We start from the raw sequence: 57,671 nt of genomic DNA on the forward strand, positions 1-57,671 counted from the left end.
TGAATTTATAATGACGCCATTGTATTCATTTTCAATATTGTAGAAGTCATGTTTTTTAGAGATAAGCTTCGGCTCTATTTTAGCTTCTATTTTGTTATTAGCTAATAATGCCTCGCCTATCAATTTTATTTTGAGTTGGTGTTTTTTTGCATATTCAATAATATTATTGTCTAATGAAGTTATGCCCTGCATAGGAATATTTTCAGGATGGATATATTGGCCAAAGGCATGATAAATCATTATGGATAATTTAAAGCGAGTGTCTTCACCGCTTACATCAGAGTATGGGTCTGACTCTGCAAAACCAAGTTCTTGTGCTTTATTTAAGGCATTATCATATGATTGGCCATCGTCAACCATTTTGGATAAAATGAAATTACAAGTTCCATTTGCTATGGTTTCAATCGATTTTATCTTATCTGATTGGAAATGCTGATCAATAGTTCTAATTATCGGTATACTGCCACAAACAGCGGCTTCGTAAAAGAATTTTACATTATTTTTTTTACTTATATTGAATAGTTCTTCTAAATATAGGGCAACCATTTTCTTATTTGCACTTACCACTGATTTTCCATTTTGAAATGCTTGAGTAACAATTTCAAATGCTTCTTCAGGATCGTTAATAAGTTCTATAATAAGGTCAATTTCGCTGTCCTCAACTATTTCATTTACATTTTGAGTTAACAGCTCTTTTGAAAATTCTATGGTTCTATTCTTGTCGATATTTTTTACGGCTATTCTTGTAATTTCTACTCCATAATCTTCATATTTTTTAAGAGCTTGGAATACGCCAGTTCCTACAACTCCAAATCCTATTAATCCCGCTTTAAGCTTTTTCATAGTAATTCTTTTTAAAATTTTTTTCAATGAGTCGAGATATTTTGTTGCCTTCTATTAAAAAGGCATCATGCCCTTTTTTTGAGTTGATAATCTCTAATTTTGCATTGGGTATATGATGCGCCATAAGCCCCTGTTCTTTTAAAGGGAATAAGTTATCGCTATCAATTCCAATACAAAGCGTATTGGTTTTTACTAATGAAAGTATTTGTTCCAAACTTCCATTTCTAGCTGATGCTATATTATGATTATCCATCATTTTTGATAGAATAAAATAGCTGTCGGTACTAAATCTTCCCTTAAACTTCTCGCCCTGATAATTTAAATAGGAGACTATATTCCAATCATCCTGTTCATTTTTACCTTTTTGATTAAGTTCAAAATCATCATAAGATCGGTAACTTAGCATAGCAATTTTCCTTGCAATTGCTATTGCCTCATTTTTTGAAATCGAATTGTTGGCTCCCAATGAAATGGCTTGCCGTTGCAATTCATTAAATGCTATTCCCCAAGAAGAGTGTTTTGCATTTGATGCAATCAAAGCCTGATTTTGAATAATTTCAGGTTCTATCAGGCTCCATTCTAATGCTTGCTGCCCACCTAATGAACCACCAATTAAAATGTCAATATTTGTAATATTTAAGGATTTTCTTAAATCAATAAATGCTTTTATAACATCTCTATTGGAAATTTCTGGAAATTCATCTCCGTATTTTTTATTTGTATCTGGATTTATTGACTCTGGGCCAGTGCTTCCGTAGCATGAACCCAATATGTTGGCACAAATTACAGTGTGTCTTTTTGGATCAATAAAGCCGCCATTTTCAAAATATAAAGAAGGCCACCATGATTTAACAGTGGCACTTCCTGTGAAGGCATGACAAATCCATATTATTTCTTTTTGGTTAGAAATTTCACCTTCTATTTCATAATGTAGGCTTGCCTGGTGTAAAATTTCACCATTTTGCAGAACAAACTTTTCAGGTAATTTATGTTGTGGCATAACTTAATTCATGAATTTTTTGAAAAGCTTGAGTAAAATCAGCTATAATGTCATCTATATGCTCAATACCTACAGAAACTCTTAATAATGTAGGAGTAATGCCTGCTGATAATTGTTCTTCATCGGTTAATTGTTGATGAGTTGTTGCAGAGGGTTGAATGATTAATGTTTTTGCATCTCCAACATTAGCTAAATGACTTACTAGTTTAAGATTATCAACAAAGCCTTTTGTTTCTTCTTTATCACCTTTAATAGTGAAAGATAAAACACCTCCGTAACCATTGTGTAAATATTTTTTAGCTAATGGATATGATTTGCTACTTTCTAAACCTGGATAATTTACTTTTTCCACCAATGGGTGTTTCTCAAGCCAATAGGCTAGTTTTAAAGCATTATCTACAGTTCTCTGAACTCTGAGAGATAAAGTTTCAAGACCCTGAAGCAGTAGGAAACTATTGAATGGACTCAAAGCAGGGCCATAATCCCTTAATCCTTCCACTCTCGCCCGTATAGAAAAAGCAATATTGGGTAAGCCTAAAGGATTATTTTCACCAAAAGTTTCCCAAAAATTAAGTCCGTGATAACCTTCTGAAGGTTCTGAGAATTGTGGGAACTTACCGTTGCCCCAATTGTAATTTCCACCATCTACGATTACGCCACCAATAGAAGTACCATGGCCGCCAATCCATTTAGTAGCAGATTCAACAACTATGTTTGCTCCATGTTCTAATGGTTTAAATAGGTAACCACCAGCTCCAAATGTATTATCTACTATTAAGGGGAGATCATATTTTTTTGCTAGGGCTGAAATGGCTTCAAAATCAGGAATGTTAAAGGTAGGATTGCCTATTGTTTCAAGATAAATTGCTTTAGTATTTTCATCTATCAATTTCTCGTAAGATGATATTTCTTCATATTCAGCAAATCTTGCTTCTATCCCTAATCTTTTAAAAGCAACTTTAAATTGATTATAGGTACCACCATATAAATATTTAGTAGCTATGAAATTATCGCCAGATTCTAAGATGTTATTTAGAGCTATAAATTGTGCAGCCTGTCCAGAGGCTACAGCCACTGCAGCTACACCTCCCTCAAGAGCAGCAATTCTTTTTTCAAATACATCATTGGTTGGGTTCATTATTCTGGAGTAAATATTTCCGAATTCTTTTAAACCAAAAAGATTTGCTCCGTGATCGGAATCGTTAAAAACAAAGCTAGAAGTTTGGTAAATAGGAACTGCTCTTGCATTTGTACTTTGATCTGCTTCTTGTCCTGCGTGTAATTGTAGTGTTTCGAATTTTTGTGTAGTTGACATAATTATAAAAATTAAAAGATTGAATAAATGATTATATGATAGTTCTAAAATGATCCAATGCGATAAATATAGTTTGATTCGACTGGATTGAATTTGTAATAAGTTGAATTTGAGAGGATTAAAATCTATTAAGCGGGTACGCTCAAATTAGAAAGGTTATAATTATCCTTTTAAATTTTGATTTAATCCAAAATGAAAGAATTGCTTTTAGCAACAACAGCACATTCGCATTCGCATGCTGGCCTTTGAGATAATAGATATAAATCTATTAGATAGTAATTGTGAATTTTTGTGTGGAGCCGAATTGGCTTTTCTGAAGTGTTCGCTTAATGCGATTTGTTCTAAGTTGTTCATAATTTATATTTCCCTTTCGGGCAGGATTTGGCACCTTGAATCAGGTTGCCAGAGGGTCACCGAGCCTGTCTCTTACCTCTTCGTTATAAATTTATTTTCGAATTAATGCTTCAAATTTAGAGAAAGCTTTTTGAGATATACAAACTTTTTGAATTAAAAATATTAAATAATTGAAGATAAAGTTTTTATAATTATATAAAGTATAATAAAAATACAATTAATATTTGATTTACACTTCTGATTTATGTTTCAATAGCCCATTCACAATTAACCACTGTGCAACAATGTAAGTACTCATTACCGCAATACCAGCATAAGGAATAGTATGTGAAAAACGATTTATAGCTAAAATTGAATCTGAAATAGTAAATAATGCAGCACCCAAAACAACAAATTGAAAGCTTTCGTTAGTGGTTTGATTTTTTCTATACCACGCAGCAACCACCATACTTGCAATAATTAAAGCATAAAGGGCAATAGGTACTTGGATTACGCTGTCTACATAGGGTAAAATGAGGTATGCCATTAAGCCTAAATAAGCAATGATAATAAATGGAAATGCAGACCATCTGAAGCTAAATGAATCCTTAAAAGTTGCCTTTTTATAAGCAACAATATATACAATATGAGCTGCTAAAAATGCTGAAAGTCCAGCGAAAAAGAAGAGAAAATGCTTAACCGTAAAAAGTAGCATAATATCTCCAATCCAACTAAAAGCTAATGCCAGAGTTACATAACTAACCCATTTTTCATTCCTTCTACTATCCGATTGATCCCAAAAATAGGTTAATAGAGAGATCATAAGAAGAGGTTTTGCAATTTGATGTATAATATCTATCTCAAATTGTAATGAGATAATTTCAAGAATGGCAACAATCCAATAAAAAAGGGCCTTAAATTTCATATGAAAGAGTTTATCGAAAAGTACTTATTATTCATCGATAAAAAAAGTAAATTTATGCAAATGGGTGTATATGTAAGAAATGATTAATTGGATTTAGAAATATAATTATTTCTTTAAGAACTTTTTCAAGCTCTTTTTTGAATCTATGGTAATCATTACATAATAATGCCCGCTAGGAATATTTTTTAGGTTGATTTTGTAAAGGCCATCGTCAATTTTTTCAGCTGAGCTATTCATTTTAGTTCCTATGATACTCATGACTTGAATTTCAATTGACTTGTTGATTTTCTGCTCATCTAATTTAAGATATACAAAATCTTCAGCAGGATTTGGGTAAACTTCAGCGTCTTTAAGAATAGTTACAATATCCTTGTTATATTCAACAATATTTTTCGTTTCACCAGCGTTCATTGAGAAAACTGATAGTAAGAAAGTGAACAACAATATATATCTTAACTTATTCATTAAATTTAATTACGTTTCAAATATACTAAAGTTATAGTAAATATTAATTTTCTATCTTTTTAAAAGCATTTTGAAGCTTTTCAATCATTATGCTAGGGGTCATAAAATTTTCACCCTTTTCTTCTTTACTTATATCACCACTTAGGCCGTGCAAATATACTGCCAACTTTGCTGTTTCATAACTATTTTTTATTCTTGGATATATAGCTGCTAAAATTCCACATAACAAATCTCCACTACCTCCTTTAGCCATTCCTGCATTTCCAGTTGGATTAAAACTGATTTTGCCATCAGCATCACAAACAGCTGAAAATTTACCTTTCAATACAACTACAACCTTATGATGCATACAAAATGATTTTAGTTGCATAATGGCTTCAAAATTATTGGAATATTTTCCAACCAACCTTTTAAACTCACCATGGTGGGGTGTTAAAATGGTTCCTTCTGGTAATAGATTTAGTAACTCTCTATTTTCAGCAAGTAGTGTAATTGCATCTGCATCTAATATAAGTTGACCTTGGTAATCTTTTAACAGATTCTCTAAAAGCACTAATGTTTTATGAGCAAATCCTATTGCAGGACCGAAAACAATAACATCCTGTTTGCTGTAATCCAGATAACTTCCTAATACATATTCATTTTCATCTGTAAGGATCAAGGCTTCTGGAATTTGGTTTTGGACGATATCAATGCAATGTGGGCATGTTTGAACAGAAATCAGCCCAATTCCTGAGTGAAGGCAAGCTCTTGCTGCTAGTATTGCAGCTCCCATTCTTGCATAACCACCCGCAATTATGGTAGCTCTTCCTCTGTTACCTTTATGGGCTATCGATTTTAATTTTAACCTATTTTTAATTGCTGAATCTACCTCGTAAATTGAGTAATCGCTTAAGCAGTTATTAATATATTCTTTGTCAAGTTTAATGTCCAAAATTTCGAATTCTCCAATGTATTCCTGGTTTTCAGCCATCATGAATGCTAGTTTAGGAACTTGGAAACTCAATGTGTAATCTGCTTTAAAAATTATTTCGGAAGGACTCGCTTTATCAGCAAATAGACCAGAGGGCATATCAATGGCTATTTTATTCGCTTCAAAATTATTAACCTTTTTAATTAAATCAGCAAGCCTTCCTTCAATAGGTCGAGATAATCCGGAGCCAAAAATTGCATCTATTATTATCGATTTTTCACTAATCTGTTCGGGCAGTTCTTCTAAAAATGATATTGTATTAATTTTTTTAAGCCTTTTGAGGTTTTCTTCAAAATCATCTGAACCATTTTTACCTAATGGAAGTATAACCTGTACTTTATAGTCACTTTCAGAAAGTAATCTGGCTACTACTAATCCATCCCCTCCGTTATTTCCTGAGCCTGCCAATACATAAACAGAAAAATCATTGTTGAATCTTTCAGTAATCCATGTAAAAAGCTCGTAGCTTGCTCTTTCCATTAGATCAATACTTTTTATTGGTTCATTTTCAATAGTGTATTGATCAGCTTCTCTAATTTGTTGAATATTTAAAATCTTCATTCAAATAACTTTCAGTCTTTATTCTAAAATTTAATTCTTTTTTAAGAATTTTGCTTCTTTACTACACTTTTTACTACAATATTTTACGCTTTCCCAATTCTTTTCCCATTTCTTTCTCCATACAAAAGGTCGATTACAAACAGGACATGTTTTAGAAGGTAGGTCACGCTTCTTTGTCATTTTGGTCATCAATTGGTCTTTTTTTAATTCTAATTCATAAAATGAAATATTGTTTACTTTCCATTTATTAAAGTTCTTATCAAACAAGCATGAAATTACTTTGTGAATGAAGGCATTTCTTCTATTTTTGCAGAAACTTTAAACAGAGCATAATGAGCGTTTTAGTCAATAAAGATTCTAAAGTAATTGTACAAGGTTTCACGGGTTCAGAAGGTACTTTCCATGCTGAACAAATGATAGAATATGGCACTAATGTGGTAGGAGGGGTTACTCCAGGAAAAGGAGGACAAACACATTTGGGTAAACCAGTTTTTAATACAGTTGAAGATGCTGTAAAAGAAGCAGGAGCAAACGTATCCATCATATTTGTTCCACCTGCATTTGCTGCTGACGCAATTATGGAAGCTGCTGATGCTGGAATTAAAGTAATCATTACGATTACTGAAGGTATTCCAGTAAAAGACATGATGAAAGCAAAAACCTATATTCAAGATAAGGATTTAACTTTAATTGGCCCTAACTGTCCGGGTGTTATTACTCCGGGTGAGGCTAAAGTTGGTATTATGCCTGGTTTTGTTTTCAAAAAAGGAAGAGTAGGTATTGTATCTAAATCAGGTACTTTAACTTATGAAGCAGCGGATCAAATTGTGAAAGCTGGATTAGGAATTTCTACTGCTATCGGTATTGGTGGTGATCCAATCATTGGTACCCCAACTAAAGAGGCGGTAAAAATGTTGATGGAAGATGATGAAACGGATGCTATTGTGATGATAGGTGAGATTGGCGGAAACTATGAAGCAGAAGCAGCTAGATGGATCAAAGAAAATGGCAATAAAAAGCCTGTAGTTGGATTTATAGCTGGTAAAACTGCTCCAGCAGGAAGAAGAATGGGCCACGCAGGCGCTATCATTGGTGGTAAAGATGATACTGCTGAAGCAAAAATGAAGATTATGGACGAATGTGGAATCCACGTTGTTCAGTCACCAGCTGATATAGGTGAAACCATGAAAAAAGCTTTATCTTAATTAGGAGATAACTAATAATATTTAATTGCAGGCTGTTTTAGTTTTTTATACTGAAACAGCCTTTTTTATTTTTAGCTAGATATGACCAATAACGATATTTTAAAAAGACTTCGCTTCACTTTTGATTTCAGTGATCAGGAAATGATTTCAATATTTGATCAGGCAGATTATAAGGTGACACGATCACTGGTAACCGACTGGTTAAAAGCAGAGGATCATGAAGAATATAAGGATATTCATGATGATCAATTAGCAACTTTCTTAAATGGCTTAATCAATAAGAATAGAGGTAAAAAGGAAGGTGTTCAACCCACAGCAGAAAAAGTATTAGAGAATAATGAAATTTTAAAGAAGCTGAAAATAGCTCTTTCTTTAAAAACAGAAGATATAGTGGATATTTTTAATTTAGCTGAAAAACCAATCAGTCCACATGAGATAACTGCCTTTTTAAGAAATCCAAAGCAAAAACAATATCGACCTTTTCAAGAGCAATATTTAAGGAACTTTTTAAATGGGCTACAGATAAAATACCGAAAGAAGTAGCTTCAAGTAATTTTATTTTAATATAATTATATGGCTTAAATTGAAATAAGATTAAACCATTGATTTTAGAAGGGAAAGGCTTAAATGATAAGTACAGAAAATAAGCGGGATCTAGACCTTTATTTCACTAAGTCCGATTCTAAGCTTTCGATTACTTTCTTGATATTGCCTGATATAGTAACTAGCCACTTCATTTGATCTGATATTAAGCGCGTAGACTGCAATCTTTTTCTTAACTGGGGGTCAATTGGCTTTGTTTTCTCAAATGCTAACTCCTGATTTCGAATAGATACTAAGCTTTCAAATCTTTCTTCTAAATGCTGATGTGCAAGCTCTAATTCGTCTTCAGAAATAGAGCCTGTTTGGTCTTTTTTAAGTAAGCGCTGTATAGCCTGTTTAAGGTTGAGGTCTATAGTTTTAATTATAAATTCAAAGTCTTTTGAAACTTCATTCTCTTTATGATTAATTAAATAGGTTCCTAAGGAGGCCATTGCAGCAAGGAGTGTTTGATTTATACTAACAATCTCATTTATTTTGCCCACATGATGTTGCTGGGATTTGGGTTCTTGGCTTAATCGCTGAAATGCTGCATTTAAATTCCCCATTTCTAAAAAGGCTTCCTTTCTAGCTAGTTTATAATCTGTAAGGCCACTGTTTTCATGGTAATACCGATCAATTTGGGCGAGATATTTTCTATTAGCTCTTAATACTTTTAATATGGTGTTTTGTATACTTTCTGATTCCCATGTAGGCCATAGTAAAGTACCGGCTCCAAATGCAATAGCTGCTCCTATTATTGTATCTACCACTCTATATTGTATAACCTCAAATGCGTCTGGGTTTATGAGAGTGTAAATAAAAACGATACTGGTTGTAATAAAAACGGAGGCGGTTTTGTAGTTTTTTTGGATAAAGCTAAGCGCAAGAGTTAGTGAAACAATTGCCAAAAAGGCAAATAAATAAGTGTTTTGATTGATTAAAACTATGAGGCTTGCAATTGATGCTCCAATTAATGTGCCGTATAATCGATGTTTTGATCTTTTTTTGGTTAGGGTATAACCGGGCCTCATTATTACCACAATCGTTAATAATATCCAATAAGTATTTTGTAGTGAAAATAAAGTCCCGATTGTGTACGCTAAAAGCATAGCAATAGTGAGACGAGCGCTGTGCTTTAAAATAGGTGACTTGAAACTAAAATTCTCACTTAGTATATTTAGATCGTAATCTTGCTGAGTGATAAACTGCTTTCCCTCTTTACTTCTAATTCCAATATTTTTTTGGTTTTCGAGATCATAAAATACCCTTTCAATGGAATCAATTTTTTGAATTTGGTTTTCTTCATATTCAAGTAAATTTCTAAGCAAAAGAGCACCCTCTCTAGCTTCTGGTAATCCAATATCATTTTTATAAGTTTGAATAGTTTTTTCACATAATTGGATCAGGATGTTAAAGTCTATTTTATGCGAGAGTTTTTTGTTTTCTAACATCGCAATAGCCATTTGGTCCAATCTATCTGATAATTGAAATACTAAATCTATAAATGGGCGAACATATTGTGGTTTTTCTAGAAATAGACTATTTATTTTTTCATAATTAGCTGGGTTTGCCATTGAGAGTTCTAGAATGTCAATTAATTCAATGAAGATCAATAATTGTTTTCTCTTATAATTTGAAAAACCAGAGCTCTGCCTTTCGGTCAATAAAAGTTCTCGCAGAGTTTCGTGAGTGGCGTTTATAGTGGTTTGCAGCTCAAATAGTTCTTTTTTTAATTCTTCAGCCTTGCCTTCTCCTATAGCTAAATTTCCCCTGATTCGAATGTATTGAGCTGTAAACTGTAGGCATGAACTAAGTTCTTTATTGATTTGACGTTTTTGGAGTAATGGATGAAATATAGCCGATAAAAATAAATACCAAAAGCCTCCAATTGCAATGAATAATCCTTGAATTAAGATTTCTTGGCCAACTTGCGGATGTGCAAAGCTTAATACGATAGCTAATAAGCCTGAAAAAGAAATTAAGGAAGCTCTAAAACCATAAACCGAAATAAAGGATATACCGAAAATAAGAAGTGACATTGTTGGTACCAACAAATAAGGGTTTGGAGCTACATAGGTAATGGCTATGGTGGTTAATAATGCAATTAATGTAGCAATTAAAATTCCAATGCTTTTATGTTTTCGGCTACCGGGAACATCACTTCCTGAAGTAAGAAAAACACCTATGGAAATGCTAAGTAGATAGGAGATTTGATCAATTTGGATTCCAATTATTAAGGGTAATACGATACCAAAAGTGACTATTATAGATTTAAGGAAATCAGGGCTTTTAAGAAAATTTAGAATCTGTTGGTAGTAGTTTTTTATCATAGAAAATGAGGATCTGCTTCATTATACTCATTTGTTATAGCATGAGTTTGATTTGCCTTCTTTTTTTCCGTTTTCTAACGAAATAATAAGGTCATAATATGAGAATTTCAAAAATTCTGTTTGTTCCCATCAATTCAAAGTAATTTGGATCTGAAGATGACAATAGAGGAGACAGCATTCATTACATATTTCCAATGTTTTAATATTGTAATAATCAAATAATATTTATAATTTCATAAGGGTAATCACCAATTTTGTGAAAAAAACTATACTCTTATTTATCCTTAATGGGGTTCTGATCTACTTTTCTGTGGCTCAAACTGCTATAGATTCCCTTCGCCAAGTGCTCAAAACTCAGGGAAATGATTCAAATAAGGTAAATACTTACCTCCAATTCTTTTATACTGATTTATACTATACTGATCCTGCAGAAGTAATTCTTTTTACAAAAAATGCAATAGAATTGAGCAAGGAAATCAATTTTGTAAAAGGAGAAATAGAAGCCTACAATTCTTTAGGCTATATCTACCGCTTGAGGAGCACTAACGACTCTGCTTTTTATTACTTCAAGAAAGCTAAGATGCTTTCGGAGTCTGTCAATTATACGCTTGGTTTGCTGGATGCCTATATTGGCATTGGAAATACCTATAATCAACTGAGTAAATGGCAGGAAGCCATTATCGAATTCCAGAAGGCAGAAGAAATTGCTTTGGCTGCGAAAAATATTCGTACAGCCGCCAGTGCAAATAATAACATGGGCAATATAAGTCTGGCCCAGGGAGATTTACAGGCGGCATTGAAGTATTATCAAAAAGCGGCAGATATTGGACCTCCATCGATTAAAGAGGTTGCTTTGGTAAATATTGGTTTAGTACATATTGAGTTAAATGATGGAGCTAAAGCAAAATCTTATTTACTAGAGGCAAAAGAAATGACTAATGCTTCTAAAAACTGGTATGCACTAGCTTTCATTTATCAACATCTGGGTTCTTTAGAAAAAGCAGATGGCAACTTAGAGGAGGCATTAGACTACTATCAAAAGGCTATGAATTCTTATAAATCCATAGATGAGCGACAACATTATTCAGAAGTATTAACCAGTGTTGCCTCAGTATATTTTGATCAACAAGAATATATAAAAGCTTTGTCGACTTATCAGGAAAGCTTGGATATCCAAAAGGAAATAGAGCATTTTACGGGTTGGTGTAACAGTTTGCATGGCATAGCTAGAGTTTATTTGGCCATGGGCAAAGAAGTAGAAAGTGAAGCAGCCTTGCTCCAGGCAGTTGAAATTGCCGACAATCACGACTTACTAACCATTAAAGATGACATTGCGCTGACCTTAAGTACCCTTTATAAAAGTAAGGGGCAGTTTGAAAAAGCATTAAATTATCATGAGTTGTACAAACAGTTGAGTGACAGTTTGCTCAATCAACAGAAATCGGAGCAGATTGCGGAAATGGAAGCTCAATTTGAGAATCGGCAAAAGCAGCAGGAAATTGACCTTTTAAGTGCTGAAAATGAAATTGCAAATCTTAATGTTTTGCAGCAAACTAACTTTCGAAATTTTGTCATTATAATAGCCTTTATTTTAGCCATCTTGGTAGCTGTTACTTATAACAGAGTGCAGGTAAAAGTAAAGGCAAATAAAAAGCTGCAGGAACTTGATCAGTTAAAAACCAACTTTTTTACCAACATATCTCATGAGTTTAGAACACCACTTACCCTCATTCTAAACCCAATTGAAAAAGTCTTGAAAAGTCAACAAGATTTAGCGATCCGAAATGATTTGCTCCTAGTACAAAGAAATGGTAAAAGATTGTTGGAACTGACTAATCAGTTACTTGACCTTTCAAAATTGGAGGCCGGTAAACTGAAGTTGATGGTATCTGAATATGAGTCATCTGAATTTTTTAAGACTTGTATTGCTTCATTTGAATCATTTGCGGATTCAAAGAATATTAGATTTAAAACCAAATTGAAGGATGCACCGAAGTCTGCCTATTTCGATCAGGATAATCTTCAGAAAATTCTGAATAATTTATTGTCTAATGCATTCAAATTTACGCCCGAAGGAGGGATGGTGGAACTAGAGGTCAAGCAAGAAAATACATTTATGCAAATCTCAGTAAGAGATTCCGGCTTAGGTATTTCGGCAGAAGAACAAGAAAAAATATTTGATCGTTTTCATCAAGAGACTGAAAGTAGACATCAAGAAGGTTCGGGAATAGGCTTAACTCTTACTAAAGAGTTGGTCTTACTGCACCACGGAAGTATTACAATAGAAAGTGCGCCTGGGCAAGGCAGTACTTTTACAGTAAAAATCCCGATTTCCGCCAATGCTTATGCTTCTGAGCAGTTGATCAAAGAAGTCCCAATGAATGGAAAGCCTTCTTATTCTAGTGAAAGTAAGGCACATACTATGCAAGCGGATGTTCAATCGGATTTGCCAATTGCTCTTGTCGTAGAAGATAATCCTGATCTTAGAGCGCATATCGTAGCACTTTTAAGCGGGCTCTATCAATTGGAGCAAGCGCCTAACGGATCAAAAGGGCTGAAAATGGCAATGGAATTAATACCCGATATCATAATTTCTGATTGGATGATGCCGGAAATGGACGGGCGAGAATTTTGTGAAAAATTAAAGACAGAAGAAAAAACCAGCCATATTCCAATCATTATGCTTACCGCCAAAGCTGATTTGATAAGTAAAATTGATGGATTGAAAACAGGAGCTGATGATTATTTAACTAAACCATTTAACACGGAGGAATTGCTGGTTCGCATGGAAAATCTAATAAAGCAACGTGAAAAATTGCGAACTACTTACAGTAAAATTATTACAATTACTCCTTCACAGGTCGAGATTGAGGATCCTAACGAGGCTTTTTTGCATAAAATCCTGAGTATAGTAGAACAACATATTGGTGATGCTGAATTCACAGTTGAAAAACTGCAAAAAGAAGTGGGCATGAGCAGGATGCAATTACATAGAAAACTTAAAGCACTTACTAATTTCTCCGCTAGCGAATTTGTTCGCGATTTAAGGCTTCAACGGGCAGCGCAATTTCTTGCAACGAATGGAATTAGCGTGGCAGATGCTGCTTATAGTGCTGGTTTTAATAGCCTATCCTATTTCTCGCAATGCTTTAAGGAAAAGTATGGCGTAACACCTTCACAATTTGAGAAACAACCCTCTTAAAATTAGTTTAAGAGCATTTGTTACATTTCTTATAGTTTTTGGGACATATCTAATAGCCTTTTATTTAAGGACTGATGAACTTGTGTACATCAAAACAAAATAAAAACCTATGAAAACTTTATTGACCCTATTGCTGATTAGCTACTGCTTTACCGGCTTTGCTCAGAATACCGTTGAAGAATTAGCTAAAATTAAAGAAACACGCGATGCGTTCATGTTGGCTATTAAAGAACATCGCTATCAAGATCTTGCCAACTTATCAACAGCTGATATGGAGAATGTCGGACCTGGTGCTGAGGCTTGGTTAAAAATGTACCTACTAGGGCAGGAGAGAGGGGCCTTTCCATACGATCGCATTTTAATGAGCCCAAAAGAAACTGTTATTGTTAGTGATTCAGTGGCCTATGATTACGGAACAAGCAAAGTGTATTATACCGATGAAGAGGGTGAAGAAGAACTACTCACCAATACTTACCTGGTAATTTTAAAAAAGGATAAAGAGGGTATTTGGCGACTACATCGAGAGGTAGCTTCTGCTCAAGTAAAGTAAGCAATAAACTAAACTTTAAGACTCATGAAAAATTTAATGCTTTTATTCCTTATGATAGGAATGTCATTTCCACTTAAGTCTCAAACTGATACAGTTCGACTCATTAATCAAAAAGAATTAGAAGAACGAAATAAAAAACTTGCGACAGGATTTTATAACGACCTCTGGTTTACTAATAATACGGATAATTATAAAGATTATGTAGCAGATACTTATGTGGCACACGATATTGGTGAAAGGAAAGGAGTTAGCGAACCAGCTATTGAGCAGAAGATTATCGCAGATCGGTTTTGGGCGAATGGGAAGTGGGATGCAAAGATTAATTATCAAATTGCAGAAGGCGATTTAGTGGCTACACGATGGGAAGCCACTTATCAGCCTGAAACTCTTATAGGGCGAATCATGTACGGTTCAGGTACTATTCCCATTATCAATGTCTTCCGTTTCCAAGACGGTAAAATCGTTGAATTATGGAATCATCGACACGATATTGATACTAATATGACGATGAAGTTTACCATCAAAGGATTGCTAATCGGTCTTTTCATTGCCCTTATCCCTACTTTTTTTGCCATTCGGTTGAAACGCAAGCTTAGGAAAATAAACCTTAATAATTGATATAAAATTAAACTCAAAAACTATGCAGCCTACTCAACCCAACGAACGCTTTCTTTTTTTAGATGTACTACGTGGCTTCGCCTTATGTGGAGTTTTGATTGCCAATATGGCCTTTCATTCCGGCTATTGGTTTCTAAGTCCGGAAATGCAGGCAGGCTTGCAATTTGCCGATGCTGGTAATTCCCTAATGTGGGTGATTCATTTCTTTTCGGATGGTAAATTTTACTCCATCTTTTCAATGCTTTTTGGGATAGGGTTTGCATTGCAAATGCAGCGATCTATAGAAAGGGAAGAGCCATTTATGGGGAGATATAGCAGACGTTTACTGATATTATTTCTATTCGGACTCTTGCATGCATTTCTCTTTTTTGTAGGCGATATTCTGAGCATGTATGCCCTAACAGGCTTTCTTTTACTATTATTTCGAAAGAAATCTGCTAAATTCCTTTTCAGGTCTGCCCTGATTTTACTTTGTTTACCTGTTTTGCAATACGCTTTTCTTTGGTGGAATGCCCAAGGAGCACCTCCAGTTGATCTTTCAGGCGATAGGGCATTCTTTGAGCAATTGATTCTGGCTTACAGTACAGGAAATTTCAGTGATATTCTTTTTAATAATATTGGCGGTACAATCTTCGGAAGATATCCTGACCTAATTTTTACCGGCCGCTTTTTCAAAGTGCTAGCTATGTTTTTGTTGGGCTTCTACATAGCTAAAAGCAGATTGTTTGAATATAGGGAAGAGCGGAAGGATTTTTATAAAAAGATTCTACTATGGACTGCAGTAATTGGGATTCCTTCGAATATCATCTTGGCTCAAATGATGACTACCGATGCTTACTATATGTTGGAGCCTAGTGGCATTGTGCAGCCTTTGGTGTACGCCTTTGGTGTGCCCGCACTAGGTATATTTTATGCGGTTGGTTTACTCATACTTTTTCAAAAGCCTGCATTTAAGTCTAAGCTAAGTTTCTTTGCTCCATATGGAAGGATGGCGCTAACCAACTATCTGATGCAAAGTATTTTAAGTGGTTTGGTGTTTATGAGCTATGGATTTGGTCTATTTGGAGCGGTCGGGCCTATTTTATTCACCATTATTGGCTTTAGTATCATGATTATCCAATTCATTTTCAGCCATTGGTGGCTATCCAAATTTAAATACGGACCTGCAGAATGGCTGTGGCGATCATTGACTTATAAAAAATGGCAGCCTTTAAGAAAAGCAGAAGATTTGACATTTAATTGATCTTTGAACAACTATGAATGAGGAATTGCCAATTATTTACTTCTGTATAAAAACGATAAAAATAAATCCATGAAAGGAATTATTCCAACAAAAAGAATTGATCACTATTTTTTCCCAATAGTAGGAAGCTATTATTTAGTTACAGCACTATTAGGTTTTGGCTATTCAACTGCGAATAGGTTATCGGCTGAAGGTGTTTTGCCCTTTAGAGTTATAGTTCATGGGCTTTTGGGAGGTATCTGGTATGCAATGTTTTTTTTACAAGTAATACTGATTGCTGCAGGTAGGAAAAATGCACACATGAAGTTAGGCAGCTATTCGGTTCCAATTATGATTTTGGTTTTTATAAGTAGTATTTACACGGTCCTTTTGCGAGATCCAATTTCTTTTGAAAAAGTACCGTTTTCAATACAAGGATTTGAAATTGGCCTCTTTACAATAGGACTGATTTATGTTCTGCTTGGCTACATTTACCGATATCGCGCCCATCATCATAAACGATATTATTTAATGAGTATAGTGATTCTTAGTGGGGCAGGAATCAATCGATTTTACAAGTTTATTGGTGTAGAGATGTTTAATGAATTTTTAATTATTTTCTTTCTTCCCCTATTACTCATTGTAGTTTACGATCTTTTGATTTATAGGCGTTTATTCAAAGCAAGCTGGATTGGAATCCTTCTCTTCGTTTTTAATATGCTTGTATTAAGTCGGCTTTTACAATTGCTTGCAGACTATCTAAGACCCATTTTAAAAGCATTATGAGCGACTTAATAAATAAGACGGAATTGGAACCAGGGAAGAATTTGCGGTTTGATTCAAAAGTTGTTTGGCACTGCTAGAATAATGAATATCAAATAGTAAAAGCATGAAAAATATGAGAAGAATATATGCTGCTTTAGCCATTGTTTTACTTCTGAGTAAAACTGTAGCCAGCGGACAAACAGAAAATGAAATTCAACATAATGTGTCTTATAAAGGCCCCATAATAGATGTTCATCTGCATGCATTCCATGCCGAAGATAATGGCCCACCGCCAGCCGCTTTTTGTGTTCCAGTATCTAGCATGATTCAGCACTATGACCCTAAAGATCAATGGGCTGATGTAGTGGTGAAAAAATCTAAGAATCCTGATTGTGAGGATCCTTTATGGTCTCCTGAGACTGATGAAGAATTGATTATGCAAACTGTAGAACAGCTAGAAAGGTATAATGTTGTGGGTGTTTTGAGCGGTGAGATTGATTTTCTTCCTCAGTGGCTTGAAGCTGCTCCAGATAGGTTTATTCCCAGCTTAAAATTTAGCCTCCCTGCAGATGAAATGCATGTTGACAGTCTTGAAGCACTGATTAAAACCTTTGACATAGAAGTAATTGGGGAAATCGGGAATCAATATCACGGCATTGCTCCGAATGATCCTCGCATGGATAAATATTGGCAGTTGGCAGTTAAACTCGATATTCCGGTGGCCATTCATTTGGGGTCAGGACCTCCAGGTGCGCCATATCTAGGTTTTCCAAAGTACCGCCTAAAGTTTTCAAATCCGCTTCAATTAGAAGAGGTATTGAACAAGTTTCCTTCCCTCAGGATGTCAGTCATGCATTATGGAGAACCCTTTATTGATGAGATGATTGCCATGATGTACACCTACCCACAATTATATATTGACTTGGGTGGAATAATGTGGACTTATCCTAAGGCCTATTTTTATGAGTATCATCTGAAAAAGCTTGTAGCGGCAGGATATGGTAAACGTATTATGTTTGGCTCGGATTCAATGACTTGGCCGGGGCTTATTGGAAGGAGTATAGACATTATTAACGAAGCTTATTTTCTCTCCTTAGCGCAAAAAGCAGACATTTTCTATAACAATGCAGCTCGATTTTTAAGACTGACCACAAAAGATTAAAACTAAACCAACCTGATATGAAAAAGAATTTCTATACTAAAAACTACTTCTTTGGCTTAAGCATCACAATTTTTATCTTAAGTGTGATTGCCTTTTCAGATAATTTACTAACAGATGTAGGGCAACCAAGTAATAGCGATCCGATCATGATTATCCATGGCTTAATCATGTTTGCCTGGACCATCATCCTGATCATCCAAACTAATCACGTTCGGAAAATGAATATTGCACAGCACAAGAAGTTAGGAATCGTAGGCTTTTTTATCGCCATTCTAATGCTGCTAAGCATTAACTATTTGGCTTACTTGGGGCCTGATTTCAATGAACTACCATTCTTCGGGAAGGCCAATAGAATATTTGTCCCGGTATTTGCTGTCATGTTAATATTTGCTTATCTCAAGCGGTATAATAAACTACTCCACCAATATCTTATTTTTGTAGGTTTATTGTTTTGTATGGAACCAATTCTAAGTCGCTTTTGTGGCAATTTAGATCTAAATCCTATGGTTTTCGCATTTCCTATTTGGATAGGGTTGTGGATATCTATTTTTATCTATGATATCATCTTAAGAAGGAAACTACATCCGATTTTGTATCTGGGTTTCATCTTTTTTCTAGGGGTTTATATAATTATTTCGTAAGATGATTTTTCACATCTCATCGTGATTTGCCAATAAGAAACAATGTAGAACCTGTTTAAATTAGTGCTTTCTTCAATTTATTTTTACTTAAGTATTGTCCGTTCAAACTTATTCTTTGTAATTTTGTTGTTATACTAACTAAATTAGCGAAAAGCTTAAATTTTTTCAGTTATGGCAATAATGATAACAGACGAGTGTATTAATTGTGGCGCATGCGAACCAGAGTGCCCTAATACAGCTATATATGAAGGTGGAGTAGAATGGAATTGGTCTGGTGGTACTTCTTTATCAGGCAAAGCGAAGTTAATAGATGGATCTGAGGTAGATGCAGATGAAATGCAAGAACCGATTTCAGATGAATTTTACTATATCGTAACAGGGAAATGCACAGAGTGCACTGGGTTTCATGAAGAACCACAATGTGCTGCCGTTTGTCCGGTTGATTGCTGTGTAGATGATCCAGATAATGAGGAAACAGACGGAGAGTTAATGGCCAAGAAAGAGTGGATGCATAAAGAATAGTAATTTTTGATCTTAAGATATTTAAACCCGCAAGCTTAAACTCCTTGCGGGTTTTTTATTTTATGTAATTCATTAAGTATAGCCCTTTCGTTTGTGGCTGCTAAAAGGGGGGTGTTTCACAAATTAAGAAATATGCAATCGTGTTTTGCATACAGTCTTTTTTGTTATAGACTACCATTTTCATTCTTGTAGGATTTTAATTACATTTATTGCATCAGTTCAAATACAACCAAAACCTTAAGCTCAGCTTTATTTTTTGAATTGTAATGACTTACATAATAGATATTTTATCACCTAATGTTGCATATAAACAACTTTTGTAAGCACCTATATGAATACAATAATAAATCCGTTAGATTAGTGCCAATAATATATAAACGCAATAATAGCGTTTGCACAATTGTTAGAGAGAATTATCACGGCACCAATCACTTATGAGACGAATTATTTGCTTCTTCTTTTTTTTGAACTTAATAGCCTGCACAGACGGTGACAATTATAAAAGTCAATTAAATGGTAGCTGTCCAGACGTTGAATTACAGCAAATTGTTAAGGACAGTTTGTTAGAGTATTCAGTTAATTTACCTGCAGAATATGCTGTTTATAAAAATTATGGCGACTTGAGTTTAGCTTCTGTCAAACCGACTGAACTTGACAATTATATAGAGTCTTTCGGGTTGACAATTGAACAAAATAGTATGAATTATAGGCTAAATGAGTTCTATAAAAATGGGACTTATTGGGACCAAGAAGAATATGAAAGGGACTTTGACGATTTTTCCATGGTCACCCAAGGAAAGACTATGATAAATGACGTAGAATATAAGTATAACATTTATACATACGGGAATGAACAGGTTTTAAGGATGTTCGGAATTTCGAACAATTTAACATACAGTTTAATGTTTCTGTCCAATCAGGAGGATTTTGACAGCCTGTTTTGCAAATACGTCAATATTGCGCAGACCCTAAAAATAGGACAAGACTCTCTCTAACATCTGCTAAAAATGCATTTGCTTACTGCTTCTAGCAAAGTGCTTAGGAAATAGCCACAAAGCCAATCATTTAGTTTTATTCAAAGCGAAGGCAGACAAATTGATTCTCTCCTTTTACTGCTTTGTAATTGTAGTTACGGTTTGGCTTTGCTACTTTAGTACTTCGTCAGCTAAATGTGGCAAACGCATTTTAGCTTAGCGTTGCCAGTAATTCAAAAAAAACACAAAATGAGTCCAGATCTTTTAGTGGATACTGTTAAATACAAAAACTACTTTTTAGTCATAAGCGGGATTTATGGGGGAAGAACATTGACCGTACTCGACAACCAACTGCAAGAAATAAGTGAACATGACTTTACAGGTATACAAATGTGGGATGAGGAATTTCATATTGATGAGGAAAACTCAAAAATCCTGATTTCTGTAATTACGACAGAAACGTTCCCACTTGAAAGTAAGAAATATCAAGGTTTTAACACTCTGTGGTATGAACTCAAAGAAAAGTCAGGTACTTTTAAGTTGGAGCTAATTGATAAATGGGAAAAGTCAGATATTAAGGGAATTAAAAGTAAAATTCATAACGGAGAACGAACTTGGGTTGCTCTTAGAGAATTGAATTATATCAGCCAAACTGGAAACAAAGGGAAAAACTCATTTATTGGGATTGCTCAAAGCTCTCAACTTGAAATACCTACGTTCGAATATTCAGTAAGCAATCAGCACTCCCATTTATCACAAAACTTCGACATAGAATTAACAGACAAGGACATTTTTATTTCTGGAATTGGAAGCATTGCTAAAGACACTCCAACAATTTTGAGAATTGCTAGGAATAGAAAAAATATGGAATTTATTGAACTGGATATTCCGCTCAAGAAACTCCACAACTTTAATGATACTGTAATTAAAAAGATAAATAATCAACTATTTGCTTATTTCTGGACTACGTCAAGTGAGTATTGTAAAAAGTACGTTTTTGAAATCTTCACAGTACGTGTAATGAAATCTTTAGATGAATCTACTTTTGAAAAAGCAATAGACTCTGATTATGTACATACGTTCACTTGGTCAAAAAATGGTGTTGCTTATAAAACTGACAAAGGTTCTACACCATGTAGACTTGGTAGGATTGATACCAGTGGTAAAATTGTTCAAACTGAGGAACTCGAGACTTCTCATCCTGAACTATTAACAGAAACGGGGGAATTAATTGTAGCAGCAGATGACAGAAAACAACTATTGAAAATTAAATAACTACTGGCAACATTATGTATGAAATCATAGCCACACAAGGCAAACGCACAGTCCAAAGCTACGATTCATACATTTAGCGTTAGCGGTAACATACTTTCAGAATGAGCATATTCGGATTATTCAAATCAAAAGGCAAAAAAACTCCTGAAAAGCCTGTTGAAAAACTAAAGGTAAAAGAAGGTCAGGAATTGGTTTGCCTAAATAAAAATAATTACTCTAAACTATTAAGTAAAGACATTCCAGAAACTGATCAATTTGAACTTTCGGAAATTAAGGTTAATGAGGGAGAGTATTTTAAAGCCAATCAAACCCTATTCATTTTAGGTTCAAAAATTCATGGCAGTGGACTTCTGTATGTGAATCTTCCATATGGTGGAAGAATAGATAATTTCTTAATAAAAAAGGAAACAAGAATTGGTTTGAATGATGAACTTCTTTTTGTTCACAAAATCGAGGACGATAATGCGTTAAACTTGAAGCTCCTTGAACAAAATAGACCGAAGCTTGAACAAACTGAAGTTAGTTATCAAGAAGATGAATTTACAGATGCAAAAACGATAAAAATCACAAAAGTAGCATCTGAAGAATCTGAATACTTCAAACTTTACCTTGACCAAGCAACTTTAGCACATGAGTATTTAGGATTATCATTAGTGAATCATAATGGCTATGTCTATGCCTCATTTACTTCGAGAAATGAAGATATAACGTTAGCAAAAGGAGATTCTTTGATTATGCTTTTTGAAGATAAATCAAAGTTGAATTTCACTTTTTCAAATGCAGGAGAAGGAACTAAGGGCTTTCGATTCAATCACTCACCAATCGGGTTTGAAGAACTTGACATTCTACTCAACAATAGGTTAACGAAAGTCAAATTAATTAGCACGAGAAAAAAGCTCTATTCAATCTATCATATGAATCATAAGATTAATGAAAATCAATCTTTTTCAATTGATCAAAGTGCCCAATATCAAACAGAATTAGAAGGTCAATATTTGCTACAGCTTATGACCGCCCGATTTATTGAAATGAATAAGACTTATAAGGTTAAATAATACCGCTAACATGGGCTAAGAAAACATAGGGGTTTGGTGGTATTCGGAAGTCCAGAGCTTTTGGGCAGTCCGCCAATCCAAAATTTTGATAATGTAAAAAAGTAAAGTAAATTATAAAAATATTTGACTTGGCTAAGTGCTAAACTGAAAGGGCAGTGTTTCAAACTCCCCAACGTTTCTTAGCCATGCGTTACTTGTCATTTTCTCCCATTCATAATCATGCAAAGAAGTTGGCTGATTCTTATAGTTTCTTTAATCCTATTTCTAATTATTAATGAATTAGACAGTTATTTTTTAAAAACAGACTTAGAAGAACTTTATCTAGTATTATTCTTTGTCTCTACACTTTGGCTTTTCTCACTTGTATTTCAAAGATTTAAGCAAAGAGTTAATCTTAAAATTAATATTAAATCCTTTGGGCTATTTTTATTCCACATCATTCCAATAATTATAGTTCTTGTAATGAGTTATTACCATTATGGAACTTGGAAAATGACTTTAGTATGGATGTTAATTCCATCCCTTGCAATTATAACTGATTTATTAGTTACGTTTTATCAGTACTTCACTAAACAAAACAACAACAAGTAACATAGCATAAACCCCATTTGCTTACTCATTTCATAGCTAAGTTTTGTGCAGGTGTCCCGCAATTTATGCTATCACTTTGTTCTGGCTTCAGTGTAGCGGGACAAGACATTGTAAGTTTAAGAGGCAATTAAGGCCAAGCTTGCATTTAAGGTTCTTGCTAACTGCTGCAGGACTTGAGGACATCAGGACTTAAGAACAGACTCGAAGAAAATATTATAGTAGCTACCTGCCAGCTGTTTCGGTCGGACTAAGTATGACCTACCCTAGGTGGACGTCACCTCTTTCTGTCAGCCTGCTTTGGTTGACAACGCATAAATTGCTAGTTTTCCATTTCATAGCCTGCTCCGGCAAACGGGTTTTATGCAGGCGTTGGCAGTCATAAAAAGAAACAGATGAAGAAAAATTTAATCATTGGAGTTTTATCTCTTTGCTGGTTTAATTGCTTTTCGCAATCTGAACCGACTCAAAATTATGAGCAAGTTCTAAAAAATGAAAAATTGAAGAGCATCAAAACAATGTATTACAGAAGTGAAGACACTACTCAATCTGAAGGCAGAGTTTTATTTAAAAAGGAATTTGACGAGGAAGGGAAATTAACTGAGAAATATGTTTATACCTTCTGGGATGTAGTTTCATATGACCACACAACAACATATAAATATGGTTCAAAGGGATATCTTATAGAGAAAACAAAAATTCAGAAAATTCTTAATCTGGGCAAAAGAGATGCAGGATACATAGATGCTCTTGGAGATGATCCGATTAATGAAAAATCATTCTATACTTATGATGAATCTAATAGGCTAATAAAAGAAGTGAACTATACTTTTGGCAAAGAAGGGTTTGATGAAAATGACACCCCGAGTAATTCGATTGAATACACATATAACCAAAAAGGAGACTTAATAAAAGAAATAGGAAAGACACCAAACGGTCGAGTTATTTATCTAAATTATGAGGCGACTTATGAATATGATAAAAACGAAAATAAAATCAAGGAAACGAAGATTTTCACAACTTCGCCAACAGAATCTCATAGAACAACAATCTATTCATACAATAACAAAGGAAAATTAATTGAAGAAAAGACTGAGGATTCTGGAGTACCAAGAAATAACAAACATTTGAAATATGAATATGGCAGCAACGAGAGGTTGAGCAAAGTTCTTAGGTTCTCTCAAAATGATAATAGCTGGAAAGTAACTAAAACCCTCTCATATGATGAAAATGGTAATCCAAAACTTGGAGATGAAGAAACAACCTTTACTTTCTATGAAAATGGATTAATAAAAGGAGAATTATGGAAAAGCAGTAGAAGTGATGAAACCGTTAACTTCATAACTACATACGAATTTTATTAAAATTACGAACTGCCAACATTATGTATGAAATCATAGCCGCGCAAGGCAAACACACAATCTAAAGCTACGATTCATAGATTAACCGTTGGAACACATTAAAAAATGGCAGATAATCAGTTCATAGATAAATTCAAGTCCAAATTAGACAAGGAATTGGAAAGAATTGCATCGAATTCAAATTCATTTGTTTTTGATGCACGTTATGCAGCTATCACTTTGCTCAAAGACCGAAACTACAACTCGACCATAATTAACCAAGTAGAGAAGGAATATGAAAATATTGCAAAAGTCGAACGAAAGAATAAAGAAGAACTAAAAGAACAAGATCAGCGATTAATAAGACATATCCGACAAATTCCAGTCAAAGGCAGGGGGAAATATGGGCTTAAGAATGGAAATGAATTACAAGTAAGAAGACTTAATGAGTATTCCTTTCAAGTCAGAATAGAAGACCATTTCAGAAGTGAGTTAGCGCCAGTTATTATTTGCAAAATCAAAGATGACTCAACTTACTTCTGCTACCCATTCTTGTACCTTAAATCGATTTTGATATTCGGATTTGGGGGAACAGTTTTGATGGCCATATTGGCTTTTCTTGGATATGTGAAATATGAACCATTTATTTTTTTACTTCCTCTTATTGTGGCAATAGGACTTCAGCTGATTTTGATGCCTTTTTTCTACTTTCTCATACTGTACTTTTTTAGAAAACGATTAAGAAAAAAATAAAAACGAGTGCCAACAACGCATATAGCTTATGGCGGGTGAACGACTGCCAGCAAGGTTTTCGCTCCGTAGCCAGCTTTGGTTTCGGTGGACAGGAAAGTGCTTCGAAACCGCCACAAGCCATATACAAACCGTTAGCGATAATTCCTCATATAACGAAGTCGTTGACTCCGCAAGCTAAAGATAGAACAAAGAAATAGAAAGAATTAATGAAAAGAGAGATATATAAATTGCTTATTTTCAACAGTTCAATAAAACATTAATCAAAAAAGGTAGAGAATGGGAAAAGATTTTTTCGAACTATTTTATTTTAAAACTTATGTTTTCTTAAAGGAATACGCTCCTAGTTATCTAGGAATAGAAAAAGCAGCTGCCAATCTTTTCATATCTCTTTTGCTCTATTTGAAGTTTTTAAGCCTCTCTGTTATTCTAATATCCGTAACAGTAGGGTTCGTTTATGTCTTTATTGAGAGTTGGTTACTTCTATTCTCATTGCTTTTCTTTATTTGGTTGACTCATGCTTATTTAGGGAAAAGACATCATGAGATTTTTAGGAAGTACAGGGATCAAAAAAAAAATAAGAAAACATCAAATGTCACATATTTTTCATACATATTCGCTGTTTTTTCTATTTTCATAATATCGATCTATTTTTGCTCAAAGTATTACTAATAATCTATCGCTAACATAATATAAAACCCATTTGCGCACCACCTTGTAGAAAAGTGTCTGCTAAATAGCCCGTAATTTATGCTTGCTTTTCATAGCTGGCAAGTAAAGATGTTGCTTTGATCGAGTATAGTGCTTAATTATTCTAAGATTTTGCAATTAGTAAAGTTTATCAGTTTGTGGAGAAAGCATAAATTACTACTTTCAGTATTTCACAGACCAGTATAGCAAACGGGTTTCCTACTCGAAATGGTTCCATTTAATAAAAAGCAACAGGATTTCTTGATATATATTTTTGGAGGTATTACTTTTTGATTCCTAAATTTCAACCAAGCTATATAAGAATGTCCAAAGAAAACTTTGAAGCCTTAAAAGACAAAATAGAGCGCCTATCACCAGCTGAAATAAAAACACCCAATATGCCTGTAGATGTTTTTTTACAGGAAGCCTACAATTTATATCAATGGAGCAAAGCAGATCAGGGGAAATTAATCAAAATAGGAATAAAGGATTTCCAGGAGTTTGAAGCCCGGATAGGGGCTTTGAGTTATGTGCAATCCCAATGGGTTAATAATCGATATCAGAAAGGGCCTAACAGACAGGAATGGGATGAAAGAAGTAAAAAAGCTGAGGAATTAAAAAATGAACTGGAAAATGCTTTTCGCTTTGCCTTTCGCAAACGAGCTGACTTATTAAAAAACTTGCAAAAAATAGTTAAAGGCAGCCATAATTCAGATTTAATACAGGATTTGAGCGATTTATCTATTCTGGGAAAAGCGAATTTACCCTTATTGGAAGCCATAAGTTTTGAGGGAAGTAAATTAGATCAAGCAGAAAATGAAGCTTCAGAATTAAGTAGTCTGTTAGCTAAAGTTAAGAGGGAAAGAAAAGAGAAGGCTGAGCTTAAAGTCTGTAGGGATAAAACCTATTCCTATTTAAAAGAATTAGTAGATGAAGTATCCCAAGCAGGTAAATACCTTTTTAGGAATACAGAAGCGAAACGTAAAGGCTATTTCAGTCGATATTTGAATAAGCGATAAGCTCTAAATATACGTCCTGAAGTTCAGGAATGAAAAATATAAGTCAGGATAGTATAAAATTACTCAGGGAATATGTTCACCAAATCAGGAAACTGTATTTTTAGTCAGGAAAAAATAAAATAAGGCAGGAGTTAAGAAATAAACTCAGGACAAAATATTATTTGGAATTATAATTTAAGATAATCAAAAAACTGTTAAAAATTCACCTTCTCAAGCTTTTGACTCACTATTGTGTTTTAGATATGTGTTTAAATATAAATCCTATATATTTACAGTTCTATACATTACCAAAACCTAAAAGTCAATTTCAAATTATTTTCTGAGGCTATGGTAAAAAAGTATAGTGTGTATAAAGTAATTGAGTTACTTTATATACGGAATATTAGATATAAAGCACACTTATTTGTTTTATACAGTTGTTGGTGGTAATTGTATTGCTATGAATATAGATTTTGAAAAATTATTATACACACTACTTGTTGCCGTCATTGGTTTTTTTCTTAGAGATGCCTACAACTGGATAAAGCATAAATTTTTCAAAGGGGACAGACCAAAAGTTACATTTATGTATATTTATAGACATAAGAGAACTCAAGGTACTAATCCTAGAATGTATGATTTCGAAGGGACGTTAATAATTGAAAACATAGATAAGGAATCAATATATGATCTAAACTTACCAATTCCAGTTAATACTGCTGACGTCATCCGATACAACGACCAAAATAATCCCGGCAATATTGAACTGAAAAGTTTGCCACCTAACAGCCCTATTCAAATTAAGATGTATCAACGTGTTAATTATTTGGACGCAGGTAGTTTTCCTGACGCTGCCGCAGAACTATTACCTGAATCATTTACAAACCCAGATTTCATACTTTCTTTCAAGAACTATCGAAAAAAGAAATTTAAGTTGGGAGTTGAAACAAAATAACTACCACCCGCCAACAAATGCTATGAATGGGGTTTCATCAGTAAGGAAAGTTTGGCGACATTTGGGAAGTCAGCCACAATGTGTAAACTAATAATTACTGTGGCTGTGTGTGAATGGCTACCTTAGTAGTTTCTTAGCCCCTCTCATCATAGCTAGGCGTTGGTAAGCATGGGCGAACGAAGAAATAAGAAATTTCGTACCTTTGAATATGGAATGGAGAAAACACATAATAGCTGATGAAACTGTACTACTTGGGAAGCCTACAGTAAAAGGAACTCGCGTATCTGTTGAGCATATCATTGGACTCCTTGCTCAAGGATGGACAGAACAACAAATTCTTGAAAATTATCCTCGAATGAATCAGGAATCACTTCAAGCTGTTTTTTCTTACATCCAAGAATGCTTAAAGGACGGACTTTTATACACTAATTTTTAAATTCAACCAACTTGAAGTATCTAGCTAATGAGAATGTACCATTCTCCAGTATCACCTTTCTCAAATCAAAAGGTTACGACATTAAGGCGATTGGAGTTGACGACCCTAGTATTACGGATGAACAGGTTATGCAGATTGCTATTGATGATAACAGGATTATTATAACTTATGACAGCGATTATGGCGAATTAATATTCAAGCATGGATACAAACCGCAAGCAGGTGTCATTTTTATCAGGACTCAGCCAACTGATCCATTAGAGACAGCAAAGATTTTAGAAGAGCTCCTTACTAAAAAAGCTATTTCATTTGAACATAATTTGACTGTTATCGATTCCAACACGATTAGACAGAAAAAATATTGACGCTTACCAACATTTGCTAAAAATGAATTTGCTTAATGCTTCTAGCAAAGTCAACAGTTATATCGCCACAAAGCCAAACTGATAATTTCATTTAGATTTAGGTCAAGCACTCAGGAAGGTTTTCTTCTTTTTTCTTTCAATAATTGTTGATTTAGTTTGGCTTCGCTACTTTAGTATTCCATCAGCGAAGTGTAGCAAACACATTTTAGCTTCGCGTTCAATAAGTGTAAAGTCAGAATTATATCAATGACCCTCAAGCGTTTTAAAAGCTTGAGGGTTTTATTTTACATTCCTTCTAAAAGCAATAATCGGCTGTCTTCTTTAAATTTTATTCTTCCATCTATTACAGTTGATTTTTCAGATGTATAATGGTTACGGACTTCTTGTCCCTCTTTAAAAATTGCAGGGGCTTCAATGTCTTTAATATTTTCTTCCATCACCACATAAACAGCATCATCGTAATTTTCATTTTCAAGTGTTCTAACAAAACTGTAAGGATTATCTGAAATTTTTTGATGTATTCCTGCTCCTACAGAAGGATGATTATTTCTAAATGTGCCTAATTTTTGCCAATGCTTATGGATATCTTGAATACTGTAGCCTTCTCTTTTGGAATCAGCTCCCAATTCACCCCAATTCATGAATGATCTTAATTTGGCATCTCCATCAGCTTTAGCATTAAGGTAACGAGCAGTTTCATCTCCATAATAAATTTGAGATGCTCCAGGGGTTAATAATAAGTAATTAGCAGTATTATATACCTCTTTTCTCTCTGCATCGTAAGGGCTGCCATCATCATGCGATGAAAGATAATTTAAAACTGATTTATTTTTCAATTCACCTTGATTTAGGATTTCAGAATATTTGGAGAATATTTCATCAGGCTGCTTTTCTTTCAGTTCCCATTTTAAAGAGAAGTTGATCATGCTATGAAAACCTTCATCGAAGAAATTAATAGCAGTATCTCCATCATAAGTAAATTCTAAGCCATCATAAATTGAGTAATTATAGATTTCCCCTACCATATAGAAATCCAAATCATCTAATTTCTCTTCAGGGTTATCTTCTTTCCATTTTCTTAAAGCCTTTAGCGCTTCAGCATATAATTCTCCCCAAATTCCTGCTTCAGTATGTTTTACTGTATCTACTCTAAAGCCATCTACACCAAACTCTCTAATGTAGTCCGTTATCCATTTAATCAAATAATATTTCGGTGCTCTTGGATAGCCGGTTCTTTCGAAAAATTCATCTAATTCTGCTAACTCTTTATCTAATCTGCCTTCCTCTTCCCATTTATCTAATAAATGCTGAGGTAATTCAACTTCCTCTTCAGATTCAGTTAAAATATCAGGTAGGTTGTCAACCAATGTACATTTCACTGTACTTTCCCAGTCCTGATAAGTACAATTTGGACCAGTTCTTACCCAGCCTTTCCATAATGGATCTTGATCGGTGACGGATCCGGTATGGTTCATCACTACATCTAATAAAATTCTAATATCATGCTCATGAGCAGTTTTTACTAATTCTGCTAAATCATTCATGGTGCCAAAATTTGGATCTAGTGTGGTCCAATCTTTTGTCCAATAACCATGGAAACCATAGCTTTTCCCCGTTCCTTCATCTACAGCACCATGAATTTGTTCCACCATAGGGTTGACCCAGATTGCATTTACACCCAAGTCATTAAAATACCCCTCTTTAATTTTTTGTGAAATTCCTTTTATATCTCCGCCCATAAAACTTCTCAAAGGAGCCCCATCTTGCTTTCTTCCGAAATTCATATCGTTAGTAGAATCTGCATTATTAAAGCGGTCAGCTAATAAAAAATAGACCGTTGCGTTCTCCCACATGAAAGGAGCTGTTGATTCCTGAGTTTTTGCATTGGTATCTGATTCAGGAGTTGAACAGGATGTGAAAATTGCGATAAGGATAAATAAGTAAATGTTTTTCATTTCGAATTTTCAATTGGTATAGAATAAAAAAGGGTAGCAATTTTTTTGCTACCCTTAAATATAAAATAAATTCTTTTGATTAACTCACACCGGGAATTTGCTGAAACTCAACAGCAGGTTCTCCATTTTTAAATGCTTTTCTAGGCTTTAGATTTAAAGTCTGGAATAATTCAGCATCCTCATTTACCTCAGGGTTTGGAGTGGTTAATAATTTGTCTCCCGCAAATATTGAATTAGCTCCTGCCATAAAGCATAAAGCTTGCTCCTCTTGGTTCATTCTCACCCTACCCGCAGAAAGTCTAACCATTGCTTTTGGCATAGTAATTCTGGCTGTCGCAATCATTCTTACCATTTCCCAAACTGAAACTCTAGGCTGCTTTTCTAATGGAGTACCTTCTACCGGTACTAAGGCATTCACAGGCACTGATTCCGGGTGTTCTTCCATGGTTGCTAAAGTATGAATCATCCCAATTCTATCTTTATGCTGCTCGCCTAGTCCAATAATACCTCCTGAGCAAACTGAGATTTTTGCTTTTCTCACATTGTCAATAGTATCTAATCTATCATCATAAGTTCTAGTGCTGATGATGTCATCATAATGCTCTTCAGAGGTATCCAGATTATGGTTATAAGCGTAAAGCCCAGCCTCTTTTAATTTCTGAGCCTGTGATTCGGTAAGCATACCAAGGGTACAGCACACTTCCATATCCAACTCATTTATGCCTTTCACCATATCTAACACTCTATCGAAATCTCGATTGTCTCTTACCTCTCTCCATGCAGCCCCCATGCAGAATCGTGTACTGCCATTTTCTTTAGCAATTCTAGCACTTTCTAATACTTGTTCTGTAGGTAATAACTTATGTACTTTAACATAAGTGTGATAACGTGCTGCTTGTGGGCAATAGGCACAATCCTCAGGACAACCACCAGTTTTTACACTCAATAATGTACAAACTTGAACTTCTGAAGGGTCATTAAACTCTCTATGTACAGTAGCTGCTTGATAGATCAGTTCTAAAATGGGTTGATTATATATTTTTTCTATTTCTTCTTTCGTCCAGTCGTTCCTAATCTCTGTCATATTAGTTTTTTTAAATTAAATCAGCCTACCTGATACTTATTTTATGTAAAAAAAGGAGCAATTTATTTGATTTCCAAATCAAACGGCATTCTTGTTTGCAATCCTTTATTTTCCATCACATATTCTAATTCATCAATATATTGTGCCATTTCACCATAGGTGTATTTTTTATGGAGTAACTTTGCTGAAGTTCCCATTTCTTCTAAAAGTTGCTGGAAAAATGGTTTTTTCTCTGGGTAATAAACTTTCATATAATCCCCTTCTTCTAAACCAGCAGATTGAGCAGCAATATTTACGGCTTCATCAAAGCCGCCTAAAACGTCTACCAAACCGTTGTCCTTTGCTTCAATACCTGACCAAACACGTCCTGAAGCAACAGCCAAAAGGTCATCAATTTCCATATTTCTTCCTTCAGCTGCTTTTGATGTAAAATCTTCATAACCTCTTTCCACCATGTTTTGAATGATTTGCTTTTCTGCATCATTCAAGCTTCTACTAATTGTATATAAATCTGAATATTGCCCAGTACTTACTCTGTCAAAGGTGATTCCTAATTTGGTATCCATAAATTTAGATAAGTCAGGTATAATTGAAAATATACCTATAGAACCGGTAATAGTATTGGGTTGAGCCACTATGGTATCACAAGCCATTGCCATATAATATCCTCCTGAAGCCGCCACACTTGACATTGAAGCAATAATAGGCTTAACTTTCTTAGCCATTTTTACTTCTCTCCACATTACATCAGATGCTAAAGCGCTACCACCTGGGCTATTAATTCTTAATACGATTGCTTTAATTTTATCATCTAATCTCGCCTTTCTAATTTCTTTAGCAATTACGTCAGAACCAATAGATCCTTCTCCGCCTTTACCTGAAACTATATTACCTTCTGCTACAATTACTGCTATTCTGTTGGAGTTATATTTATCAGCCACAAATGATTTACTGTATTTTTTCGCTGAGATAACTGGAATACTAGCACTCTCTTCTAATCCTGCTATTTCTCTCATTCTGTCTAAAACTTCGTCATAGTAACCTAATTTTGTTACTAACTTATAATTTAAAGCGTCCTCAGTGGTTCTTACTTTGTATTCATCAGAAATCGCTCTTAATTCAGTGGCATCAATACCTCTAGCCTCAGCAATATTTTTAATGAATACACCGTAAACAGAATTTAATAATTCACTGATCTGCTTTTTACTAGCCTCACTCATATCCTTTCTTATGAAAGGTTCAACCGCACTTTTAAATGTTCCTACTCTGAAGATTTGAGGCTCAATGTTTAGTTTTTCAAAAGTACCTTTAAAGAAAGTTACTTCAGAAACTAATCCATTCATTTCCAACATACCTGCAGGATTCAAAATAATATCATCCGCTACAGATGCCACATAATAACCTGTTTCAGAGAATACTTCCGAATAAGCCAAAATAGGTTTGCCTGATTCTTTAAAGTCAATCAAAGCATTTCTGATTTCTTCTACCTGTGCAAAACCCGCCATTACAGAAGGAGCATCTAAATAGATTCCTTTTATTTTATCATCGGTTTTAGCATGTTCTATTGATTCCAAAATATCTTGCAAACTAATAGGAGATGGTTCATTTGCTAGGGTTTGACTTAATTCAGCAAATGGGTCATCAGAAGTCATTTCAACTATTGGTCTATTCAGATTCAATTCTAGGAATGAATTCTCAGATACCTTTATTTCATTGTCTTGAGAGGCTATTCCTGCAAACAAAAAGAAAAAGCCAAAAAAGAATACTGCAAGTGCTAATAGGCTAGCAAAGAAAATTTTAAAGAAACTTTTCATATAAAATAATAAAGATTGATAATCGATTAAATTTTTCTACAATACTATTTGAATTAATATTGCAACGAATTACAAATTAGGAACAAACTAAAGTAATTTAAAAGAATAATTCTATTGATGGCTTAACTAAATTATGGAAGGGATATACTTATTACTTGGAAGCAATCTTGGGGATAGACCAAAAGTTTTGTCTAATGCAGTAGAATTATTAGAGAAAAATGGTGTAAAGGTTACTAAAAAGTCTTCTATTTATGAAACAGCAGCATGGGGTAAAACCGATCAGCAAGCTTTTCTAAATCAAGTCATTCAAATAGCAACAGATCTAGAACCCAAAATCCTTCTTAGATTAATTCTTAGGCTAGAGATTGAATTAGGGAGAGTTAGAAAAGAAAAATGGGGAGAAAGACTTATTGATATTGATATACTGTATTACAATGATTTGATTCTAGAGGAATCTGAAATTAAAATCCCTCATCCAGGAATACCAGACAGAAAATTCACCTTAATACCTTTATATGAAATCTGTCCACAAGAAATACATCCTACTCTAAAGAAATCTCAAACTAAACTAATGCGAGATTGTAAAGATGATTTGGAAGTATCCTTATATAAGGATTAAAGTTTTGTGAATTCTAAAATTTTATTTAGATTATCCTGTATAAATTAAATAAACCAAAATAATAGTTTACCATGAAATCAATTAAATTATTGTTATGTATTGGCATAATGTCATTCCTTTTCGCTTGTGGAAGTTCTGAATCAAATTCAAAAGAAGATGAAAAAGCAGTGATGCAACAAGAAGAAAAAATTGCTACTGAAGTTGAAGAGTCATCAGAAGAAGTAAAAAAGGAAGCAGAAGAAACAGAGAAAGAAGTTGATAAATTATTAGAAGATATATAAAATTAAAAACCATGAAAACTAAGTTAAGATTATCAGCAATTTGTTTCGGTCTTGTTTTATTTCTGTTCAGTTCTCAAAATCTATTGGCTCAGGGTAATTCTGGAAAAGGAAAAGAAAAATCCAAAGAGAAAAAAGAAATGGCTAAGGAAAAAACTTCTAAGGAAATTAGTGAGGAGGTAGAAAAGGAACTTGAAAGCCAAGATCAGATGGATGAAGAGCATGAAGAAATGCATAAATCCGACAAGCATATGGATGGTAAGCCGCTGCCAAGAGGGAAAAATAAGGATAGTGCATTTCATGGTCATAAAGGTAAAATGCATGGGAAAATGAAGGGAGAGATGAAAGCTGATGAATTCGGACATATGAGATCAGCGGAAGCCAAAGAAAAAATGTTGCATACTCATGAAAATATGATGGCTGCACAAGCCGCAATTAAAAGATCCGATGAGAAAATTGCTGCCGCAAAAGAAAGGTTAATGAAAGCTGAGAAAGAAGGGAAATATTCCGATGAAGAAATTGAAGAGAAGAAAAATAAAATAAGAATGGCTGAAGAAAAAGTGGCTGAAGCTAAGGAAAAACTAAAAGCTAAGCACAATACCATTCATGATAAAATGCAAAAAACTAAAAAACCTGAGAAAGAAGAATTAAAAGAGGCAGAAGAAGTTGAAGTAGAATACTAAATATCAGTAAGAATATTTTAGTAGGACTAATAGGATTTAATTATTAGTCCTATTTTTTTTGAATTGCAATGGGTAATTAGGGTATAAAGAATTGAATACTAAGCTCGGATAGTTCAAAATATTAAAACGTCTTACTCACTTTAGGGTTTTAAATTTGAAATAGTAAATCTTGCATCCATTAGATTAAAGAATATCAAAACTTCAATTCAATCCCTAATCCTGTAGTAGTGATTGCTAAATTTAGTTCTGTTCGACTACTTTTTTCTCCTATAAGTTTGCGCCCATTATACAATTCGATGGCTTCATCTGCTTTTCTATTAGCTTTTTTCTTTATTGGAACTGCAATAGCGATTAAGCTGACACCTGTGATAAGTAATGGGATAGTAATCTCAGGACTTTGATCAATAACGGATGGGAAGAAACTTCCAGCACCGATTGCCGCGATGATTTCTGAGGTGAATGCTAATCTTCGAGATGCTTTCATTCTTTTATGAGCAGCTTCATAAGGCTTCATCTTCTTTAAAACTTGCCTTTCAGATACTTCTTCACCTAGAATATAATAACGATTAAGAACAAGATTTCCTTTACGTTCTATTAAAGGAGAATCATTTTGACTAAATCCCACACTCGAGCTTATAAGCAAAATTAGAAGGAGAAGTTTGTACATTGGTTGATATATTTACGGTTCAACCAAATATATAAAAAAAGTTTATAGCCTGAAAGCTTCAATCAAGTCTACCAACATTTCCATCTGTTCTTTCGAATGTGTTGGAAAGTTAGCAATTCTTACTTGTTCATTTTTATAAGGACCATAACCTGTTCCGATATGCATTTTTTTATTTTTCAAATACTCTATAAGCTGTTTACTTTCAAAATCAGTTTTCACCACTTTTACAGTTTTAGACCTATGAAGATCATTTTCAACAAAAGGATGCATTTGTGGGTGTGATTCTATTACTTGATTGAGAATAGCTGATTTATAATCTATTTCTCTTCTTATTGGTAAAATCCCTTTCTCAAGCATATCTTTTGCCACTTTTGATAAGGTATAAATGCCTAATATATTAGGAGTTTCTGCAGTTTGATATACTTTTGCTTTCTCAACCATATCGGGTAACCTATGATACGATCCGATAACATTGCCTTTCTCAACCATATTGTTAGCCTTTTCAAGACATCTATTATTTACAATCCAAATCCCTAATCCTGCAGGCAAACCGAAAGCTTTTTGTACAGAAAAGTATAATGTATCAATATTTTTAAAATTGATTGGAATAACTGGAACTCCAGATACACCATCAATGGCAATTAATTTATCAGGATATTTTTCTCTTAATGCATTTATGGTTTCTAAAGGAAAACTAGCTCCCGTTGAAGATTCATTTAGGCAAATTGTTATAATTTCTGCTGAATCAGGAACATCAATTGCATCAAATGCTGGAACTGTACCTTCTTCAACAATAAGCTCATGAGCTTTCCTTCCCAATTGAGTTGATATTTTAGCAAATCGCTGTGAGAAAGCTCCCATACTAATGTGGTAACTTTCTTCTTCCACACAATTTTCAATTATGCGCTCCCAAGCTTCATTTGCGGAAGAAGTAATCAGGATATGATAGTCGTCAGGAATGTCCATTAACTCTCTTAAGTTTTGTTGACATTCTTTATAAATATCTTTAAACCATTGTCCTCTATGCGAGGTACTGCATACTCCAGTTTTTATGGCTTTTTTGATATGCTCTTCAGCTGTAAAGTATAATGCAGTAGGGCCTGGGGTAAAATATAATTCAAACATTTGCAGTTTCTAAGCTTATTTTAGACTTTTCTTTATAATCTGATAGTGTGATACTAAAAAACAAAATTGCCGGAATCACCATAGCAATAGCGCAAAATAGGTACATCTGAGATAGGGAAAAAATTTCAGCTACATTTCCTAATGCAAACGCTCCTAAACCAATTCCTAAATCAATTGAAGAGAAAAAAGTACTAGTAGCAACTCCTCTTTTTTCAGGCTTAACCATATTGATCACCATCGTTTGCAAGGTCGGCATCACTATTCCATTCCCCAAACCTAATACAAATCCTGCAATAAGGAAGGCAGTTTCATCTTTGCTTTGAGATAGTAAGATAAGCCCCGAAATAGTACCGATAAAACTTAATAACATTACGAAAGCAGGCCCTTTTTTGTCCATCATTTTACCCGTTAAAGGCCTAATAATGCTTACACCAATGGCATAAATCAAGAAAAATAAACCTGTACTTTCAATTGATAATTCTTTCGCAAAAAGTGTAATAAATGACATAATACCCGCAAAAGGAAAAGCCAGCATTAACATGATCATAGATACTTTTAAAACACGAGGTTCAAATACGGTTTCAAAGCTTAACTTATTTTTTCTATTGCTAATTTTAGGGTGATTAACAAAGAATGAAAGGATTACAGCAATTGAACATAAAATTCCTGATGTATAGAATAATAGTTGATAGTCAGAAGTATATTCTAATATTTTTAAACCTATTAGCGGCCCAATTGCCATACTAAGGGTCATTGATAATCCAAATATCCCAATACCTTCTCCACGTCTACTATTAGGTACTAAATCAGAGGTGATAGTTCCGCCTCCGGTTGTAACAAAGCCCCAGAAACCACCATTTAATAATCTTAAAAACAACAGGAAAAAAAATGAAGTAGCCAAACCATAGGCAGCCATTATTACGGCATAACAAAACATGGCAATTAAGAATAAATTTCTTCTGCCATATTTATCAAAAGCATATCCGCTTATGGGTCTTACTATCAGTGCAGATAAGGCATAAATACCAATTATATAGCCTACTTTATCCGCATTTTCTCCCAAAACATCCGTTACAAAAGTAGGAAGGGTAGGCAAGAGAAAATAGAAAGAAACTGCCATTAATAAATAACTAAAACAGTGTAATAAAAAATCTTTTGTAAATAATGGCTCTTTAGACATCGCTATTTTATTAAAATGCAAATTTAATGTAGTTACATTTAAATAGATAAGAATAACTCATTTATTAGAGGATAGGTTTTACTTATGAATTATTCGCTAAGTTTTTCTAATAAAGTGGGGATGTCTTTGCTATGACAATCATGATATATAGAATTATTGATTGCTATGTTTGGACCAAGCTTGCAATAATCCATGCATTTAGTCTTGATGAGTCTAGTGTTTTTTATTGATGAGTCCTTGATAGTTTTTTTTAAATCGGATTTTAATACTTCACAGTCTTTCTTTTTACAATCTTTTCCTGTGCAGATAAATATAAGATTTTGCTTTTTCTTTGCTTCTTTCAAGACTTTTATAGCATTTAGTGTTAGCTAGTATATCGATTACATTCCAAAAGAGTTGTCTAGTATCCTAATCTGATTCAAGAAGATTTTCTTCAGTCACCTTATTAATCAATTCAATTGAATTTTTAACATCAAGCTTTTGCATTAAGTTGGCTCGGTGAGTATCCACTGTTCTATTGCTAATGAATAATTCTTCAGCAATTTGGTTACTGGTATATCCTTTCATAATGAGTTTTACAACTTCTAATTCTCTTTTCGTCAGGCTTATTTTAGGCTGAGCTAATTGTTTCTTTTTCTTTTTGAGGCTGGTGATATAATTATTGACCATTACATCTCTTACATCCTTGCTGTAAAAACTAATGCCTTCCATTACTTTTTTAACCCCATCAATAAGTTCTTCTTGATCAGCACCTTTATGAATATATCCATTAACACCTGCCTCCATGCATGAATTGATATATTGTTCATCCAGATACATACTGAGCATAATCACTTTTGGTTCATGAGCAGCATCTAGGATTTCCGGTGCGGCTTCTAAGCCATTTTTATCAGGCATTGAGATATCTAATAATACTAAATCTGGTTTTAGCTCCTTGTTTTTTTGAATGGCTTCAGAACCCGTTTTTGCCTCAGCGATCACTTCAAAGTCTTTTTCTGATTCTAAAAACATTTTTATTCCATTACGCACTAATTGATGATCATCTGCAAGTAATATTTTAAGCATAGTATTTTAGTTTTAAATGTGAATAATGATATTGGTTCCAAATTTTGCGTTGCTATCAATATCAATTTCGCCTCCCATGGATTTTACACGGTCAATCATATTTAATAAACCATGACTTTTATTCAAATTATCTTTAGAGTTAATTTGATTTGCATCAAAGCCTATTCCATCATCTTCAATGGTTAAGTGAATACCTTTTTCTCTAAGGTAAAGTTGTATGGACACATTTTTAGCCTGAGCGTGCTTGTAAATATTATTTAAGGCTTCTTGTACAATTCGAAAAAGATTAATCTTTTTATCATCTAAATCACCCTCATTTAAATTATTGGAAAATTGAACATTCAAGGAGGGTGAATTGTAGTCTTCGCATAAATTTTCCAGACTAGTTTTTAAATCAAAAATCTGGAGTTTAGAAGGCATTAAATTTTCGGATATTTTATGAGATTCCTCAATTGAAGCGTTAATTAATTCTATCAATTTACTTTTTACATCTGCTTTGTCAATAAGTGTTTTTATATTCATTTTAATCACATTAAGCATTTGACCCAAGCCATCATGTAATTCTCTACTGACTCTAACTCTCTCTTTTTCAGCTCCCTCTATTTGAGCAGCCAATTTTAGACTTTTCTCGGCTTTCTCTTTTAATAGTTTCTCATAACTTTCCCTTGCATCATTGAAAACAACTAAAAACTGCTCTGTTTCTTCATTATAGAATTTAGCATTTGTGAGTGTAATATTATTAATGGGTAACTTTTTATCATTAAAGATCAGGAATAAAATATCTTGATTAATCAATTCATTTTTTAACTGATCATTTAATTTAGTAATTGATAATGGTTCTTCATCTTGATCTAGTACTTTTAGATCATTCCCAATTTTTAATTTTAAGATTTCGTCATGTTCAATTCCCAATAGTTGGGTCATGAATTCATTAGCATATTTTATATTGAAGTTTGAATCAATTACAATCAAGCAGCTTTTTATATTGCCTAAAATGGTTGAAAGTAATTTTTGCGATTCCTTTTTTTGCAGATCAGCCTCATGCTTATAAAGACTAAGCTCAACATTGCTTAATAATTCAGATTCTGCAAATGGTTTACTTAGAAAGGTTGTAGGAAAAGTTAATTTAGCCCTATCAATTGTTTTTTTATCATTTAAGGCTGTGAGATAAATAACAGGAACATCCTTAATTTTATTTATTTCAATGGAAGTTTCAATCCCATCATATTTGCCTTCAATCATCACATCCATTATTACTAAGGAAGGATCATGATCTTTAATAAATTTAATTGCATCTTCTCCTGATGTTAGAATATTGAGCACTTCATAGTTTGCTTTAAGTAGCACCTGTTTTAAGTGCATACTTACAATGGTTGAATCTTCAACTATTAAAATGCTTTTCCGCATACTGATATATTAAATACAATTAAATATTAGGATTATAATAATAGTGAAATTCTTAAATTCTACCATACAAAATTTAATTTTTATGGTTCGATAAAATCTTAGAAATCGAGGTTTAATCAACTGGGAGATATACTATAGGTAAAAATACTTATTAAAAAATATGTAATTCCAACCATGGTAAAATACATATTAATATTGATTGATTACAATTCTATCCACTGTACTTTTACATTATCATTAAAACTTAAATGTCATGGTAAAAGCAGCCACTAAACTTGAAGAAAATATTAAGACTAAATCAGGGGAATCTTTAAGACCCCAGTCAAATGGACAAGATTTAGAGAATCACATCGCAGCAGTTAATAATTCATTTGCATCAATTGAATTCGATCCTAAAGGAAATATTCTTTGGGCAAACGATCAATTTTTAGAAGCTGTGGGTTATTCACTTAATGAAGTTAAGGGTGAGCACCATAGTATATTTGTAGATCATGATTATGCAGAAAGTGCTGAATACAAAAATTTCTGGAAGTCACTAGCATCTGGAAACGCACAAAGTGGAGAATTCAAAAGATTTGATAAGCAAGGAAATGTGCTTTGGTTACAGGCATCTTACACACCTATTCCAGATGATAAGGGTAAAATTGTAAAAGTTATTAAATATGCATTTGATATTACAGAAAAGAAAAGAGCTGAACTAGATGCTGTTGAAACTGCTAAGGAATATCAAGAAATAAAAACTGAGCTTCAAACCAGAATGGATCAGATTAATGTGGCTTGTTTGGTTTCTGAATCAGATTTGAAAGGTAATGTGATTTATGTAAACGATAAGCTTTGCGAGGTCACAGGATATACTCGCGAAGAATGTATGGGACAGCCACACAGTATGTTTAGACATCCAGACTCACCAAAATCAATATTTAAAGAAATGTGGGCTACTATTGGTAGAGGTAGAATCTTCAGGGGTGAAATTAAGAACAAAAAGAAAAATGGGGATCCTTACTATGTGGATGCCATCATTGCACCAGTAATGGGGCCAAACGGAAAGCCAGCTAAATATATTGGGGTAAGATATGATATTACTGAACAAAAGCTGAAAGAAGAAGAAATCCAAAAAGCAATGGAAGAGCAATCGGCTGTAATTGAGGTGATTAGAGCTATGGCTAAAGGTGATCTTACACAAAGAGTAGAAAATGATTCTGATGTAGCAGCAGAAGTAAATGATGCTTTAGATAACTTAAATGAAGTATTAAATAGCATTAATAAAGGAGCTGAGGTAGTCTCTACATCTTCAGGCAACTTATTGAAAAGAAGTGAAGGTATTAAAAATAGTTCTAATGAAGTAGCTTCAGCCATTTCACAAATGGCTAAAGGCGCTCAAGATCAGGCATTAAGAACAGATGAATCTTCGAAATTAGTTGAGGGTGTATTAAAATCTTCTGAGGAAATGCAAGGGAAAGCAGACTTCATTAAGAAAACTGCTGAGGATGGTCAAAAACGATCCGAAGAAGGCCTAAAAATCATCAAGAATTTAGTTCAGAATATGACGGGTATTGATAGCTCTGCAACTAAAACTTCTGAATCAATTGCCATTCTAACTGAGAGAGCTGAAGAAATTGCTAGAACTTTAAATGTTATTACGGATATCGCATCTCAAACTAATTTACTGGCACTAAATGCAGCTATTGAAGCAGCAAGAGCTGGGGATGCAGGTAGAGGTTTTGCGGTTGTAGCTGAGGAGATTAGAAAATTAGCTGAGGATTCAAGAAAATCTGCCGTTGATATTGAAAAAATAATCAGTGATGTTCAGAAAGATACAGTTTCAGCAAGCAAAGCAATAGAAAGTATGCAGACTAGTGTAAAGGAAGGCGGCAATGCTACTAAAGATGCTGAAAATATATTTGTTGAGATTGCAGGCTCAAGCGATACAACTTTCCAACATTCAAAAGAGATTTTAACAGCTTCAAATGGTCAAAAGGAAGCGATTGAAGCAGTTGTGAAAAATATTGAACAAATAGTAGTAGTGGCTGAAGAAACAGCTGCCGGAACGCAACAGGTGGCAAGCTCATCTCAGGAGTTGAATGCAGGTATGGTTGAAGTAACAGATGCTAGTAATCAGCTAAGTCAAATTGCTGAAGAGTTGAAAGCAGGAATCAAAAAATTCACTTTAACTAAAGCATAATATGGAAGCTGTAAAGGAACAAAAGATAAAAGAAAACGAGCAAAAATCTCAGCTAATTATATTTCGATTAGGTGATGAAGAATACGGATTGCAGATAGGTCAAATCAAAGAAGTTGTACCTACTCCGCATATTACTCGCTTGCCACAAACTCCTCCTTATGTGAAGGGAGTGGCCAATATCAGAGGGAATATTATTGCTGTAGTTGATTTAGAAGAGAAGTTTGGATTGAAAGGAGAGAATGATTCCAATGCAAATAATTATACACTAGTAGTGGAAAGTGATCAAATTAAAATGGGAGTATTGGTGAGAGAGCTACCTAATACATTAAATGTTAAGAAATCTCATATAGAAGATTCAGCTAACATTATACAAGATGGTGGAGCTGAGCAGTCATACATAAAGGGTATAGTAAAGCTGGAAGACAGATTAATCATCATGTTGGATGTTTTCAAGACTATGTCAGAGAATGAATTAAATACAGTATTTAAAAATAATAAAGTTCATGAAACCGTTTGAGCATGCATTGAATTTAGGTGACATGATTGTCACAAATGAGCCTACCAACATTGCGTGTTATGGATTAGGATCATGTGTTGGACTTTTCATCTACGATAGAGTAAATAAAATATCAGGAGCGGCTCATGTAGTTCTTTCAGATGAATTAGAAAAGCACACGACTTATAATGCAAAAACAGCCTTTGAAAAGATTATTGAAGAAATAGAAAAAATAGGAGGTAATAAAAATGCATTAAGGGCAAAAATAGTAGGAGGAGCGAATCTATTTAATACTGGCTTCAAAACAGGAGAAAATAATGTTAAAGCACTGAAAAAGTTGATTTTAGACAATAAAATCTACTTAGCAGGGCAAGATACAGGCGGTAGTAAAAGTAGAACTGCTCGATTTAATACAATAAATGGGAACCTAAGTGTTTCCTCACAAAATTTAAAATACGCGATTTAAAGAATAGTAAAATGGGAAAGAAAGTTTTAATCGTAGATGATTCGCTTTATATGCGAACACTTATAAAAGACGCACTTGAAGAAGGTGGATATGAAATCGTTGGCCAAGCAGCTAATGGCGAAGAAGCTATAGATTTAGCCTTTGAGTTACAACCAGACATTATCACTTTAGATAATATTTTGCCAGACATGATTGGCACTGATATTCTAAAAGTTTATAAAGATGAAGGTCTACCATCAAAGGTATTTATGATCAGTGCAGTTGGGCAGGATTCAGTGATTGAAGAAGGTATGGGATTAGGAGCTGAAGATTACATCGTAAAGCCGTTTACATCTGAGCAATTGGTTCAGGCACTTTCTAAATAATGACCAATGCCAAAACCATATCGACACTAATCGTAGAAGATTCTGCTCTGATGAGAATCCTACTTTCTGACATTTTAAAATCAGATCCTTCAATTGAATTGGTAGGAACTGCAAAAAATGGAAAGGAAGGAGTAGAAAAAGCAAGATTACTCGAACCAGATGTAATTATATCTGATATGATTATGCCAGACTATGATGGTGTTTATTTGGTTGAAAAGGTGATGAAGGAAAGCCCAACTCCTGTTATTTTATTGAGTTCTCTTGAAAAAAATGACGGATTGGTATTTGATGCTTTACAAAAAGGGGCATTTGATTTCTTAGATAAGCCTAAAGATGATATAACCAATTCAATAAAGGCAAAAAATTATCCTTTAACAAAATTGGTAAAGGCTGCGGCTGAATCGAAAATAAAGAAAATTAAAGTTAAGAAGAATAATCACAGTCATGCTTTTAATGGTTCGGCTGCTTATTCTGCTATTGTAATTGGGGCTTCTACTGGAGGCCCAGGAGCAATCGAAACCTTACTAAAGCAACTGCCTAATAATCTGATTTTACCAGTCATTATTGCGCAGCATATGCCTGATAGTTTTATCACTTCTTTTGCTAAAAGATTAGATGCGCTATCCGATTTACATGTGAAAGTTGCAGAGTCAGGTGAAGAAATTAAGTCAGGTTACATATATATAGCACCAGGTCATGCTAATATGAGGTTAAGAAAAAACCCGCATTCTGGAGCTGTTATAGTGAATTTTACGGATAAGGTGTATACAGAATTCAATAATCCCTCAATTGATTGTCTTTTGGAATCCGCATCTGAAATATACGGAAATAAAATGATCGGTCTCATTTTGACAGGAATGGGAAGAGATGGTACTGAAGGTTTGAAAAAAGTAAAAGCAAAAGGTGGGATTACAATTGCTCAAGATGAAGATACCTCAGTTGTATATGGTATGCCAAAAAGTGCTTTTGATTCTGGCGCTACAGATCGATTGGTGCCTTTGAATCAATTGGGAGGTTACATTGTAAGCTGTTTATAGAATATTATGGCTATGTCAAATAAGGAACAAGAATATAAAAAGTTATTTATCTCAGAGGCTGATTCAAGCGTGGAGGAGTTGGAAACACTACTTACACAATTAGAAAAATCACCTAAGGATCAGAAAACAATTGATTCAATCTTTAGAATTACGCATACCTTAAAAGGTAATGCAGCTGGAATGGGGTTTGAATTGATATCTAAATTTTCTCATGCGCTGGAGGATTTATTTTCGGAGATCAAACAAGCCAATATTAATATAGAAAGTGAAATTTTTTCTACTTTATTCAAAGCGGTTGATACTCTAAAAGAACTTGTTCAATCTCTTTCTGATGACAGCCTTAATGTTCGTTATAGAGGAATCCAGCGTAAGCTTGAGGTTATTGTTGAAAACAGTAAAAAGCAAGAATCCTATGCAGAAACAGCATCTGTAAAAGAAGTTGAGGACAAAGAAAAACCAGCAAAAAAAACCAAAGCAAAGAAGTCAACCGCTAAGCCAAAAGCTACAAAGAGTAAAGCTGTTGAAAAGCAGCAAAATGAGGAAGCAAAATTGGAAGAATTACGATCAGCTTTTGAAGCTAATCAAAAGCAAGAAGTAAGTAAAAAAGACCCAGTCTTTGAGCAAGAAATTGAGGTAATTCAAGAAGAAAAGGAAACTAAGAAAATCAGTTTTTCAGACATGGTACAAGTGCCCGTTGAAAAGCTCGATAATTTATTAAACTTAGTAGGCGAATTAATCATCGAAAGGGATAGATTAATCACAGCCCATGAAGCCAATGTTTCAAGAAATGAATTTAATAGCTTAAAAAGAGTATCCTCTGATTTGCAGTATTCAGTTATGGATGTAAGACTTGTACAAGTTGGCTTTTTATTCAATAAATTTCACAGAGTAGTAAGAGATGCTGCTTCAACTGAGAAAAAGCAAGTAGATTTAATTATTGAGGGAAGTGAAACTGAAATAGATAGAAATATTTTACAAATTATTTCAGACTCTTTAATTCACCTCATAAGAAACGCAATTGGTCATGGTATTGAATCAGAAACGGATCGAAAAGCGCATAAAAAGGAAATAGTAGGAAAATTAACCTTATCAGCTCGCAATGAAAGCGAAGGCGTAATCATTGATATAAAAGATGATGGAAAGGGAGTTGATGTAGATAAAATCAAACAAAAAGTATTAAATAAGGGCTGGGTTGACGCTACAACCTTAGAAAAAATGTCAAAGGAAGAAATCATTTCTTTCATTTTTGAACCTGGCTTTTCAACCAATGATGCAGTTAATAGTATTTCTGGTCGTGGTGTAGGAATGGACGTGGTGAAAAAAGCAATCGATTCAGTTGGTGGAAATATAAAAGTAGAAACTGAAGCGGGTAAAGGAACTACTTTCTCATTAATACTGCCTTCATCAATGGCTGTTAAATCTACCTTATTATTTGAGGTTGGCCACAGTCAATATGCTGTACCATTAACCTATACCGATGCTGTTCTGTCACTTCAAAGAAAAGAGATATATAAAATTCAAAATAGGTTAATGATCAATCATCAAGATCAAACCATTGAAACTGTATTTTTAAGTGATTTATTTTTCCCAAATGAGTCAGGCGCAAAAGTTGATGCCTTAAAATCAGATGCAAAATGGAATGTGGTTTTAGTGCAATACAATGGGAAGAAATTAGGCTTAGTAGTAGATAAATTATTACAGCAAAAAGAAATAGTTGAAAAACCGCTTAAAAAGCCAGTAGATTTTGTACGCTATGTAAGTGGCGTTACCATTCTGGGTAATGGAAAAGTTTGTTTGGTTATTAACATACCACAAATCATTCAAAAATTATTTAATCATTCTGTTAACGTTAATGCTACTGCTGTAGCCTAGTATTTATGGAAAAAATTAGTAAAGACATAAAAGCAATTGCGGAGAGCATTTTTTTCAAAGGATATGAGAAAGCAAGTCAATCATTTTCGAATTTATCAGGAGAGGATGTTTCAGTTAAGAATTTCGAAATATTCTTTGGTGAGTCCGATGATTTATTAAAGAAAATAGTGAAGACTAAAAATCCTACCATCTTGATTACAGATATAATAGGGGAGGCAAAAGGTAAAAGCTATTTAGTTTTTAGTGAGAGAGATTCAAAAGCTATTCCAGAACTATTAATTAATAGAATGAAAAGCTTGCAGCATAATCCTGATTTTGAAGAGATAATTTTAAAAGAAGTAGATAATATGGTTTCTGCAGCTGTTATTACTGAACTATCAAACCAACTAGATTTAAAAATTTATGGTGATGTTCCTAAAATCATTTTACCAGAGGATGCAACTCGAACTTGGTTGAATGATGAGATTGAAGACAATCACCAAATGTTTGCAATTCTTTCTACCGCCAATTTTTCATTTGAAAGTTGCGGTAAAATCAATCCCTATTTTATCTGGATTTTAGATAAGCAATTTCAATCTACAATGAACCAAAAGAAATTTACTCATGCGAATTGACAGAAACCATTGGTATTTATTATTAGGATTTGGAGGAATGTTAATTGCCTTTGTAGCAAGTATTTTTCTTACTCTAATAGTAAAAATTATAAATCCATACTATCACCTTACTATTTATGCCGTAGCCTTCTTTTTCTTTATCGTAATGGTAATGAATTATATAAGAGAGAGAAAAGGCATAAAACAGATTTCAGATTTAGGTACAAACTTAGATGTGGATGATTCTAAATTTGAGTTCAAATCATCTAATAAATGGACTCAGAATTTTTATAAAGACATTTTAGCAAATCGTCAAAAAATTAAATTGGCAACAGATTGGATAAATGATATTGCAAATGGAAAGTCAATTGAATTAGTAGATAGTGAAGAAAACCAATTAACAAAAGCTGTTATTAACCTACAGTCTGAATTGACTACCTATCGAACTAAAGAAGAACGCAGAACGTGGCAAGCTGAAGGTTTAGCAAAATTCTCCGAATTATTACGGACCTACAATGAAAACATGCGTGATTTCGGATTTCAAATCATAAGTGAAACGGTAAAATATGTAGAGGCTAATCAAGGTGCGATCTTTTTAGTTCAAGAGGAGGAAGAGGAAGAATACTTGGAAATGGTGGGATGTTACGCTTATGAAAGAAGAAAATTAGCAAAAAAGAAAATATACAAGGGACAAGGACTTGTTGGGCAATGTCTACAAGAAAAAGACCTTATTTATATAACGGATGTGCCAGAAAAATATGTTAAAATCACTTCTGGATTAGGGCATGCATTACCTCGCCATATCATCATCATTCCATTACTGAATGATGAAAAAATGGTAGGAGCAATGGAAATAGCTTCATTCAAAATTTTAGAAGACTACCAGATTAAATTTTTACAAGATTTGGCTAAAAATATTGGAGCATCTTTATCTGTCATTCAAGTAAATGAAAATACTCAAAAGTTATTGGAGGAATCTCAAAAAATGTCAGCTGAACTTCAGGCAAATGAAGAGGAAATGCGTCAAAATATGGAGGAAATGGAGGCTACTCAAGAAGAGATGTCTAGAAATCAACTTGAGTTAGATGGAGTTTTCAATGCTATAAATAACACCTTATTAAAAGCTGAAATTGATGTAGAGGGTAATTTTAAAAGTGCGAATCAAAAGTTTAAAGATTTCTTGAAATGGTCAGATGATGATTTGAAATATAAAAAGCATGAAAATATTTGTCGTGATCAGCAGCGATGTAATGATATTTGGAAGGCAGTGAGAAGCGGTGATAATTACATAGTAGAATATGAAACCAGAACTTCTAAAAAAGAGAAAGTTTGGATAGAGGCTTCTTACTCCCCCGTTTTAGATTTTAGCGGAAACTTGAGTAAAATATTAATGCTGGCTCAAGATATTACTGAGAGAGTAGCTAATGAGGAGGAGCAAAGAAGGCTTTCATTAGTTGCTGATAATACTGATAATTCGGTAATCATAACGGATAAAGATGGCTACATTGAGTATGTGAACTCTGGTTTTGAAAAAATGACGGGCTATACTTTAGAAGAAATAAAAGGTAAAAAGCCAGGACATTTCTTGCAAGGGCCTGAAACTAATCAGGATACCAAAAGAAAAATTAGTCAATTGTTAAAGGAACAAAAGCCGATATATGAGGAAATTTTGAATTATGATAAAAGTGGAAATAGTTATTGGGTTTCATTGGCAATCAATCCTGTTAAGGATGAAAATGCAGAATTGAAAAACTATATTGCTATTCAAGCAGATATTACACATACCAAAAAATCAGCATTAGACGCAAAGTATAAATTAGAGGCTATAGGAAGATCAAACGCGGTTATGGAGTTTGACACCAATGGTATTATACTTGAAGTGAATCAAAATTATCTTGATATTATTGGGTATGATAGACAGGAATTAATTGGAAAGCACCATGAAATCATGGTAGATAAATCTACATCAGAATCTACAAATTATAAGAATTTATGGGAGAAGCTTGCAAAAGGAGAATTTGTAACTGGAGAATTTGAAAGATATACTAAATCTGGAGAAAAGGTGATCCTAAAAGGTGTATTCAATCCAATATTTGACATCAACGGTAAGGCGATCAAGATAGTTAAATTTGCTACTGATATTACACAGGAGAAGAAACTAGCCAAAGATAACGAAAGACAGCAAGTTGAATTGCTGAATCATATGGAAGCTATAGATAAAACTATTGGCTCATTAGAATTTAATGAAAAGGGTAAAATTGTTAGGGCTAATGATATTTACTTGAGTATAACTGGTTTCAAATTTGAGGATATTAAAGGTAAGTCATATTTTGATTTACTTCCTGAGAAAGATCGATTTAAGCCTCAATATCAAATGATGTGGGAAAGCCTTCAAAATGGCAAGTTCTTCTCTGGAGAGTTCAAGCAGGTTGATAGCCAAGGGCATGAGGTATGGCTTTCAGGTACAATAAATCCAATTTATAATAATTCCAATAATCTGGAAAAAGTGCTTCTATTGGCCCAGTTTACAACTAAATCTAAGCAGAAATTAAACGAATTGAATGGTTCAGTTTCTGCTATGAAAGGAGTAATTCCAATTCTTGAGGTTAATACTGATTTCAGCTTAAAGAATGCGAATCCTTTATTTTTTGAAGCCTCAGGTTATAGTAGAATGAATTTGAAATCAGTAAATTTTAAGGAGAATTTTAATTTTGAAAAAGGCATCACCGCTAAAACAGTATTAACTGATTTAGAAAATGGAAAGAAAGTTGAAACCAATTTAGAATTTAAAACAAAGGAGGGGGATTGGGTAGGCTCAAAAGTGAGCCTAGCAGGTGTTCAAAATCTAGATTTAGAATTAGATAAGATAATCATTCTTTTCACAGGAATGGTAGATCATAAAGTGCAATTGAAAAATGTCAACTGAACCCATTACAACGGCAGTAGAAATCACTGATGAAGAAATGCGCTCCATTCAGGATGCCATCATGAAGCGCTATGGAATTGATTTTTTCAACTATGAACCTAAATCATTCAAAAGAAGATTACAGAGGATTTACCGGAAGTTTAATTTCAAATCAAGCTTTGATTTATGGAGCAGAGCACTAAAAGATAAGGATTTCGTGCATGAATTCATTAATGAGGTTTCGGTTGGATTAACTTCACTCTTTCGTGATCCAGAATTTTGGAAAACATATAAATCATTATGTAAAAGTCAGTTCAAAGACCAATACAGGATTAACGTATGGCATGCTGGTTGTTCGTCAGGAGAAGAGATTTATACAACTGCAATAGTTTGGGATCAGCTAAACTTTCTTGACAAAGTAAAAAGTACTGCAACGGATATATCATCAAGATCTTTAGCGCAAGCGGAAAGTGGAAGTATACTTAAAGCAAAATTACCTGAGTACGATCGCAATTTAAAGGAATTTGATTCATCCATTAACATTCATGACTATTTTGATGAAGATAAAGATGAAATTGTCTTTAGAGAGAAATATCTTCAAAATGTAAAGTTTAAGAACTCAAATTTAATAATGGAAGATTATGGAGTTCATCAATATGATATTATTTTTTGCAGAAATGTTTTGATTTATTTTGATGGGCCAGCTAAGGAAAAAGTGATTGAAAAGATTTACAATGCCTTAAAACCTGGAGGTTTTTTCATTATCGGTTTCTTAGATAGTATGTTGAGTTATCTTGATGAAGATAAATTTGAATACTATGATCTAAGGCAAAGAATATTTAGAAAGAAGAATTAGTTATTACCATCTAACAAAAAAGCCTTTCAGATGTCTGAAAGGCTTTCTTAGTAAAAATATTCTTAAGCTTATTTCTTCTTTGCAGTAGTTTTTCTGGTAGTACGTTTCTTTTTTGGTTTCTCTTCCACAATCTCCTCTTCAACATCAGTAAGGATTCTACCACAGTGCTCACATACTATTAGTTTCTTTCTATCTCGAATGTCAGCTTGTCTTTGAGGAGGTACCGTATTGAAACATCCACCACATGCACCTCTTTTTACAGGTACAACAGCTAAACCGTTTCTAACATTTCCTCTTAATCTTTCATAAGAAGCAGCCAAACGATCTTCTAATTTTTTAAGGGCTTTTTCTCTATCTTTTTCAAGTTTAGCAACCTCTTCTTCTGTTTCAGATTCGATATTTTCTAATTCAGAACGTTTAGCGTCAAGATCTTTCAATCTATCCTCATGTAAAGCCTTAGTTTCTTCGATTCCTTTTTCTTTCTCCTCAATTTTAGCTTGCGCTTCTTTTATTTTTTTTTCGTGAATCTGAATGTCTAATTGCTGTAATTCAACTTCTTTAGTAATAGCATCATATTCACGGTTATTTCTAACGTTCATTTGCTGCTCACCATATTTAGCAATTAGTTTTTCAGATTCTTTGATGCCTTGTTTAGCAGCATCAATTTCATCTTTTATGGCTTGAACATTATCGTCAAATTTCTGGATACGAGTTTCATAACCCGCAATTTCATCTTCTAAATCAGCTACCTCGTCAGGTAATGCTCCCCTCACTTTTTTAATATCGTCAAGTTTTGAATCGATACCTTGTAATTTTTTCAAGGCGTCAAGCTTTTGTGCTACAGTACTTTCCATGCAGTTAATAATATTTTATCGGATTCGTGACAGTCTGTCCTAAATGGAGTGCAATATTAGCAAAATTTTCTTTCAATATTGCATAAAATATCTCATTTGTAAAACGTTCGCTCTCATAATGCCCTATGTCCGCTATAATAAGGCTTCCATCGGCATCAAAAAATTCATGATATTTAATATCTGAACTAATGTATATGTCGGCTTTTAGTGCTTTAGCTTGTGAAATTAAAAAAGAACCTGATCCTCCGCAAAGTGCAACTTTTTGAATTTTACGGTTAATTTCGGCTGTATGTTTTATGACTTCCAAATCCATTTTTTCTTTTAAATAGTCAAAAAACTCTTTAGCTGGCATAGGTGAATCAATTTCACCTATCATTCCAGAGCCTAAATCATCAAAAGTATTTTCTAATTGATGTAAATAGTAAGCCACCTCTTCATAAGGGTGGGCCGATTTCATTGCCCCTAATATCTTTCCTTTCATGTGCATTGGAAAAATGACTTCTATTTTAGTTTCTTCAACCGATTCTAATTTTCCTTTTTCACCTATACTAGGGTTAGCCTTATCTGAAGGTAAGAAACTTCCCGTTCCCTGGCTTTCAAATGCACAATCAGCATACTCTCCAATTTGACCAGCTCCAGCCTTATGCAAGGCTTTCTTTAAGTTTGCTGATTCTTCTTGAGGAACAAATACACTTAATTTTGCTAGCTGCCCCTTCTTCGGGCTTAGTATTTTTAAGTTCTTCAAACCTAATTTCTCAGCAATTTTAGCATTTACACCATTTTTAATATTATCTAAATTGGTATGGGAAGCATAAATGGCAATATCATTCTTTATTGCTTTGATAACAGTACGTTCCACATAATTACCACCGGTAAGTTTTTTAAGGCCTTTAAATATTATTGGGTGATGAGCTACTATAAGTTCGCAATTTTTTGAAATGGCTTCATCAATAACTTCCTCAGTCACATCTAAGGTGATTAAGATATTGCTAACATTCTTAGAAGCATCACCCACAATTAGTCCTGCATTATCATAAGATTCTTGATAAGCGAGGGGCGCAATCCTTTCTAAATGTTGGACGATATCCTTTATTTTGTTCATATTTGTTTTTATTTCAATTCTGTCAAAGTTATAAAGTTTTACAGCCCTTGCAAGTCTTCAAAAATAAGTATTGGCAATTATTAATGGCTCCTTTTAGTATTTTGTATAAATGGATTATGCAATTCCGAAACCATTTATACGACATAGAGTACAAAGCTGTTTTTAATTTTGAACCTAATGTAATTGGAGTTGGAAACTTATCCATGGGTGGTACTGGAAAAACCCCCTTTGTTGAATATCTGATACGATATTTTATTTCCACTGGAAAGTCAAACAAGGTGGCCACCTTATCACGGGGCTATGGAAGAAAGACCAAAGGATTCAGATTGGCAACTGATGAAGATTCTGCTTCATCATTAGGAGATGAGCCGTTTCAAATTTATGAGAAGTTTAAAAAGGATATTAGGGTATCGGTTGGAGAGGATAGAGTATTGGCAATTCCTAGTATAATTCTTGAAAATTCTGAGGTTGAGACAATCATCATGGATGATGGCTTTCAACATAGAAGCGTAAAGCCTAAGTTTTCAATTTTACTGTCCGATTATAATAATCCATTTTATGATGATTTTGTCTTGCCTTCTGGCACTCTTAGAGAGTCGAGGCGAGGGGTTAGGAGAGCAGATGCAATCATTATAACTAAATGCCCTGATAATTTAACTGATGATAAAAAAACTGAAATCAAGAATAGAATATTGAGTTACACTGATAAAAAGGTGTTTTTCACAAAAGTAGATTATCAAGAAGTAAAGCATACTTTTGATAAACGAAAAGTAGATGAAAAAATCATTCTAGTTACAGGAATTGCACATTCTGGAAAATTTAAAAGTCATTTAATAGAATCCGGATACAAAATAATGACACATTTTGATTTTCCAGATCACCATAATTTTTCTAAAAATGATATTCAAAAGATTTATGAATCAGCAAAGAATCAAAATGCTGATATTCTCACAACTGAAAAAGATTGGGTAAGATTAATTAGTCACAAAGGAATTACCAATGAAATCAAATCCATGCTTTTTTATCTCCCTATCGTGGTACAGTTTTTGGAAGATGAGAAATCTTTTCAGCAATTACTTGAAGATTCTATTAGAAGAACTTAAAAAATTCATGAGTTTACTTAATTTTGCGTCTGTTTTGAGAAAAATCTTATTCCTAATATCGATTTTATGCTTAGGCGCTAACTATGTTCGTGCTCAAGTTACGGATGATTCCACTAAAAATGTTTATGGAGCAGAAACTACTCTATTTACAACAGAAGAGAACATCAAAAATAATATTCAGCAATATCAAATCATAGATACAAGTTTAACCAATACTCATAATTGGGATCCTGTTAATATCAATGATTATTATTATCAGAATTTAGGGACAGTAGGTACTGCAATGCGTCCTGTTTTCTATGAACTACCAGATGTTATTGGCAAAAGAAGTGGTTTCAGTGTTTATGACACTTACATGAAAACGCCAGAGGAATTTAAGTATTTTGATACCAAATCACCTTATACTCAGTTAAGGTCAGTGCTGGGTGGTAATTACAGAGCATTCATTGGTATTGATTTTTCAAGAAATGTAAATGAAAATTGGAATGTGGGTTTTAGTTTTAGAAGATGGACAATCGATAAGCAAATTGGTCCATTGCAAAGCAGAGGAGATTTAAATGTATTATCACATTCCTATGATTTTCAAACCGATTATCGATCCCCAGATCGTAAATATCATGTATTATTTAACTTCGCCAGAACCTTCCATAAGGTGAATGAAACAGGTGGTATAAGAGACACTACGGCTGTAGTAGATAGTACTGGAGCCATTCTTTACAATCAATTATTTGATTATGATGATGAAGACATCAATTTAAGAAATGCAGAGGGGGGCGAATTAAGACAACAGTATCACCTTTATCAAGAGTATAAGCTAAACTCATTGCTTCAGTTTTATCATGAATTTGATCGAGCCAATAGAATGAACATCTTTAATAATAGTAGTCCTTCTGCTGAAACAGATGTAAATTATTTTGATCAGTTTTTAATAAGAACAGACTCTACTGTTGATCAAACAAGATTTGTATATTTCCAAAATGAGGTTGGGTTAAAAGGGAGTATCGGAGATGTTTTTTATCGTTTCTATGCAAGGAGAAAAGACATCAGGTTTACGGGTAAATATTTAAACACGGTTAACCCTACAGTTGAAAATTATGCTGGGGGATATGCACGATTTGCCCCAAGAGATAATTGGAACTTGACCGCTAATGCAGAATATGAATTAAGTGGTAATTATAAAATTGCGGCTTCTCTGAAAGTCCCTTTCTTTTCGGTAAGTGCCACTTCTATGCAATTTGCTTCCCCATTCTTTTATGAACAGCACTTTGGAAATCATGACTATTGGCAAAATGATTTTAGAAGCGAACAAGTTCAAAAGCTCAGCGGGAAATTAGATGTAAAATGGAGGGATTATTTAAGGATTCAGCCTAAACTGGATTTACAACTCATCAGTAATCATATGTATTTTGATACTTTGGCAATGCCCCAGCAGTCAAATAATTCAGCTACACTTTTGCAGCCTGGTTTGGAAGCTAAAGTAAAATATGGTGTCATGAATCTTGATCTTGACTACATATATACATTAAAGGAAGGTACTGATGCCGATTTGTTTAGAATTCCAGAGCATTTTTTAACATCTGATTTGTATTATCACAAAGTTTTTGAAAAGAAATTAGAGGCTAGATTGGGGATTGAAGCGCATTATAAATCAGCATATTTTGCTGATGATTATGATCCTGTTACTCAGCAGTTCTACTTACAAAATAACTTCGAGGTCCCAGGTTATGTAGTACTTGACTTTTATGTGAGTGCGAGAATCAACACAGCTCAATTGTTTTTTAAATTCAGACATATAAATCAAGATTTAATTGCTGGGGGATACTTCACTACTCCTTATTATACCGGGCAAGAAAGAGTTGTAGATTTAGGGGTAACTTGGTCATTCTTTGATTAAAAGATAATGGAAAAAGAGAAATTCACATTAGGATTAGAATTACCGACTGACCCAAGATGGGTTAATATAGCTGAGAAAAATATTGAGGATATTTTAGTTGACCATGCCTATTGCGAGCAAAAAGCGGCCACCTCTTGCATCAGTTTAATCACCAACTTTCCAGAAATGGAAGAAATGGTAAAGGTAATGACTCCTGTAGTAGCTGAAGAATGGTCTCATTTTGAAAGAGTATTAGAGCAACTTGATAAAAGAGGTTTTAAATTGGGATTTCAAAGAAAAGACGAGTATGTAAGTGAATTAATGAAATTGGAGGTAAAAGGAGGTAGCAGATCCTTCCAATTGAGTGAAAAGCTTTTAATCAATGCTTTAATTGAAGCCAGAAGCTGTGAGCGATTCAAACAATTGCATCTCCACATTCAGGATGAAGAGCTAAAGAAATTCTATTATGAATTAATGGTTTCTGAAGCGAGTCATTATAAGAACTTTATTAAGCTTGCAGAATTATATCAACCAAAAGAACAGGTAAGAGCAAGATGGGAAGAACTTTTGGAAGCAGAGGCTGAAATCATGAAAAATTTAGAAATAAGAGAAGATAGATTACACTAGCTTACTTATATTTATTTAAACTGATATTTCTTTGACGGGTTGATTTAAACCTTTTTACCTCATCTTTTCTTAAAGCTTCATGTTTTGTTTTGCGACCTTGAACTCTTTTTCTCCACATTCTAAAGCTTGAAGGCTTCATTTCTTTGCGCATTATTTTGATGGTTTGCTTTTCAGAAATACCAAATTGATTGTATATCGCATCAAAAGTGGTTCTGTCTTCCCAACCCATTTCTACTATTCGGTCTATTTCTTCAGGTTTTAGATCCTTAATTTTCCTCATATCCACAAAACAGACTATTAAGCGTAATGTTTTTTAGATTAATAGAAAAACATATAGCTAATCAAAATAGCAGCAATAATTCCTACAGCATCCGCTATTAATCCACAACTTAAGGCGTAGCGTGAATTTCGAATATTAACAGCTCCAAAATAAACAGCTAAAACATAAAAAGTAGTTTCAGTTGAACCTTGCATAACACTCACCAATCGTCCCACGAAAGAATCAGCTCCATGCACTTCCATAGCGTCCACCATCATACCTCTAGCACCACTTCCACTCAATGGCTTCATAAGTGCGGTTGGGATACTCGGAACGAAATCAGTATTCAATCCAACAAAGGCTACAGCGGCTTCTAAACCATCTTTTAATAATGACATTGCTCCAGAAGCTCTAAAAACTCCAATTCCAACTAGTATTGCAATTAAATAAGGAATAATCATAATGGCATAATTGAATCCTTCTTTTGCCCCTTCTACAAATGATTCATAAACATTAACCTTTTTGCGAACTGCCAAAACTATAAATGCTACGATAATTGAAAAT

At 33.9% G+C, this 57,671-nt stretch carries 55 protein-coding genes and 1 riboswitch (2 of these 56 running past the window's edge); of the genes, 34 read left to right on the plus strand and 21 right to left on the minus strand.

Annotated elements, in window-relative coordinates; genetic code table 11:
- From QYS47_RS07250 to QYS47_RS07280, 7 genes are all read right to left on the minus strand, one after another.
- Positions 1–843: the 5' portion of a homoserine dehydrogenase gene (locus QYS47_RS07250; RefSeq protein WP_322348200.1), read on the minus strand. It extends 357 nt beyond the left edge of the window; only the first 843 of its 1,200 coding nucleotides appear in the window; the start codon lies at positions 841–843; its stop codon lies beyond the left edge, outside the window.
- Entirely contained in the window at positions 830–1,843 is a 1,014-nt protein-coding gene (locus QYS47_RS07255; RefSeq protein WP_302126748.1) for a homoserine O-acetyltransferase family protein, read from the minus strand. Before QYS47_RS07255 ends, QYS47_RS07250 begins: the two co-directional genes overlap by 14 nt.
- Positions 1,830–3,158: an O-acetylhomoserine aminocarboxypropyltransferase/cysteine synthase family protein gene (locus QYS47_RS07260; protein WP_322348201.1), complete on the minus strand. Its 1,329-nt coding sequence runs from the start codon at positions 3,156–3,158 to the stop codon at positions 1,830–1,832. The genes QYS47_RS07255 and QYS47_RS07260 overlap by 14 nt, the downstream gene beginning before the upstream one ends.
- A 354-nt stretch (positions 3,159–3,512) precedes the next feature.
- Positions 3,513–3,604: riboswitch (SAM riboswitch) on the minus strand.
- A gap of 137 nt (positions 3,605–3,741) precedes the next feature.
- The gene (locus QYS47_RS07265) at positions 3,742–4,416 is read right to left on the minus strand and encodes a lysoplasmalogenase (RefSeq protein ID WP_322348202.1); all 675 of its coding nucleotides are present in this window, start codon (positions 4,414–4,416) and stop codon (positions 3,742–3,744) included.
- 105 nt (positions 4,417–4,521) lie between these two features.
- Positions 4,522–4,881 (minus strand): T9SS type A sorting domain-containing protein, encoded by a 360-nt coding sequence (locus tag QYS47_RS07270; protein ID WP_302099731.1) that lies wholly within the window; start codon positions 4,879–4,881, stop codon positions 4,522–4,524.
- Between the two features lie 43 nt (positions 4,882–4,924).
- A complete protein-coding gene (locus QYS47_RS07275) occupies positions 4,925–6,415 on the minus strand; it encodes an NAD(P)H-hydrate dehydratase (protein ID WP_322348203.1) in 1,491 nt (496 codons plus the stop codon).
- Between the two features lie 30 nt (positions 6,416–6,445).
- The gene (locus QYS47_RS07280; protein WP_407660363.1) at positions 6,446–6,682 is read right to left on the minus strand and encodes a DUF2256 domain-containing protein; all 237 of its coding nucleotides are present in this window, start codon (positions 6,680–6,682) and stop codon (positions 6,446–6,448) included.
- 65 nt (positions 6,683–6,747) lie between these two features.
- Here QYS47_RS07280 and sucD point away from each other — a divergent pair, with 65 nt between their 5' ends.
- Together sucD and QYS47_RS07290 are read left to right on the plus strand one after the other, a co-directional pair.
- Positions 6,748–7,620: a succinate--CoA ligase subunit alpha gene (gene sucD / locus QYS47_RS07285; protein WP_302099732.1), complete on the plus strand. Its 873-nt coding sequence runs from the start codon at positions 6,748–6,750 to the stop codon at positions 7,618–7,620.
- 81 nt (positions 7,621–7,701) lie between these two features.
- Positions 7,702–8,163, plus strand: a complete 462-nt coding sequence (locus QYS47_RS07290; protein WP_308357179.1) for a YehS family protein — start codon at positions 7,702–7,704, stop codon at positions 8,161–8,163.
- Positions 8,164–8,282: 119 nt separating this feature from the next.
- Here QYS47_RS07290 and QYS47_RS07295 read toward each other — a convergent pair whose 3' ends face one another.
- Complete coding sequence (locus QYS47_RS07295) at positions 8,283–10,532, minus strand: FUSC family protein (RefSeq protein WP_322348204.1); 2,250 nt, start codon at positions 10,530–10,532, stop codon at positions 8,283–8,285.
- Positions 10,533–10,788: 256 nt separating this feature from the next.
- Here QYS47_RS07295 and QYS47_RS07300 point away from each other — a divergent pair, with 256 nt between their 5' ends.
- From QYS47_RS07300 to QYS47_RS07380, 17 genes are all read left to right on the plus strand, one after another.
- Positions 10,789–13,734 (plus strand): tetratricopeptide repeat protein, encoded by a 2,946-nt coding sequence (locus QYS47_RS07300; protein ID WP_322348205.1) that lies wholly within the window; start codon positions 10,789–10,791, stop codon positions 13,732–13,734.
- Positions 13,735–13,843: 109 nt separating this feature from the next.
- Positions 13,844–14,284: a YybH family protein gene (locus QYS47_RS07305; protein ID WP_322348206.1), complete on the plus strand. Its 441-nt coding sequence runs from the start codon at positions 13,844–13,846 to the stop codon at positions 14,282–14,284.
- Between the two features lie 51 nt (positions 14,285–14,335).
- A complete protein-coding gene (locus tag QYS47_RS07310; protein ID WP_322348207.1) occupies positions 14,336–14,902 on the plus strand; it encodes a nuclear transport factor 2 family protein in 567 nt (188 codons plus the stop codon).
- Between the two features lie 22 nt (positions 14,903–14,924).
- Positions 14,925–16,145 carry a DUF418 domain-containing protein gene (locus tag QYS47_RS07315; protein ID WP_322348208.1) on the plus strand — a complete coding sequence of 407 codons (1,221 nt, stop codon included), beginning with the start codon at positions 14,925–14,927 and terminating at the stop codon, positions 16,143–16,145.
- 69 nt (positions 16,146–16,214) lie between these two features.
- Complete coding sequence (locus QYS47_RS07320; RefSeq protein WP_302126712.1) at positions 16,215–16,910, plus strand: hypothetical protein; 696 nt, start codon at positions 16,215–16,217, stop codon at positions 16,908–16,910.
- A gap of 103 nt (positions 16,911–17,013) precedes the next feature.
- On the plus strand, positions 17,014–18,051 hold the full coding sequence (locus QYS47_RS07325; protein WP_322348209.1) for an amidohydrolase family protein: 1,038 nt from the start codon (positions 17,014–17,016) through the stop codon (positions 18,049–18,051).
- A 17-nt stretch (positions 18,052–18,068) separates the two neighbouring features.
- Complete coding sequence (locus tag QYS47_RS07330; protein WP_322348210.1) at positions 18,069–18,692, plus strand: hypothetical protein; 624 nt, start codon at positions 18,069–18,071, stop codon at positions 18,690–18,692.
- Positions 18,693–18,863: 171 nt separating this feature from the next.
- Positions 18,864–19,214 carry a 4Fe-4S binding protein gene (locus QYS47_RS07335; protein ID WP_308357177.1) on the plus strand — a complete coding sequence of 117 codons (351 nt, stop codon included), beginning with the start codon at positions 18,864–18,866 and terminating at the stop codon, positions 19,212–19,214.
- Positions 19,215–19,648: 434 nt separating this feature from the next.
- Positions 19,649–20,209, plus strand: a complete 561-nt coding sequence (locus tag QYS47_RS07340) for a hypothetical protein (RefSeq protein WP_322348211.1) — start codon at positions 19,649–19,651, stop codon at positions 20,207–20,209.
- Between the two features lie 228 nt (positions 20,210–20,437).
- A complete protein-coding gene (locus QYS47_RS07345) occupies positions 20,438–21,463 on the plus strand; it encodes a hypothetical protein (protein ID WP_322348212.1) in 1,026 nt (341 codons plus the stop codon).
- A gap of 101 nt (positions 21,464–21,564) precedes the next feature.
- Entirely contained in the window at positions 21,565–22,518 is a 954-nt protein-coding gene (locus QYS47_RS07350) for a hypothetical protein (protein ID WP_322348213.1), read from the plus strand.
- Positions 22,519–23,501: 983 nt separating this feature from the next.
- Positions 23,502–24,470, plus strand: a complete 969-nt coding sequence (locus QYS47_RS07355; protein WP_322348214.1) for a hypothetical protein — start codon at positions 23,502–23,504, stop codon at positions 24,468–24,470.
- Positions 24,471–24,572: 102 nt separating this feature from the next.
- Positions 24,573–25,199, plus strand: coding sequence for a hypothetical protein (locus QYS47_RS07360; protein WP_322348215.1), 627 nt, complete (start codon positions 24,573–24,575; stop codon positions 25,197–25,199).
- Between the two features lie 1,010 nt (positions 25,200–26,209).
- Positions 26,210–26,905 (plus strand): hypothetical protein, encoded by a 696-nt coding sequence (locus tag QYS47_RS07365; RefSeq protein ID WP_302126687.1) that lies wholly within the window; start codon positions 26,210–26,212, stop codon positions 26,903–26,905.
- 358 nt (positions 26,906–27,263) lie between these two features.
- Entirely contained in the window at positions 27,264–27,839 is a 576-nt protein-coding gene (locus QYS47_RS07370) for a hypothetical protein (RefSeq protein ID WP_322348216.1), read from the plus strand.
- 208 nt (positions 27,840–28,047) lie between these two features.
- Positions 28,048–28,275 carry a DUF433 domain-containing protein gene (locus tag QYS47_RS07375; RefSeq protein WP_322348217.1) on the plus strand — a complete coding sequence of 76 codons (228 nt, stop codon included), beginning with the start codon at positions 28,048–28,050 and terminating at the stop codon, positions 28,273–28,275.
- An 11-nt stretch (positions 28,276–28,286) separates the two neighbouring features.
- Entirely contained in the window at positions 28,287–28,640 is a 354-nt protein-coding gene (locus QYS47_RS07380) for a DUF5615 family PIN-like protein (protein ID WP_302126683.1), read from the plus strand.
- A gap of 284 nt (positions 28,641–28,924) precedes the next feature.
- Here the strand turns inward: QYS47_RS07380 and QYS47_RS07385 are convergent, their stop codons facing one another.
- The 3 genes from QYS47_RS07385 to sppA form a co-directional block, all read right to left on the minus strand.
- Positions 28,925–30,595: an alpha-amylase family glycosyl hydrolase gene (locus tag QYS47_RS07385; protein WP_322348218.1), complete on the minus strand. Its 1,671-nt coding sequence runs from the start codon at positions 30,593–30,595 to the stop codon at positions 28,925–28,927.
- Between the two features lie 79 nt (positions 30,596–30,674).
- On the minus strand, positions 30,675–31,679 hold the full coding sequence (bioB, locus tag QYS47_RS07390) for a biotin synthase BioB (protein ID WP_322348219.1): 1,005 nt from the start codon (positions 31,677–31,679) through the stop codon (positions 30,675–30,677).
- Between the two features lie 62 nt (positions 31,680–31,741).
- A complete protein-coding gene (gene sppA, locus QYS47_RS07395) occupies positions 31,742–33,493 on the minus strand; it encodes a signal peptide peptidase SppA (RefSeq protein WP_322348220.1) in 1,752 nt (583 codons plus the stop codon).
- A gap of 133 nt (positions 33,494–33,626) precedes the next feature.
- Between sppA and folK the strand changes: the two genes are divergently transcribed.
- From folK to QYS47_RS07410, 3 genes are all read left to right on the plus strand, one after another.
- On the plus strand, positions 33,627–34,112 hold the full coding sequence (folK, locus tag QYS47_RS07400; protein ID WP_322348221.1) for a 2-amino-4-hydroxy-6-hydroxymethyldihydropteridine diphosphokinase: 486 nt from the start codon (positions 33,627–33,629) through the stop codon (positions 34,110–34,112).
- A gap of 71 nt (positions 34,113–34,183) precedes the next feature.
- Positions 34,184–34,393, plus strand: a complete 210-nt coding sequence (locus QYS47_RS07405) for a hypothetical protein (protein ID WP_322348222.1) — start codon at positions 34,184–34,186, stop codon at positions 34,391–34,393.
- 11 nt (positions 34,394–34,404) lie between these two features.
- Positions 34,405–35,073 carry a hypothetical protein gene (locus QYS47_RS07410; protein WP_322348223.1) on the plus strand — a complete coding sequence of 223 codons (669 nt, stop codon included), beginning with the start codon at positions 34,405–34,407 and terminating at the stop codon, positions 35,071–35,073.
- A gap of 193 nt (positions 35,074–35,266) precedes the next feature.
- Here the strand turns inward: QYS47_RS07410 and QYS47_RS07415 are convergent, their stop codons facing one another.
- The 6 genes from QYS47_RS07415 to QYS47_RS07435 all read right to left on the minus strand — a co-directional run bounded on the left by QYS47_RS07415 (position 35,267) and on the right by QYS47_RS07435 (position 40,517).
- Positions 35,267–35,740: a hypothetical protein gene (locus QYS47_RS07415; protein ID WP_322348224.1), complete on the minus strand. Its 474-nt coding sequence runs from the start codon at positions 35,738–35,740 to the stop codon at positions 35,267–35,269.
- Positions 35,741–35,782: 42 nt separating this feature from the next.
- A complete protein-coding gene (locus QYS47_RS07420) occupies positions 35,783–36,865 on the minus strand; it encodes an aminotransferase class V-fold PLP-dependent enzyme (protein WP_322348225.1) in 1,083 nt (360 codons plus the stop codon).
- Positions 36,858–38,045, minus strand: a complete 1,188-nt coding sequence (locus tag QYS47_RS07425; protein WP_322348226.1) for an MFS transporter — start codon at positions 38,043–38,045, stop codon at positions 36,858–36,860. The genes QYS47_RS07420 and QYS47_RS07425 overlap by 8 nt, the downstream gene beginning before the upstream one ends.
- An 89-nt stretch (positions 38,046–38,134) precedes the next feature.
- Positions 38,135–38,389, minus strand: a complete 255-nt coding sequence (locus QYS47_RS17530) for a (2Fe-2S) ferredoxin domain-containing protein (protein WP_407660364.1) — start codon at positions 38,387–38,389, stop codon at positions 38,135–38,137.
- A 64-nt stretch (positions 38,390–38,453) separates the two neighbouring features.
- Positions 38,454–39,110 carry a response regulator transcription factor gene (locus QYS47_RS07430; protein ID WP_322348227.1) on the minus strand — a complete coding sequence of 219 codons (657 nt, stop codon included), beginning with the start codon at positions 39,108–39,110 and terminating at the stop codon, positions 38,454–38,456.
- 12 nt (positions 39,111–39,122) lie between these two features.
- Complete coding sequence (locus QYS47_RS07435) at positions 39,123–40,517, minus strand: response regulator (protein ID WP_322348228.1); 1,395 nt, start codon at positions 40,515–40,517, stop codon at positions 39,123–39,125.
- 253 nt (positions 40,518–40,770) lie between these two features.
- Between QYS47_RS07435 and QYS47_RS07440 the strand changes: the two genes are divergently transcribed.
- From QYS47_RS07440 to QYS47_RS07480, 9 genes are read left to right on the plus strand one after another with little or no spacing between them, the layout of a single operon-like run.
- On the plus strand, positions 40,771–42,699 hold the full coding sequence (locus QYS47_RS07440; protein ID WP_322348229.1) for a methyl-accepting chemotaxis protein: 1,929 nt from the start codon (positions 40,771–40,773) through the stop codon (positions 42,697–42,699).
- A 1-nt stretch (position 42,700) separates the two neighbouring features.
- Positions 42,701–43,216: a chemotaxis protein CheW gene (locus QYS47_RS07445; RefSeq protein ID WP_322348230.1), complete on the plus strand. Its 516-nt coding sequence runs from the start codon at positions 42,701–42,703 to the stop codon at positions 43,214–43,216.
- Positions 43,203–43,661, plus strand: a complete 459-nt coding sequence (locus tag QYS47_RS07450) for a chemotaxis protein CheD (RefSeq protein WP_322348231.1) — start codon at positions 43,203–43,205, stop codon at positions 43,659–43,661. Before QYS47_RS07445 ends, QYS47_RS07450 begins: the two co-directional genes overlap by 14 nt.
- An 11-nt stretch (positions 43,662–43,672) precedes the next feature.
- Positions 43,673–44,026: a response regulator gene (locus QYS47_RS07455; protein WP_302099793.1), complete on the plus strand. Its 354-nt coding sequence runs from the start codon at positions 43,673–43,675 to the stop codon at positions 44,024–44,026.
- On the plus strand, positions 44,026–45,063 hold the full coding sequence (gene cheB, locus QYS47_RS07460) for a chemotaxis-specific protein-glutamate methyltransferase CheB (RefSeq protein ID WP_322348232.1): 1,038 nt from the start codon (positions 44,026–44,028) through the stop codon (positions 45,061–45,063). The genes QYS47_RS07455 and cheB overlap by 1 nt, the downstream gene beginning before the upstream one ends.
- Before the next feature lie 12 nt (positions 45,064–45,075).
- A complete protein-coding gene (locus QYS47_RS07465) occupies positions 45,076–46,935 on the plus strand; it encodes a chemotaxis protein CheA (protein ID WP_322348233.1) in 1,860 nt (619 codons plus the stop codon).
- Between the two features lie 5 nt (positions 46,936–46,940).
- A complete protein-coding gene (locus QYS47_RS07470; RefSeq protein ID WP_308357143.1) occupies positions 46,941–47,549 on the plus strand; it encodes a hypothetical protein in 609 nt (202 codons plus the stop codon).
- Positions 47,539–50,454, plus strand: coding sequence for a PAS domain S-box protein (locus tag QYS47_RS07475; protein ID WP_322348234.1), 2,916 nt, complete (start codon positions 47,539–47,541; stop codon positions 50,452–50,454). The genes QYS47_RS07470 and QYS47_RS07475 overlap by 11 nt, the downstream gene beginning before the upstream one ends.
- Entirely contained in the window at positions 50,444–51,289 is an 846-nt protein-coding gene (locus QYS47_RS07480) for a CheR family methyltransferase (RefSeq protein WP_308357141.1), read from the plus strand. Before QYS47_RS07475 ends, QYS47_RS07480 begins: the two co-directional genes overlap by 11 nt.
- Positions 51,290–51,357: 68 nt before the next feature.
- Here the strand turns inward: QYS47_RS07480 and QYS47_RS07485 are convergent, their stop codons facing one another.
- Positions 51,358–52,143, minus strand: a complete 786-nt coding sequence (locus tag QYS47_RS07485) for a zinc ribbon domain-containing protein (protein ID WP_308357140.1) — start codon at positions 52,141–52,143, stop codon at positions 51,358–51,360.
- 4 nt (positions 52,144–52,147) lie between these two features.
- Positions 52,148–53,245, minus strand: coding sequence for a Nif3-like dinuclear metal center hexameric protein (locus QYS47_RS07490; protein WP_322348235.1), 1,098 nt, complete (start codon positions 53,243–53,245; stop codon positions 52,148–52,150).
- 47 nt (positions 53,246–53,292) lie between these two features.
- On the opposite strand from QYS47_RS07490, the gene lpxK reads away from it, so the two are divergent.
- The 3 genes from lpxK to miaE are packed head-to-tail and all read left to right on the plus strand — an operon-like array spanning position 53,293 to position 56,848.
- Positions 53,293–54,348, plus strand: coding sequence for a tetraacyldisaccharide 4'-kinase (lpxK, locus tag QYS47_RS07495; RefSeq protein WP_322348236.1), 1,056 nt, complete (start codon positions 53,293–53,295; stop codon positions 54,346–54,348).
- A gap of 7 nt (positions 54,349–54,355) precedes the next feature.
- Entirely contained in the window at positions 54,356–56,242 is a 1,887-nt protein-coding gene (locus QYS47_RS07500) for a putative porin (protein WP_322348237.1), read from the plus strand.
- A gap of 6 nt (positions 56,243–56,248) precedes the next feature.
- The gene (gene miaE, locus QYS47_RS07505; protein WP_308357136.1) at positions 56,249–56,848 is read left to right on the plus strand and encodes a tRNA-(ms[2]io[6]A)-hydroxylase; all 600 of its coding nucleotides are present in this window, start codon (positions 56,249–56,251) and stop codon (positions 56,846–56,848) included.
- Position 56,849: 1 nt separating this feature from the next.
- Here miaE and QYS47_RS07510 read toward each other — a convergent pair whose 3' ends face one another.
- Together QYS47_RS07510 and QYS47_RS07515 are read right to left on the minus strand one after the other, a co-directional pair.
- Positions 56,850–57,128, minus strand: a complete 279-nt coding sequence (locus QYS47_RS07510) for a TIGR03643 family protein (RefSeq protein ID WP_302126605.1) — start codon at positions 57,126–57,128, stop codon at positions 56,850–56,852.
- Between the two features lie 38 nt (positions 57,129–57,166).
- A protein-coding gene (locus QYS47_RS07515; RefSeq protein WP_322348238.1) for a nucleoside recognition domain-containing protein crosses the window boundary here: on the minus strand, positions 57,167–57,671 show its end. Its footprint extends 728 nt past the window's final position; only the last 505 of its 1,233 coding nucleotides appear in the window; its start codon lies off the right edge, out of view; the stop codon is at positions 57,167–57,169.

Origin of the sequence: Marivirga arenosa (assembly GCF_030503875.2) — a bacterium.
Lineage (GTDB): Bacteria > Bacteroidota > Bacteroidia > Cytophagales > Cyclobacteriaceae > Marivirga > Marivirga arenosa.

Excerpts from the sequence above, each read along its gene's own strand:
- QYS47_RS07255 (WP_302126748.1), bottom strand. The coding sequence starts at position 1,843 with ATGCCACAACATAAATTACCTGAAAAGTTTGTTCTGCAAAATGGTGAA.
- QYS47_RS07260 (WP_322348201.1), bottom strand. The coding sequence starts at position 3,158 with ATGTCAACTACACAAAAATTCGAAACACTACAATTACACGCAGGACAA.
- QYS47_RS07265 (WP_322348202.1), bottom strand. The coding sequence starts at position 4,416 with ATGAAATTTAAGGCCCTTTTTTATTGGATTGTTGCCATTCTTGAAATT.
- QYS47_RS07270 (WP_302099731.1), bottom strand. The coding sequence starts at position 4,881 with ATGAATAAGTTAAGATATATATTGTTGTTCACTTTCTTACTATCAGTT.
- QYS47_RS07275 (WP_322348203.1), bottom strand. The coding sequence starts at position 6,415 with ATGAAGATTTTAAATATTCAACAAATTAGAGAAGCTGATCAATACACT.
- sucD (WP_302099732.1), top strand. The coding sequence starts at position 6,748 with ATGAGCGTTTTAGTCAATAAAGATTCTAAAGTAATTGTACAAGGTTTC.
- QYS47_RS07290 (WP_308357179.1), top strand. The coding sequence starts at position 7,702 with ATGACCAATAACGATATTTTAAAAAGACTTCGCTTCACTTTTGATTTC.
- QYS47_RS07295 (WP_322348204.1), bottom strand. The coding sequence starts at position 10,532 with ATGATAAAAAACTACTACCAACAGATTCTAAATTTTCTTAAAAGCCCT.
- QYS47_RS07305 (WP_322348206.1), top strand. The coding sequence starts at position 13,844 with ATGAAAACTTTATTGACCCTATTGCTGATTAGCTACTGCTTTACCGGC.
- QYS47_RS07310 (WP_322348207.1), top strand. The coding sequence starts at position 14,336 with ATGATAGGAATGTCATTTCCACTTAAGTCTCAAACTGATACAGTTCGA.
- QYS47_RS07315 (WP_322348208.1), top strand. The coding sequence starts at position 14,925 with ATGCAGCCTACTCAACCCAACGAACGCTTTCTTTTTTTAGATGTACTA.
- QYS47_RS07320 (WP_302126712.1), top strand. The coding sequence starts at position 16,215 with ATGAAAGGAATTATTCCAACAAAAAGAATTGATCACTATTTTTTCCCA.
- QYS47_RS07325 (WP_322348209.1), top strand. The coding sequence starts at position 17,014 with ATGAAAAATATGAGAAGAATATATGCTGCTTTAGCCATTGTTTTACTT.
- QYS47_RS07330 (WP_322348210.1), top strand. The coding sequence starts at position 18,069 with ATGAAAAAGAATTTCTATACTAAAAACTACTTCTTTGGCTTAAGCATC.
- QYS47_RS07335 (WP_308357177.1), top strand. The coding sequence starts at position 18,864 with ATGGCAATAATGATAACAGACGAGTGTATTAATTGTGGCGCATGCGAA.
- QYS47_RS07340 (WP_322348211.1), top strand. The coding sequence starts at position 19,649 with ATGAGACGAATTATTTGCTTCTTCTTTTTTTTGAACTTAATAGCCTGC.
- QYS47_RS07345 (WP_322348212.1), top strand. The coding sequence starts at position 20,438 with ATGAGTCCAGATCTTTTAGTGGATACTGTTAAATACAAAAACTACTTT.
- QYS47_RS07350 (WP_322348213.1), top strand. The coding sequence starts at position 21,565 with ATGAGCATATTCGGATTATTCAAATCAAAAGGCAAAAAAACTCCTGAA.
- QYS47_RS07355 (WP_322348214.1), top strand. The coding sequence starts at position 23,502 with ATGAAGAAAAATTTAATCATTGGAGTTTTATCTCTTTGCTGGTTTAAT.
- QYS47_RS07360 (WP_322348215.1), top strand. The coding sequence starts at position 24,573 with ATGGCAGATAATCAGTTCATAGATAAATTCAAGTCCAAATTAGACAAG.
- QYS47_RS07365 (WP_302126687.1), top strand. The coding sequence starts at position 26,210 with ATGTCCAAAGAAAACTTTGAAGCCTTAAAAGACAAAATAGAGCGCCTA.
- QYS47_RS07375 (WP_322348217.1), top strand. The coding sequence starts at position 28,048 with ATGGAATGGAGAAAACACATAATAGCTGATGAAACTGTACTACTTGGG.
- QYS47_RS07385 (WP_322348218.1), bottom strand. The coding sequence starts at position 30,595 with ATGAAAAACATTTACTTATTTATCCTTATCGCAATTTTCACATCCTGT.
- bioB (WP_322348219.1), bottom strand. The coding sequence starts at position 31,679 with ATGACAGAGATTAGGAACGACTGGACGAAAGAAGAAATAGAAAAAATA.
- sppA (WP_322348220.1), bottom strand. The coding sequence starts at position 33,493 with ATGAAAAGTTTCTTTAAAATTTTCTTTGCTAGCCTATTAGCACTTGCA.
- folK (WP_322348221.1), top strand. The coding sequence starts at position 33,627 with ATGGAAGGGATATACTTATTACTTGGAAGCAATCTTGGGGATAGACCA.
- QYS47_RS07405 (WP_322348222.1), top strand. The coding sequence starts at position 34,184 with ATGAAATCAATTAAATTATTGTTATGTATTGGCATAATGTCATTCCTT.
- QYS47_RS07410 (WP_322348223.1), top strand. The coding sequence starts at position 34,405 with ATGAAAACTAAGTTAAGATTATCAGCAATTTGTTTCGGTCTTGTTTTA.
- QYS47_RS07415 (WP_322348224.1), bottom strand. The coding sequence starts at position 35,740 with ATGTACAAACTTCTCCTTCTAATTTTGCTTATAAGCTCGAGTGTGGGA.
- QYS47_RS07420 (WP_322348225.1), bottom strand. The coding sequence starts at position 36,865 with ATGTTTGAATTATATTTTACCCCAGGCCCTACTGCATTATACTTTACA.
- QYS47_RS07425 (WP_322348226.1), bottom strand. The coding sequence starts at position 38,045 with ATGTCTAAAGAGCCATTATTTACAAAAGATTTTTTATTACACTGTTTT.
- QYS47_RS07430 (WP_322348227.1), bottom strand. The coding sequence starts at position 39,110 with ATGCTTAAAATATTACTTGCAGATGATCATCAATTAGTGCGTAATGGA.
- QYS47_RS07435 (WP_322348228.1), bottom strand. The coding sequence starts at position 40,517 with ATGCGGAAAAGCATTTTAATAGTTGAAGATTCAACCATTGTAAGTATG.
- QYS47_RS07440 (WP_322348229.1), top strand. The coding sequence starts at position 40,771 with ATGGTAAAAGCAGCCACTAAACTTGAAGAAAATATTAAGACTAAATCA.
- QYS47_RS07445 (WP_322348230.1), top strand. The coding sequence starts at position 42,701 with ATGGAAGCTGTAAAGGAACAAAAGATAAAAGAAAACGAGCAAAAATCT.
- QYS47_RS07450 (WP_322348231.1), top strand. The coding sequence starts at position 43,203 with ATGAAACCGTTTGAGCATGCATTGAATTTAGGTGACATGATTGTCACA.
- QYS47_RS07455 (WP_302099793.1), top strand. The coding sequence starts at position 43,673 with ATGGGAAAGAAAGTTTTAATCGTAGATGATTCGCTTTATATGCGAACA.
- cheB (WP_322348232.1), top strand. The coding sequence starts at position 44,026 with ATGACCAATGCCAAAACCATATCGACACTAATCGTAGAAGATTCTGCT.
- QYS47_RS07465 (WP_322348233.1), top strand. The coding sequence starts at position 45,076 with ATGTCAAATAAGGAACAAGAATATAAAAAGTTATTTATCTCAGAGGCT.
- QYS47_RS07470 (WP_308357143.1), top strand. The coding sequence starts at position 46,941 with ATGGAAAAAATTAGTAAAGACATAAAAGCAATTGCGGAGAGCATTTTT.
- QYS47_RS07475 (WP_322348234.1), top strand. The coding sequence starts at position 47,539 with ATGCGAATTGACAGAAACCATTGGTATTTATTATTAGGATTTGGAGGA.
- QYS47_RS07480 (WP_308357141.1), top strand. The coding sequence starts at position 50,444 with ATGTCAACTGAACCCATTACAACGGCAGTAGAAATCACTGATGAAGAA.
- QYS47_RS07485 (WP_308357140.1), bottom strand. The coding sequence starts at position 52,143 with ATGGAAAGTACTGTAGCACAAAAGCTTGACGCCTTGAAAAAATTACAA.
- QYS47_RS07490 (WP_322348235.1), bottom strand. The coding sequence starts at position 53,245 with ATGAACAAAATAAAGGATATCGTCCAACATTTAGAAAGGATTGCGCCC.
- QYS47_RS07500 (WP_322348237.1), top strand. The coding sequence starts at position 54,356 with ATGAGTTTACTTAATTTTGCGTCTGTTTTGAGAAAAATCTTATTCCTA.
- miaE (WP_308357136.1), top strand. The coding sequence starts at position 56,249 with ATGGAAAAAGAGAAATTCACATTAGGATTAGAATTACCGACTGACCCA.
- QYS47_RS07510 (WP_302126605.1), bottom strand. The coding sequence starts at position 57,128 with ATGAGGAAAATTAAGGATCTAAAACCTGAAGAAATAGACCGAATAGTA.